Consider the following 44056-nt stretch of genomic DNA (forward strand, 5'->3'; position numbering starts at 1 on the left):
GCCTGCCCGCCTGCCCGGGCACAGCTTCGGATGCCGGTGTGCGGCGCGCCGTGCTCCGGCCGCCGGCCCCGGCGCGTCGCGCCCACCCTCCGAATCTGTGCCCGGGAGTGGGGATCGGTTCCTCAGTTCGCCCCCGTCCCAACGAGAAGGGCCCAGGATGACGGCATCCTGGGCCCTTCTCGTAGAGGGTGCGTCAGCGCTTGCCGACGATCTGGCGACCGACGAGGTCGCGCATGATCTCGTTCGTTCCGCCGTAGATGCGGTGCACCCGGGCATCGGTGAACGCGCGGGCGATCGGGTACTCCATGATGTAGCCGTAGCCACCGTGCAGCTGCACGCCCGTGTCGAGCACCTCCCACTCGCGCTCGGTCGCCCAGAACTTGACCTTCGCGGCATCCTCGGCGGTGAGCGTGCTGTTCTTGTAGGCGAGCAGCGCGCGGTCGATGTACGCCCACATCGCGTCGGTGGTCGCGGCCATGTCGGCGAGCCGGAAGCGGGTGTTCTGGAAGTCGGCGATGCGCTCGCCGAACGCCTCGCGGTCCTTCGTGTAGGCCACGGTCCAGTCGAGGGCTGCCTGAGCGGCTGCGGCTGCGGCGACGCCGATCGAGAGACGCTCGAGCGGCAGGTTGAGCATCAGCTGGATGAAGCCCTGACCCTCCTTGCCGCTGATGAGGTTCTCGTCGGGGATGAACACGTCGGTGAAGCTGAGCTCGGCCGTGTCCCAGCCGTGGAAGCCCATCTTGCTGAGCTTCTTGCCCTGGTCGAAGCCCTCCATGCCCTTCTCGACGAGCAGCAGGCTGAACGCGTCGGGACGATTGCCCTCGCCGGTCTTGACGAAGGTCACCACGACGTCGGCCGTCGTGCCGGAGGAGATGAACGTCTTGGCGCCGTTGAGGATGTAGCCGCCGTCGACCTTCTTGGCGTTCGTCTTGATGCCGCGGAGGTCCGAGCCCGCACCGGGGTCGGTCATCGCGAGGGCACCGAGCACTTCGCCCGTCGCCATGCGGGGAAGCCACTTCTCCTTCTGCTCCTGCGTGCCCATGTGCACGAGGTAGGGCACGGCCAGGTCGTCCTGGATGCCGAAGGCACCGGCCAGCGACCCCGCGCCGGAGGCGATGACCTCTTCCATCACGATCGTGCGGAAGCGGTAGTCCTGCAGCATCCCGGCGCCGCCGAACTCCTCGGGTACGGACAGCCCGATCAGGCCCGCCTCACCGGCTGCCAGCATGGTCGCCCGGTCGATCTCGCCCGCGGCGTCCCAGCCCTCGATCGCCTCATTGGTCACGTGGCGCTTGACGAAATCCTTGACGAGGTCGCGGAATGCCTCGTGATCCTCTTCGTAGATGTCGCGTTCCATTGCGTCCTCCTGAACGTTCGTGCGTCATTGCTCCGGCGATTCTATGCCGGTTCACCGACACCGGGACAGCCCGTTGTGAGAATGCATCCCACAATCGGTGGGACTGGGTACCGCGGTTGTCGGATGCCGCAATGCGGCCGTTCGGACGACGTTCGGCCGTGCCTCAGTGCGTGTAATCGGGCGCGGCGGGGAGCCCGAAGAACTCCTCGAGCGTGTGATACCCGCCGTGGTGGTAGGCGGCAGCGAGGTCGCGTCCGAGGTAGCGCAGATGCCAGGGCTCGGGTTTGTACCCGGTGACGCCCGAGCCGACCTGCTCGTAGCGGACGATGAATCCGTACTCCCAGGCGTTCGCCGCGATCCACTCCCCCTGCGCCGTGGCGCCGAACGCCTCGATCGCCCCGCACCGCGAATCGCACGCCACGAGATCGATGGCGAGACCGGTCTGATGCTCGCTGTGGCCCGCTCGCGCGGATGACGCATCCGCACCGGCCTGCCCGCTGTCGCGCACGTGCGACGCATGGGTCGCCACCTGGAGGTCGTACGAGCGGTAGCCGTTGTTCGCCCCGATGCGCCCGGCGCCCTCGGCCACCGCGGCAGCGGCCATCTCGCCCACAGCCGAGGCGACATCCGCTCGCGCCTGACCTGACGCGGTCGTCATCTGCAGCGGGATGTCCGCGAGCGACGATGGCGCGAAGGCGACAGGGGCGAGCGGACGAGCCTTGTTCACGACCACCCAGACATGGGCGGGATCGTCGAGCGCCACGCACGGCGCGTTGCCGGCGATGACGGCTGCCCGGAAGCTCTCCGCACCGCCGAAGCCGGCGATGATCGCCGCATCATCGGCCACCGAGATCGCCTCCAGCACCGTCGGCTCCGAGCACGGGTCAGCCGCCGTGGTCGCTCCGACCTCGACCGCGGGGACCTCCTGCACGACGAGCGGTTGCGGCATCTCCGCCTCTTCCGCCGCCGAGTTCGCGATGGGCGCGCCGGCGATCGACAGCAGGATGCCGACGGCGGTCACCGCAAGACCGATGGGCAGGGCGGGTCCGCGAATCGGGGAGCGCGGCGCCGCATGCTGAGGCTGCGGCGCGAAGTACATGCTCCCATTGTCCCTTAAGTCGGATAGAACATATGTCGCACTCCGGTTGACTCCAGTATCGTTTCTATGTTCGAATGGTTCTCATGCGGTGGCAGGGACAGAAACTCGGTGACGTCGATGCCGCGGCGCTGCCCGGACTCGAGAACCGCTCGAACGTCCTCCGCACGGTGACCACGCCCGACTTCGCGGGCATGACCTTCCATGAGGTGCTGTCGAAGTCCGCACTCAATCACGTTCCGGGCGCTTCGCGCATGCCTTTCGCGTGGACCATCAACCCCTACCGCGGATGCAGTCATGCCTGTGTGTACTGCTTCGCTCGCGGAACGCACGAGTATCTCGATCTGGACGGCGGATCCGACTTCGACTCGCAGATCGTCGTGAAGGTCAACGTCGTCGAAGTGCTGCAGAAGGAGCTGCGCAAGGGCAGCTGGGAGCACGAGACCGTCGCGCTCGGCACGAACACGGATCCGTATCAGCGCGCCGAGGGGCGCTACAAGCTGATGCCGGGGATCATCGAGGCTCTCGCCGCTTCGGGCACGCCGATGTCGATCCTCACCAAGGGCACGCTGATCAGGCGTGACATCCCCCTGCTGGTCAAGGCCGCGCAGCGGGTGCCCGTCGACATCCAGATGTCGATCGCGATGTACGACGACGACCTGCAGAAGGCGATCGAGCCCGGCACCCCGACGACGCAGGCGCGGCTCGACACCGTGCGGGCGCTGCGGGATGCGGGCTTCCGGGTCACCGTGTTCCTGATGCCGATCATGCCGCACATGACCGACTCGGTCGAGGCGATCGACACCGCTCTGCGCCGCATCAAAGAGGCCGGAGCCAGTCGCGTGATCTACGGTGCGTTGCACCTCCGCGCCGGCGTGAAGCCCTGGTTCATGCAGTGGCTCGGCGAGTTCCGACCCGACCTCGTCTCGTCGTATCGAGGGCTCTATCCCGGGGTCTCGGCCGAGGCGCCGAAGGGGTATCGGCAATGGCTCGCGAAGCGGGCGCGACCCCTGATCCGGATGCACGGGCTCGACGGGCAGCACGAGGACGACTACCCGGTGCGGGGCATCCGGTCGTCCGCTCCGCACGGACGCCCGGCCCCCTCAGTCGCGCCAGCGCCCGCCCCCGCACAGCCGATGCTGTTCTGACCGCCGATCGGCGCGTTCGGCGAGGCGCCGAATGCGATCCGGCGAGGTCGGGAGGGTGCCTCCAGGGCGCGTAGGCTCGGGCGTTATGGCTATCGGCTCCACAATGCACACGTTCGAGGTCCAGTTGGCCGACATGGATCGTGGTGTGTACGACGACTTCTCGCTGCGCGTGGCGCGGCATCCGTCCGAGACCGATGCGTACATGCTCACCCGCGTGCTCGCCTACGGGCTCGAGTTCACCGAGGGCATCACGTTCGGCGGCGGCATCTCGCAGACCGACGAACCGGCGGTTCTGGTGCGCGACCTCACCGGCCAGACCACCGCATGGATCGAGATCGGAGCCCCCGACGCCGAGCGCCTGCACTACGGCAGCCGTCTCGCCGAGCGCACCGTCGTCTACACGCACCGCGACCCGGCGAAGGTCATGGCGCCGTGGGCCGACAAGAAGATTCACCGCTCGGAGGACATCCGCGTCTACAGCTTCGATCCCGGATTCATCGAGTCCGCTGCACCGCTCATCGAGCGCCGCAACACCATGACGCTCACCGTCACCGAGCAGGTGCTCTACCTCGACCTCAACGGCACGACCCTGACCACGGCGATCCACGAGCACGAACTCGGCTGAGTCGACATGGCGCGCATCCCCGCGCATCCCACGCACGACGAAGGCCCCGCCCCCGCAGATGCAGGGACGGGGCCTTCGAGCGTGACGGATCAGGCCGTGAGGTCTGCCGCGGTCGGAACTCGACCGGCGATCTCCTCGATCAGGTCGTCGTCGATGCGCGCGTTCTCGAACGGGGCGTCGATCTCGGCGCGCTCCAGCAGTTCGGTCATGCGGCGCTGGCGCTGACGAGTGATCAGCGTCACGACGCGGCCCGAACGACCGGCGCGGCCCGTACGGCCCGAGCGGTGCAGGTACGTCTTGTACTCGTCGGGGGCGTCGGCCTGGACGACCAGGTCGATGTCGTCGACGTGGATGCCGCGGGCGGCGACGTCCGTCGCGACGAGCACGTTCACGCGCCCGGAGGTCAGACGCTCGAGGTTGCGCGTGCGCTTGGCCTGGTTGAGGTCACCGTGCAGTGAGACCGCGGGGATGCCGGCGTCGTCGAACTGCTCGGCGAGCATGTCGGCATACGCACGGGTGCGGGCGAAGACCAGGGTCTTGCCCTCGCGGTCGACGAGCGAGGTGAGGATGTCGGCCTTGTCGCGGTGCTCGATCACGAGCACGCGGTGCTCGATCGTGCTCGAGTCCTGGTCCTCACCGGCGACCTCGTAGACGGCAGGGTCGACGAGGAACTCGTCGACGAGAGCCGCGACCTCACGGTCGAGCGTCGCCGAGAAGAGCAGCTTCTGGCTGCCGTCGGCCGTGTGGCGCAGGATGCGCTGCACCGGCTCGACGAATCCGAGCTCGCACATGTGGTCGGCCTCGTCGAGCACCGCGATGCGGCAGTCCGAGAGGTCGAGCTTGCCCTGGTTGATGAGGTCCTCGACGCGACCGGGCGTACCGATGACGATGTCGACGCCCTTCTTCAGCGCACCCACCTGGCGGCCCTGCGGCACGCCACCGTAGATCTGTGTGGTGAAGAGGCCGACGCTGCGGGCGATCGGCTGGATCGTGCGGTCGATCTGCAGCGCGAGCTCGCGGGTCGGAGCGAGGATGATCGCACGCGGCGACCGACCGAACTCACGACGCTTGCCGGCCTGCGACTGCAGCACGCGCTCGACGAGCGGTGCGCCGAAGGCGATGGTCTTGCCGGAGCCGGTGCGGCCACGGGCGAGGACATCGCGCCCCTCGAGCACGGCCGGGATGCTGGCAGCCTGGATCGGGAACGGCGTCGCAGCGCCCATGCCGACCAGGGTCTCGACGATGTTGGATCCGAGACCGAGGTCACCGAAGGTCACACCGTCGACCTCGACGGCAGCGACGGACTTCGCCTCGAGACGCTCGTGCACGACGTCATCGGTCTGCTCGAACTTCTTGGCGGGTGCCGCGCTCGACGTGGCGTTCCAGTCGTTGCGGCTGGGGCGCTCGTTGCGCGCCGGCCGCCCGCGGGTGTCCGACGTCAGCGGGCGGGGACGCTCGGTGCGGTACGCGCCACCGGTCGAGGGACGCGAGCGCTCGTCGCGGCCACCCTCGATCGAACGCTGAGTGCGGTCACGGTCGAAGGCACGACGCGCACGGTCGGCGTCGTAGGAGCGCTCGGCGCCGCCACGGTCGTCACGACGCGGGCCTGCGCCACGGTCGTCACGACGAGGACGGTCGTCACGGTCGAAGCGCGGACGCTCGGATGCTGCGCGGTCGAAGCGCGGACGCTCGGTGCGGTCACCCGAACGGGCAGGACGGTCGTCGCGGTTGAAGCGCTGGCCACCGCGGTCGTCACGGAAGCCACCGGAACGCTGGTCACCGCGGTCGTCACGGAAGCCACCGGAGCGCTGGCCACCGCGGTCGTCACGGCCCGGACGTCCGCCGTCGCGGTGATCGTTGTCACGGAAGCCCTGGCGCTGCGTGCCCGCACTGCGGTCGTCACGGCGCGGACGCTCGTCACGCTGGCCGCCTCGCTCATCGCGGTACGTGCCGGGGCCGGTCGGACGCTGGCCGCCGCGGTCATCGCGACGCGGACGGTCGAAGCTCGAGGAGGCACGGTCGTTGTAGCGCGGACGGTCGTCGCGGTTGTGCGGTGCCTCACGGCGACCCGACTCGGCACGGTTGCGGATGCCGCGCGACTCGTCGCGACCCGCACGCTCCTGAGCGCTCCAGCGCTGCTTGGGCGCGCCCTCTTCGGCGGGACGGTAGCCGCGGTGGCTCGCGCTGCGGCTGCCGGGGCGACGGTCGACACCTGCGGTCGAGGTGCGGCGCTCACCGGCATCCGCGCGTCCGCCGCGAGCATCGCGGGAATCGCGCGTGTCGCGACCTGCGTCGCGGCCGCCGGCGTGGCGATCGTGGAACGAGGTCTTGCTCGCGCCGTAGCGCGGCTCGAAGTTGGCGGCGGGACGGCCGCCGCGGGGCTTCTTGTTCTTGGGCATGGGTGTGTCCTTCTGAGTTCTCGCACGAGAACGGCGCCGCGCACACGCGCGGTATCCCTGCGCGCGATCGGATGCGACCACGCGGGGTTGTCCGGACTGTCAGCGGCCGGGGCCATTCATGTGATGGTTGATTAGCGTCGAGCGACGCTCACCATCGGCCCCTGGACTCACACTTCTTACACAAAAACGTCCGCGCACTGCGCGGGTGTCCGAAGCCGACCCATCAAGTGTAGCGGTCGCTCCTGAAAATCCGCCCAGTCCCCCTGGCACTCACACCTCGCCATACGATTGCGGGGTGAACTCCGCATCCCCCACCGGCACCCAGGTGTACCTCCAGCTCGGCGACGTCAGCGCCCAGATCGCCCAGGTCGGCGCATCCCTCCGATCGCTCCGCATCGGCTCGGTCGACCTGATCTCGCCGTATCCGGCCGACTCTCCGACCCCCTCATGCTCGGGAGTCGTGCTCGCGCCCTGGCCGAACCGTGTGCGAGACGGCCGGTGGAACGACGAGGGCACGGAGCGCCAGCTGGCGATCACCGAGCCGAAGTTCAGCAATGCGAGCCACGGGTTGCTGCGTTTCACCGCCTACGGCATCGAAGAGACGGCGTCGGGGACGACGCTGAGCGCCACGATCGTTCCGCAGACCGGCTACCCGTACCTGATCGAGACGAGCGTCACCTATGTGCTGCGCGCCGACGGCATCGACGTCACGCACTCGCTGACGAACCGCTCGGCGACGGCGGCGCCGGTCGCACTCGGCACGCATCCCTTCGTCACCATCGGCGACGTCGACCCGCATGATCTCGTGCTGCGGGTGCCGGCTCAGACCCAGGTCACGACCGACGAGCGGATGCTGCCCACGGGCACGCAGCCTGCGGATGCTGCGCTTCGCGACGGCGCCCGCCTCGGAGACGTCGACCTCGACACCGGATTCACCGACCTCGAGCGCGACGCCGACGGACTCGTGCGGCACTCGCTCACCGCACCCGACGGGCGCCGCCTCACCCTCTGGCAGGGCGCCGGGTTCGACTTCGTGCAGGTCTACACGACCGACAAGTACCCGGGGCAGTCCCTTGCGGTGGCGATCGAGCCCATGACCGCTCCCGCCGATGCGCTGAACAGCGGCACAGGCGTCCGTCGCCTCGCGCCGGGCGAGACCTGGACCCTGCAGTGGGGCATCACGCTCGACTGAGCTCGGCCGCTCACGTGCACAACTCAGCATGAGATCGCCGATGCCCGCCCGGGAATCGCTTCCGGGCGGGCATCGGGCTCAGTCGTGCTGAGTTGTGAACGCGGCAGAGGCTACTCGCCGCGCTCGCGCATCTCCCGTCGGGTCAACTGCGGTGCGTGCGGCAGCCCCGAGTCACCCGCACCGACCCCGGCACCGGCACCTGCACCAGCCAGCGCCAGATCGCCGGCAGGCACAGGCCCGTCGGACGGCTCGTCGCCGTCGACCGGCGCAGACCCGTCGTCGCCGGATCCCGCCTTGCGGGCCCGACGCCGCTCCTTCGCCCCCTCGACGAGGTTGTAGAGGGTCGGCAGCACGATGAGCGTCAACACGGTCGACGAGATGAGCCCGCCGATCACGACGATCGCGAGCGGCTGCGAGATGAACCCGCCGTGCCCGGTGATGCCGAGCGCCATCGGGGTCAGCGCGAAGATCGTCGCGAGCGCCGTCATGAGGATCGGGCGCAGACGCTTCTCGCCACCGGCCTTGACCGCGTCGAGAGTCGACAGCCCCTTCTCGCGGTACTGGTTCACGAGGTCGATGAGCACGATCGCGTTCGTGACCACGATGCCGATGAGCATCAGCACACCGATCAGCGAGGCCACGCCCAGCGGCACTCCCGTGACGATCTGCAGCAGGATCGCACCGGTCGCCGCGAACGGCACCGAGACGAGCAGCAGCAGCGGCTGACGCAGCGACTTGAACGTCGCCACCATCACGACGTAGACGATCAGGATCGCGGCGAGCATCGCGAGACCGAGCTGCGAGAACGAGTCGGCCTGCTGCGTCGCGACGCCACCGACCTCGGCGGACGCGCCATCTGGCAGGTCGACGGCGGCGAGAGCCTCGGTGACCGACTGCGTCGCCACGGCGAGGTTGTCGGATGCCGGCGGCACGGTGATCGTCGCGGTGCGGCGTCCCTGCTCGGTGGTGATCGAGGTCGGGCCGTTGCGCTCCTCGACCGTCGCGATGTCCTGCAGCTGCACGACTCCGAGGGCACTCGGGATCGTGAGCTCGCGCAGGGCCTGCGCGGTGGTCGGCGGCTCGGCTGCCGCGAGATAGATCGTCAGCGCGGTGTCGTCGATCTCGACCGAACCCACCTGCTGGGGACGCATCGTGTTCGAGACGAGCGCGCCGACGGCCACCTCGGACAGTCCACGCGCGGCTGCGGCGTCGCGGTCGACGACCACGGCCAGGTAGGGCAGCGCGGCGGCGAGGTTGTCGGTGACCTTGCCGATGCCGTCGCGTCCCTCGAGCTCGTCGACCACAGCGGTGGTGGCGGTCTGCAGGTCGTCGGCGTTGGACGCGGTGACCGAGATCTCGATGTCGCTGGAGCCGAGACCGGCGGATGCTGCGACCGACACCTCTCCGACGTCGGTGAGGTCTTCGATCGCGTCCTGCACCGCGGTGCGGAGCTTCTCCTGGTCGGCGTCCGCGTCGGTGAGCACCGAGTAGGTCACGCCGGCTCCGCCCGAGAAGGCATCGCGCAGCGCCGATCCGCTCGAGCCGATCGAGGCCTGCACGGTGGTGACGCCGTCGATCTCGAGCAGCGCGTCCTCGACCGCGACGGCGGCCTCCGACTTGGTCTCGAGACTCGCGGTCGGACCGAGGTCCTGCGTGACGGTCATGGTGTTCTGACCCGAGTCGCTGAGGAAGTTGACCTTCATCAACGGGGCCGCGGCCAGCGTGGCTCCGAGCACCACGACCGCGAGGATCACGGTGAGACCGGAGTGCTTCAGGGTCCACCCCAGGATCGGGCGGTAGGCGCTCTGGAGGCGCGTCGGCGGAGCATCCGGGTGCTCGGGGTCGATCTGCACGCCGTTCTCGTCGAGCAGCGGCTTGCCCGGGCGCAGGAACCAGTACGCGAGCACCGGGACGATCGTCAGCGACACGAGCAGCGAGGCCACCATCGCGATCGACACCGTCATCGCGAACGGCCGGAACAGCTCTCCGACCATGTCTCCGACGAACACGATCGGCAGGAACACGGCGACGGTCGTGATGGTCGACGACGTCACCGCCATCGCGACCTCGCGCACGGCGAGCCGGATGGCATCGCCCTTGTCGGCATCGCCGACGTAGTGCCTCTTGATGTTCTCGATCACGACGATCGAGTCGTCGACCACTCGTCCGATCGCGATCGTGAGCGCGCCGAGGGTCAGGATGTTGAGCGAGTAGCCGAAGGCCTGCAGCCCGATGAAGGTGATCAGGACGGAGGTCGGGATCGAGATCGCCGTGACGAGTGTCGAGCGGATCGACAGCAGGAAGACGAGGATGACGATCACCGCGAAGACGAGTCCGAGCAGCCCCTCGGTCGCGAGCGTCTCGATCGACTGCTGGATGAAGGGCGCCTGGTCGAAGATGATGGTGAACTTCGCGTCGGGGAAGGCTTCTTCGATCGTGTCGAGTGCGGCGATGACCCCCTGCGACACCTCGACCGTGTTCGCGGCGGGCAGCTTGGTGATCGAGATCGAGAGGGCGTCCTCGCCGTCGACGCGTGAGATCGACGAGATCGGGTCGGTCTCCTGCACGACGGTCGCGACGTCGCCGACCTTGGCGGTCGTGCCGACCAGCGGAAGGGCGGCGATCTCCTCGACGGAGGTGATCTTCGCACCGGTCTGCACCGTCAGGGTCTGACCGTCTTCGGTGATGTCACCTCCCGGGAACAGCGTGCCGTTCTGCTCCAGGGCCGTGCTGATCGCCTGGGTGCTCTCCCCCACCGCGGCGAGCGCCGCCACATCGGGCGTGATCGTGATGCGCTGACCGACGCCTCCGATGAGCTGTGCGGCGTTGACGCCGTCGACGTCCTCGAGCTCGGGAATGGCCACGCTCGTGAGTTCGGCCTGCGCGTTCTCGGCGTCGTCGAATCCGGTCACCGCGACCTGGATCACGGGGAAGTCGTCGATCGACACCGCGAGCACCTGGGGGCTCAGGTCGTCGGGCAGCTGACCCGAGATGCGGTTGATCGCCTGCTGGATCTTCTGCTCGGCCGTCGCGAGGTTCGTGCCGTAGGCGAAGGTCGCCTGCACGATCGACGCGTTGGTCGTGCTCGTCGCTGTGGTGCCCTCGAGTCCGGGGACGCCCTGGATCGCCGACTCGATCGGCGTCGAGACGTCGTTCTCGACGACCTCGGGCGACGCACCGGGGTACGTCGTCATGACCATCAGGTTGGGCAGCTCGAGCGACGGGATGAGCTCCTGCTTGAGGTTCGTCAGAGCGAGCCCGCCGAACACGGCGGCGACGATCGTGATCAGTGCGATCAGTGCGCGGTTCTTGAGACTCAGGACGGCGAGGTTCGACAAGGCGGATTCTCTCTCGATCGGATCAGGCGGATGCTGCGGCGGCGGATGCGGAGGGGGACGCCGGAGAAGGAGTGAGGATCCCGGCGAGGGCGTCGCGGATGAGCTCTTCGTCGAGCGGCTCGTCGTGGATCTGAGAGTGCCAGAGTACGCCGTCGATGAAGACGGCGGCGGCCCTGGCGCGATCTCGTCCGTGAACGGGGGCGATGAATCCCACGATCTCGTCGGACCACTGCCTGGCGAACGCCCGCACCCGCGGGTCGTGCACGGCCGCGGTGACGACGGCGCGGTCGGCCTGGATCGCACGCGCATCGGTGAGGCCCTGATGCACCAGCTTCGCGAGGCCCGCGGGAGTCACGCCCTCGACCACCACCGCGCGGCGGGTCTCGTCGATGCGCGCCTCGATCTCGGCGGCGAGCGCGCCGATGGCGGCCTCGCGCAGGTCGTCGAGCGTGGCGAAGTACTGCGTGGTCGCACCGAGCGGCACACCCGCGCGGGCGGCGACCTTGCGGTGGGTGAGCGCGTCCACGCCGACCTCGATGATCAGCTCGGCGGCCGCGGTGACGATCTCCAGACGGCGCGCCTCAGGGTCGCGGCGGCGGCGTGTGCCCTCGCTCATCCGGATCCCCCTGCGCTGTCATGCCTGTACGCACGTACATGTACGTTTGTACATTCTGCTCGGCGAACCTGGAGATTCGCCCGGCAGGGGGTTCCGCATCCGGTCTACTCGACCTGGCCGCGCTCGAAGTAGGCGACGAGGTCGGCGTCCAGAGCGGGGATCGTGATCGCCGAACCGTCGCCGCGCAAGGACTCGGTCGCGAGGATGCCGGCGGCCACCGCCTCGCGAGCCGCCACCGGAGAGGTCTCGGTGACTCCTCCGTCGCGCACGAAGCGCAGGAACTCCGCGACCAGGAGCGCATCGGCGCCGTCGTGCCCTGCGCCCTCAGCGGCGGGAACGACGAACGTCTCGTCGGCGTCTGCGGCACCCCGGTGTCGCCGGTTCCACAGCCTGACCTCGCTGCCGGCGGTGTCGCCGAAGTTCTCGATACGCCCCTCGGTGCCGATCACCGTGTAGTTGCGCCAGTAGTCGGGCGTGAAGTGGCACTGCTGGTACGACGCGAGGATGCCACCTGACAGTCGCATGTTCACCATCGAGATGTCCTCGACGTCGATCACCGGGTTCAGGCCCGTGAGCGATGCGGGCGGCCAGTTGTCGACGCTGAACCAGTCGGGCATCCGCTCTCCGGTGCGATCGCGACGGTCGGTGATGCCGCCGTAGACGCTGAGCTCGCCCATCGCCGCGACCTGCTCCGTGTAGGAGCCTGCCAGCCAGTGGATGATGTCGATGTCGTGCGCCCCCTTCTGCAGGAGCAGTCCCGTCGTGCGGCGACGGTCGGCGTGCCAGTCCTTGAAGTAGTAGTCGCCTCCGTGACCGACGAAGTGGCGCACCCAGACGGCCTTGACGTCTCCGATCCGTCCGTCCTGGATGAGCCCGCGCATCAGGGTGATCACCGGCATGTGGCGCATGTTGTGACCGATGTAGAGCCGGCTGCCGGTGCGGCGGGCCGTCTCGAGCATGGCGTCGGCGTCGGCGAGGTCGATGGCGAGGGGCTTCTCGCAGAACACCGCGACACCGGCTTCGAGGGCGCGGATGCTGAGAGCTGCGTGCGTGTCGTCGGGCGTCAGCACCATGACGGCGTCGACTCCTGAGGCGAGCAGTTCATCGAGCGAGTCGGTGACGAAAGCCTCGGGGAGCAGCCGCCGGGCGTCGTCGCGCGCACGCTCCGACGGGTCGCAGATCGCGGTGATGCGCGACCCCTGGCCGGGGCGGTGCACCTCCTCGCGCAGTGTGGCGCGCGCGCCGAAGCCGATGATTCCGATGGTGAGATCCACGGTGGTCCTTCTGAGAGTCGAATCGTGTGCGCGCGGACGCCTGCGTCAGCGCGCGAGAGTGGTGGGGGCGTCGAGGTCCGTCGACGCCCCGGGGAACAGCGACCAGGCGAACTCGTGCAGCAGCCCGGGTGCGTCGTCTACCGCGAGCGCGCGGTCGATGATGATGCGCGCCTGCCGGTCGTAGAAGTCGGTCGGGCCGACCGTGGTCAGGGTGGGCGCGATGAGCTGCGCGTCGGGGGTGTTGCCCACGCCGATCACCGCGACGTCATGCGGCACGCGGAGCCCGAGCATGTGCGCCGCGTTGATCGCCGCGATGGCCGCGAAGTCGGTCGTCGCGTAGATCGCATCCGGCCGGTCGTCGCGCGAGAGCAGCCGCACCGCCGCGGCGAAGGCACTCGCCTGCCCCTCGGTGTAGGTCACCGTCCACTCGGGGTCGACCTCGAGTCCGGCATCCGCCATCTTCTCGAGGTACGGCGAGTACCGGGTGATCTGCGTGGGCGCGAGACGCACGGCGCCCTCGGCGGCCAGGCATCCGATCCGCACGTGCCGCTCGAGCAGATGGTCCATCGCGAGCTCGCACCCGGGGATCGCATCCGAACGCACGACGTCGAATCCGGCGGGTTCGAGGTGCTCCGAGAACACGACGAGCCGCTGGCCGCGCTGCACGAGGTCGGCCAGCTTGCGCTCGGCATCCTCGTCGATCCCCACGCCGTCGAGGTAGGCGACGTCGCTCTCGACCCGGTCGAGAGCCGCGTGCCAGTCTCCGTCGGCGAGGATGAGCGTCGTGAGGCCGTGCCTGTTCGCCTCGACGTTCACGGCATCGGCCACCGCGAGCGACCACGGGTCGCTGAGCATGTGCAGCGAGAGCTGCACCATGCCGCTGCGCCCGGTGCGGATCGTCCGCGCCGCGATGTTGGGCCGGTAGTTGAGCTCGTCGGCCGCCGCGAGCACCCTGGCCGCGGTCGCCTCGGCGACGCCTGCCCCCGATGCCGCGCCCGAGCGCCCGGAGAACACGTACGACACAGTGGCGGTCGAGACGCCTGCGCGCTCTGCGACCATCCTGAGAGTCGGACGCCGTGAGGTCGTCGACTGCTGCCTGCGCTCTGCCATCGGTCAGCCCTTCGATCCGCTGAAGGCGATGCCCTGGATGAACTGCCGCTGCAGGATCATGAAGGTCACCAGCATCGGCAGGGTCGCGAGCAGCGCTCCCGCCATCAGCACCGGGTAGTCGGTGCCGTGGATGCCGACGAGCTGCGAGAGCCCGACGGACAGCGGCATCTTGGCGGGGTCGGTCGTCACGATCAACGGCCAGAGCAGATCGTTCCAGGACCACAGCACAGTGAACACCACGAGAGCGATGATGCCAGGCTTCGCGAGCGGAACCATGATCCGCCAGAAGGTCTGCCACGGATTCGCCCCGTCGATGCGGGCCGCCTCCTCGAGCTCCGCGGGCATCGACATGAAGAACTGACGCATCAGGAACGTGCCGAAAGCACTGAAGATCCCGGGCACGATCAGCGCCTGCAGGGTGTTGAGCCACCCGAGCGACTGGATGATCTCGTACTGCGGCAGCAGGTACAGCTGCGACGGCACCATGAGCACCGACAGGAACACCACGAACAGCGCGTTGCGTCCGGGGAACGGGATGCGGGCGAAGGCGTAGCCGGCCATGGTGCACAGCACGACCTGTCCGACCGTGCGGCCGACCGTCAGCAGCACCGAGTTGGCGAACATCTGCGCGAAGGGCATCGAGTCGAAGACCTCGGCGAAGTTGGTGAACACCCACTCGCGCGGCAGCAGGCTCGGCGGCACCTGCACCGAGTCCGACAGGGTCTTGAACGAGGTCAGCAGCTGCCAGATGAACGGGAAGACCATGAGGATCGCACCGACGAGGAGCACGACGTGGACGATCCAGAGCGCCCTGTTGCGAGGCTTTCCGGGACGGGCGGCCGAGCGACCGGCCGGTGCGCCGACGATGGCGCGCGTGTCGAGCGAGACCTCACTCATAGTGCACCCACTTCTTCTGCAGACGGAACTGCACGACCGTGAGCACCAGGATGATCACGAGCAGCAGGAAGGCGACGGCGGCGGCATAGCCCCGGTCGTTGTCGAGGAACCCCGCTTCGTAGAACAGGTAGACGACCGTGCGGGTGTTGGGCATGGCCGGATTGCTGCGGCCGAGCATCATGTAGATGAGGTCGAACACCTGCAGCGCGCCGATCACGCTGATGACGCTGACGAAGAAGATCGACGGCGACAGCAGCGGGATGGTGATGGAGAAGAATTTGCGCACCGGGCCCGCACCGTCGAGGTCGGCCGCCTCCATGATCGTGTCGGGGATGCCCTGGAGGCCGGCGAGGAAGATCACGATGTTGGTGCCGAGGCCCGCCCAGATGCCCACGACCGCGATGGCCACGAGCGCCGTGTTCGGATCGGTGAGCCAGCTCCGGCCCTCGATGCCCACGGAGCCGAGGGCGGCGTTGAGCACGCCGTAGTCGCCGTTGTAGATCATGCGCCACACCAGCGCGATCGCTGCGGGCATCGTGACGACGGGGATGAAGTACAGCGTCCGATAGGCACTGCGGCCCTTGAGCCCCGCGGTGTTCAGGAGCGCGGCGATGCCGACTGCCAGCGGGATGCCGATGAGGGCGATGACCGTGTAGAGGGCGGTGTTGCGCAGCGCCCCGATCAGCTCCGGGTCCTGGAACAGGCGGACGTAGTTCTCGATCCCCACCCATTCCGCGCCGCCGAAAGGCCCCGACTTGGTGAACGAGATGATGAGCGTGCGCACGGTCGGCCACAGGTAGAAGACGGCGATGCCGAGGGCCGTGGGGCCGATGAAGACGAGAGCCCACCAGGGGGACGCACCGGGGTTGCGCCGGCGGCGGCGGATGCCGGGGCTGGGCGCCTCCGGCATCCGCTCCGTCTGCGCACGCGGAGGTGACACGACGACGGTCATGTCCGGTTACTCCTGCTCCGCATCGAGCGCCGTCTGCATCTGCTCGGTGAGGTCCTTCAGTCCCTCTGCCGGGGCGACGGCACCCGACCAGACCTGCGAGAGCACCTCGCTCTCGATGCTCGTCCACGCCGAGGTGTTCTTCGAGACCGGGTAGGGCACGGCGGTGTCGAGGGCGTCGATGTAGACCTGCAGGTCGTACTGCGGCAGGGCGTCGACCCACGCCTGCTGGGTGCCGTTGAACGCGGGGATCACGGTGCCGGACTCGGCCTGGATCTGCGCCGCCTCCTCGCCGCTCGCGAAGGCGGCGAACGCCTGCGCCTCGGCCAGATGCGGGCTCTTCGCGTTGGCGACGTTGCCCACACCGTGGATCACGCTCTGATTGCCCTCCGGCCCCTCGGGGAGCGGCGCGACGTTCACGGTGTCGGCGATATCGGCGTTGTCCCCGTAGGCGATGGCCGCCCACGAGCCGTTCTGGAACATCGCGACCTTGCCCGAGAGGAAGAAGTCCTCGGGGTTGGTGTCCGTCATCTGCTGCGCGGTCGGAGACGACCCCGCCTCGATCAGATCGGTCCACAGCTCGATGCCCGCGAGCGCCTCGGGCGAGCCGTAGCCGCTCTCGGTACCGTCGGCCGAGATGACCTCGCCGCCGGCCTGCGCGATCGAGTTGTAGAAGTTCTCCTGGCCGTACTGGCTCGCCGCGACGCCGAACTGCCCGGTGGCCGGGTCGGTGAGCGCAGCGGCCGCCGCGGTGAAGTCGTCCCACGTCCAGCCGGCGGTCGGGTAGTCGACACCCGCGGCGTCGAAGAGCTCCTTGTTGTACCAGAGGGCGACGGTGTCGAAGTCCTTGGGGGCGCCGTAGAGCTTTCCGTCGAACGTGTAGAGGTCGATGAGGCCCTGCGGGTAGTCGGCCGCATCCACTCCGGCGTCGTCGAGTGGTGCGAGCTGGCCGTTCGAGGCGTAGAGCGGGAAGTTCGGGCCGTTCATCCAGAACACGTCTGCGGCGGACCCACCGGTGGCCGCCGTCTGCAGCTTGGTGAAGTACTCCTTGTACGGCGTCACCTGGATGTCGATCGTGACGTTCGGGTTCTCCTTCTCGAACGCGGCCGCGATGTCCTCCATCGCGGGCTTCTGGTTCTCGTCCCAGATGGCGTAGCTGAGGGTGACGTCTCCACCGGACGAGCTCTCACCCCCGGCCTGTGACGAGCAGGCGCTGAGCGCGAGGACGGCTGCCGCAGAGGCGGCGAGGGCGCCGAGGGCGCGACGGGACGTGCGGGGCATCGGTGTCTCCTTTGACGGGTGCAGGGGATCGTGACGAGCGGAATCGGGATGTTAAACGATTAGCAGTTAAACGATTAGCAAGGAGACTAACCCGACAGGTGGGGAGCGCGCAAGCATCGAACTTCGCGCGGCGCGGACGCACCGGCGTCGTGGGCTCAGGTCAGAGCGCGGAGCCGAGCGCCAGTCCCAGGCCGGCCGCGAGAATCCCCAGCAGCAGCATCCCGATCGCATCGAACGCGGATGCGGCGCGCTCGCCGTCCCGCCACAGCGCGACGGCGTCGAGCATCGCGGTGCTGAACGTCGTGTAGCCGCCGAGGAGACCCGCCCCGAGGAGGAAGGCATCTGCGGGCAGCGCCGTGGTCACGAGGCCGAGTGCGAACGATCCGCTGAGGTTGACGACGAGGATGCCCCACGGAAAGCGTCGGCCCGCGACCTTCGCGACCCCGAGGTCGACGACGTAGCGGAGCACGGCGCCTACTCCCCCGGCGAGCGCGGCCCCGACGAACAACAGCGGGTTCATGCTGAGGCCCCGGAGAGAGGCGTCGCGCGCGGTCGGCCGAGCCGCAGGCCCAGCGCTGCCGCGCCCAGGCCGAGCACGAGGCTGCCGGCGGCATAGGCGAACGCGAGCACAGGAGCAGCGGACCACAGTGCGACCGTTCCGGTCATGAAGGCGCTGTAGGTGGTGAACCCGCCGAGCACACCGGTGCCGAGGAACAGCCGCAGGCCGGTGGTCTGCGGCAGACGCGCAGCGAGGATGCCGATCAGCAGCGACCCGAGCACGTTGACCACGAGGGTGGCGAACGGGATGCCGCCGGCATCCGGCATCCCGAGCCCGACCGCGAGTCGCGCGGCGGTGCCGATGCTCCCGCCTGCGAAGACGAGGAGCAGGCGGCGAGCGGTCACGCCGCCACTCTAGTCTCGTCGTTGGGGTGCACCCGTCGAATGTCAACCCGGTGTGGCTCAGCGCCGCCGGGGCGAAGACTGACGCCATGAAGCCACTGTGGAAGATCGACCGGACCCCGCCCACCGGCACGCCGTTCGACCCGGGAGCACGGCACGACGTCATCATCGTCGGCGCGGGCCTCACCGGCCTGACCACCGCCGTCATGCTGACCCGAGCAGGTCTCGACGTCGCGGTGATCGAGGCGGGCGAGGTGGCCGAGCTCGCGACCGGCGGCAACACCGGCAAGCTGTCGCTGCTGCAGGGCAAGCGCCTCGCCGACATCCGCGCGCACCATCCCGCCTCGCTCGTCCACGCCTACGTCGACGGCAACCGCGAGGGCATGGACTGGCTGGTCGCGTTCGCCGACCACGCCGGCGTCTCGTACGAACGCCGCACCGATCACTCCTACGCGCAGGATCCGAGCGGACTGGACGCGGTGCGCGAGGTGCATGACGCAGCGCGCGAGGCGGGCCTCCCCACCCGGATGCTGACGCGCGACGAGCTCTCCTCCCTGGCGTTCCCGGTCTTCGGTGCGGTCGCGCTCGACGAGCAGGTGACGATCGATCCCGCGCTGGTGACGCAGGCGCTCGCCGAAGAGCTCCTGGCCGCTGGCGGGACGCTGCACACCGGGGTGCGGGTCACGGCGACGCACGCCCTTCCCGATCCTCGCGTCGAGACACCGGTCGGACCGATGTTCGCCGAGCACATCGTGATCGCCACCGGATCCCCGATCCTCGACCGGGGACTGTATTTCGCCAAGATGCGGGCGTTCCGGTCGTACTGCGTCTCGTTCCGCGTGCGCGGCGATCTGCCCACCTCGACGTACATCTCGGTCGACGGGTCCACGCGCTCGATCCGCCCCGTCTCCGACGCCGACGGCCCCGGCGGCGACACGCGACTCGTCGTGGGCGGCAACGGGCATCCGGTCGGGCGCTCCGACGGTGAGGCCGCCGCAGTCGACGACCTCGTCGAGTGGACGAGACAGTACTTCCCCGACGCCGAGGAGACGCACCGGTGGTCTGCTCAGGACTACGAGTCGCACAACCAGATCCCGTTCGTCGGCGCGATGCCGCGCGGACTCGGCGTCATCCGCTTCGCGACGGGCTATGCGAAGTGGGGGCTGTCGAACGCTCCGGCCGCCGCTCTGCGCCTGACCGCCGAGATCCTCGGTGCCAACTGGCACGACCGCCCGTCGTGGATGGTCAAGATCGGCACGAGACTGACGGTCCCCGCCGACCTCGCCCGAGGAGCGGTCGAGGGTGCGAAGGTCGCGGCCGCAGCGACGACCGGATGGGTCGAGGCCGAGCGTCAGCCCGTCCCCGTCGCCAAGCCGGCAGAGGGCGAGGGCGTGGTCGCGAACCGCAGCGGACGCCCTGTGGCCATCTCGACCGTCGGCGGGGTCACCCGTGCCGTGTCGGCCGTGTGCCCGCACCTGGGCGGTGTCCTCGCGTGGAACGACGCGGAATGCACCTGGGACTGCCCCCTCCATGCCTCGCGCTTCGCGGCCGACGGCACCCGGATCGAGGGCCCCGCGGTGGAGGATCTGAAGGTCCTCCCGCGCAAGAGCGGGGGCTGAGGGTCAGCCCCGCGGCGCGTCGGCGCCCGGAGGCGGGGAGTCCCAGCCCTGCTGGGGCTCGTCGCAGTTCTCGCGGAACACGTACTGCGAGGCGAGCTTGCGCTGGTGGCTCGACCAGTCGATGGCCGGGCGTCGCTGCTCGGGCGGCAGGTAGCCGAGGCGGTAGACGGCCATGAGCTCGAGGTCGTCGGGCACGCGCAGCAGCTTGACGATCTCGTCCCACTGCCCCGGAACCTCCATCGGGAACGAGATGAACTGGATGCCCATGCCGAGCTCGACCGTGCTCAGCCAGACGTTCTCCATCGCCGCGCCCATGCTGAACACCGAGTAGAACGACGACAGCCGACCCGGTCGGTATTCGCTGCGATCGAGCATCACGCCGAGCAGCAGCGGCGACCCCGCGACGAGCTTGTGGTTCTCCTCGCCCAGGGTCTTGGGCACCCCGAACGTGTTCATCAGCTTCTGGCCGCGCTTGGTGAACACCTGGCTCGTGAACGGGCGGAGAGCGGCGGGGAGCTTGTCGAACAGCATCCCGCTGCGCTTCTCCTCCATCTCGGCCTGGCTGAACCGGAAGTACGGCTTGTAGCGCTCGAAGAACGTGCCGTTCGACATGGCCTCGGTCATGCTCTCGCCCGAGATGCGCGCGATCCTGTCGATGGTCTCGCGGTTCTCGATGACCACGAAGCGCCAGGGCTGGCTGTTCAGCTGCGACGGCGCGCGCCCTGCGGCCTCGAGCAGGATGCGCTGATGCTCCTCCGACACCGGGTCGGGCAGGAAAGGCCCGTTGGTGGTCTTGCGGCGGCGGATGGCGTCGAGCAGTTCCATGCGTTCACTTCCGGTCGGTGGTGAGGCGCGCGCACACGAGGCCCGCGACGATGAAGGGAGCCGCGGCGAGCGCGACGATCGGATGCCGTCGGCTGTGCGTACCCAGGTACGGGATGGCGGCGAGCGGGGCGGCGGCCGGTGCGAGAGCGAGGGCTGCGCGGCGGCTGGCGTGCTTCGGGTTGCCCCAGACGATCGCCGAGAATGCGGCAGCGGAGGCCACGCAGGTGGCGATGTAGATCGCGTGATGCAGCCAGCGGAAGTCGCTCGTGTCGATGATCTTCGCGGCGACGGCCGAGCCGAGGGCGACGTTCGCAACATAGGCGCCCGCAGCCACCGTGAACAGTGGCGCGGCATCGGTGCGTCTGCGGCGGGGGGCCATGGCACGACCCTACGCCCAGTCGCGGCATCCGATCTCGGTCTTGCCGTGGTGTCTCGATCTGTGCAAAGCACGGCTTCTCGGTGCGGGGTCAGAAACGCACCCTGCGCCCCGTGCGTGGTCAATAGCGCGCCCGAATCGGACGATTGGGATGCGTTGGTGACCCCGCACGAGGCGGCGGATGCGGTCCAGCGGCTACAGGTTGCCGTCCGCGTAGACGCGGAGCGCGTCGCGGACGAACTCGGCACCCTGCGTGCCTCCGGCGGACGTCGCATAGTTCGCGCCGAAGCGCGGGTTCGCGACATACATCTCACCGAGCCCGAGCACGTACGCCTTGACGTCTCCACCGGGCGCGGACGCGGGGGTTCCGGGGATCCCGGTCAGCCACTCGACGTGACGACGGGCGACATCCTGAGCCTCAGCGGATGCCGGGTCGAGGCCGCTCTCGGCGGCGGCGATCCAGTCCCGACCGAGGTCGGAGACGCGCTGCTGCCAGTCGGCGCGCTCGGCGTCGGTCATCCCGCGCCACCAGCGGTCGCTGTCGGCGTAGGTCTTGCGGCCCCAACGCTGCTCGACCTCCTCCCGGTACCGGGTGTGGTCGAAACCGTCGAACATGTTCTCTGCCATGAGTTCTTCACCTCCTCTCAATGCGTCGATGGTGCTCTCGACCGACGCGATCTGTCGCGCCAGCCGGTTCTGCTCCTCGCGCAGCAGCGCGAGGTGTGTCTCGAGAGCGGACTCCTCGCTCTGCCGCGCGTCCGTCGGGTTCAGCACCTCGGCGATCTGGGGCAGTCCGAGTCCGAGCTCGCGCAGCAGCAGGATGCGCTGCAGGCGCACGAGGGCGGACTCGTCGTAGTGCCGATAGCCGTTGTGCGCGATGCGCGACGGCCGAAGCAGGCCGACGTCGTCGTAGTGACGCAGCGTCCTGCTGGTGGTGCCCGCGAGTCGGGCGATCTCCTGGATGGACCAGTCTCGGCCGGTCATGGCGTCCTCCTTCCGTGGCTCGATGTGTCGATGACTCCACCGTAGAAGTTGACGTAGCGTCAATGTCAACTGAATTCATGAATGTCGGCATTCTGCACTCATATGACTAGCTTTAGTCATCATCGGATGACAGCCTCACCTTGTCCGAATAGATGGAGGTAGATATATGTCCCTGATGGCGATGATCGAGCCGACGCTGATAAAGCGTCGCGCTCAGGATGCACTCGACGACGCGATCCTGCGCCTGGATGCCTGGTGGCTGGTGCTGATCGCGGCGATCCTCGTGTTCGGCGTCGCGTTCCTCGCGGCACTGGCACTGTGGTGCTTCTTCAAGGCGGGCGGCAGGCGCTTCACCGGCAACTGGCAGTGGGGCAAGAGCGGCGTCTCCGTGTGGGTCGAATGCGTCTAAGCCCACGTCGCGCCCGGGCATCGACGTCGATGTCCGGGCGCGACGGCGCCGCCCGGAACCCGCAGATCCTTCTCGATGTCTCCTCCGTGTCGTTCGCGTACTCGAAGCGGGCTCCGGCGCTTCACGATGTGTCCTTCGCCGTGGAACGAGGCGAGAAGGTCGGGCTGGTGGGGCCGAACGGATCGGGCAAGTCCACGCTCATCCGCCTCACAGCCGACCTGCTGCAGCTCACTCACGGGAGCATCCGCATCGCGGGTCGCCCTCACCAGGTCCGTGAATCGCGGGAGCGGCTGGCCTTCATCGCCAGCAACGACTACCTCCCGCAGTTCCTGACAGGACGCGAGTACGTCGATCTGATGCACCGTCTGTATCGGCACAGCCCTGATGCCTCACGGATCGACGAGCTCTTCGACAGGTACCAGTTGGAGGCACGCCAGTTCGACCTCATCGAGGACTACTCCCACGGCATGCGCAAGAAGATCCAGCTCATCTCGACGCTCCTGCTCGAGCGCCCTCTCACGATCATCGACGAGACCCTCAACGGCGTCGACGTCGATGCACTGTTCGAGTTCGAGACCGATGCATCCCGATTCGGAGAGTCGCGAGGGCTGCTGCTGTGCAGCCACGACTTCCGGCTCCTCGAAGCGGTCTGCGATCGCATCATCGTGCTGTGCGGCGGCGAGATCGCTTTCGACCTTCCGCTCCCCCGCATCCTGCGCGAGTTCGGCTCGGTCGACGCCCTGGTCAAGAGCGCGATCGCGCAGCGTGCGAAGGCATCCGAGTGAACCCCTCGTTGCAGCTCGCGTCATTCCTCTCGGTGTTCCTGGTCCGGCGCATCGCCCGCCGCGGCGTGCTGCGCAGGCCGTCCGTCCGCTGGACGATCGGGCTCGCAGCCCTCGCCGCGTTCATCGGGTTCTGCGGGTTCGGGGTGATCGCGCTCCGCCAGCTCATCAGCGAACCCGCGCAGCTGTCGCCCCTCCTGCGCGTCGTCGGAGTGTCCACCCCGCTGTGGGTCCTCACGGTGTTCACCGTCGTGCGAGTGCTGTTCCTGAAGTCGGGAGACCTTCTCGAGCTCACCTACTCGTTCCCGCTGACCAACCGGGCGCGAACCCTGGGGTTCATGCTGTTCGAGACCTCGGTCGTGGGCATCGGCGTCACCGTCATGCTCGGAGCGCTGGTCACCGGGACCGTCGCGATCGGCGGCGTCGGCATCCTCGACGAGGTCATCGCGTGCCTGGTGATGCCGATGGTCGTCGCCTACCTGGCGGCGAGTGCGTACTACCTCGGTATGGAGCGGCTGCTGCTGCGGCTCCGTCTCGCACGGCTCCGCGCCTTCGTCGTGCCGGTGGTGCTGGGCGCGACCCTGATCGGCGTCTACCTCGGAGTGTCCTCGCAGTCCGAGCGCGTGCTCTTCGCCGCGATCGGCCAGGGCGACGACCACTTCGTGATCCAGCTGCTGTTCGCCGACATCGCGGCGCAGCACGGGATGCTCGTCGCGACGGCCGCCTGGCTCGCCGCGATCGCACTCCTGGTCGTCGTGGTCCTGGCGATGGCCCCTCGGCAGTTCGATCCGACTCGACGCTTCGCGATCGTCCCCCGCCTCTTCGGCGGCTCGGAGCTCGGCGCGTACTTCGCCGCACACATCCGAGGCATCGAGACGATCACGGTCTGCGGCATCTCCCTGGCCGGCTCCTACGCGCTCTTCCTGGCCGATGTCCGGCTCCCCCCGCTCCTCCTGCTGGCCGTCACCGTGCAGTCGGTCTATGCCTTCGTCTCGACGGAGCCGCTGCGCGCGTGCGGGCCCCGCCGCCACAGCGCGACCCACCGATACGGTCTGGTACTCGCCCCTCAACTCGTCACTCTCGCGATCATCGCGGTGCCGATCAGCGTGCTGTCTGCCCTGACGGGTTCGCAGGCCGCGGAGATCCTCTCGGTCGTCGGTTTCGCCGTGTCGAACATCGTCGTGCTCACGCTGGCGGGGATCGCGTTCCCGCCGGAGAAGGGCAATCCGTTCTCGGTGATCGCCGGGGCCGCCGTCGCAGGGCTCGTGACCGGGACGATCATGCTCGGCACGAACCTCCTGGGCCTGCCCGCACTGTTCACGATCGGAGTGATGCTCGTCCTCACTCTCGTCGCCGCCGCTCTCTCCATCACCGGGATGGACAGGATAGAAAGGACCGCTCGTCATGAAGTGGTTGTTTAGGGTCGCCGTCAGCGCGGTCGGAGCTCTCGTCCTCATCGCAGGATCGGCGGTGGCCACCGCGATCTGGCTGATGTTCGCAGGAGGTTCCGCTGAGGGGCGCCGACTCGGATTCTTCGATTCGGTCTTCGTCGAGGTTCGTCAGACCGCCGACGGCGCGACCCAGCTCGGAACGGGAGTCAACGACCCGCTCCCCCTGGTTCTCGCAGTCGTCGTCGCCGCCGTCTTCGCGCTCGCCGTGTTCGCCGTGCACGACAGCCTGCTCGAGCGGAGGAGGCACCTCCTCGCGCAGGCGGAATGACGTGTGGTCGGTCCGCACCTCGCACCTCGACGCGGGACTCGTGTGCCGCTGGCTGCTGCTCGCCGCCTGGCCGATGCACGCCGCTTTCGTCGCCCTGAGCGCGGTCGTCGTCTCTGTCGCCGTCATCACGGAGCAGGACGCGATCCTCAGCGCGGTGGCGATGCTCGGCGCGCACTACGTCCTCGGTCTCGGCGGATCGTTCGCCGTGCACGAGCTCGGACACCTCGCCGTGCTCTCGCGAGCGCGAGGGGTGACGGCGTTCACCCTCGAACGCTCGACCTGGCGGATCTCGATCGCGCCCCACGGGCGCATCACGCGCCGCGACGCCGCACTCGCGGCACTGGCCGGGCCGGGTGGGTGCGTCGTCGCCGGCGGCATCCTCTGGCTCGTCGTGCCTGAACTGCAGGTGCACGGGTGGTATCTGGCGCATGCGGTGTTCCTCGTCCCGCTCTTCACCGACGGCCGGATCCTGCTCGCCGCCATGCGGGCGCGGAGCGCCACCCGATCCCCTCGACAGGAGTGACCCCACCGATATTCTTCATCCGCCCGTCACACGAATCGTCCTGGCTCTCGCTACGGTCGTCACGTGCCCGAATCACGCTCTCCCCTGCATCCGCTCGCCCTCGCCCCCGTGATCGCACCGCCGAGCACGGCGGACGAGTTCGCGAAGCGGTTCCTGCACAACCTCAACTTCGACCGCGGCGTCGCCCTGTCGGCATCCAGCGCGAACGACCGCTACCTCGCGCTCGCCCACACCGTGCGCGACTATCTGATGGCGCGCTGGCTCGAAGACGTACGGCACCAGAAGGAGGTGCAGGCGAAGGGCGTCTGCTATCTCTCGGCCGAGTACCTGCTCGGCCGTCAGCTCGACAACAACCTGCTCGCGGCCGACCTCACCGAGGTCGCCGGCGAGGCGCTCGCCTCGTGCGGCGTCTCGCTCGACGAGCTCCGTGCACACGAGGTCGAACCGGGTCTCGGCAACGGCGGACTCGGACGCCTCGCGGCCTGCTTCATCGACTCGCTCGCCACGATGGCGGTGCCGAGCATCGGCTACGGCATCCGCTACGAATACGGCATCTTCCGCCAGACGTTCGTCGAAGGACAGCAGGTCGAGCAGCCGGATGCGTGGCTCGCTCTCGGCTCTCCGTGGGAGTTCGCCCGCCCCGAAGACGCGCAGACCATCGCGTTCGGCGGCCACACCGAGAAGTACGACGACGAGGGCATCACCCGCAGCCGCTGGGTGCCCGCCTGGAACGTGCAGGCCGTGCCCTACAACTACATGGTCCCGGGTTTCCGGAACGGCCGAGTCAACACACTGCGCCTCTGGAGCGCTGTCGCCACCAGCGCCTTCGACCTGCGCATCTTCAACTCGGGCGACTACGAAGAGGCGGTGCGGGCTCAGACCTTCGCCGAGAACATCTCGAAGGTGCTCTACCCCGAGGACTCCACCCCGCAGGGCAAGGAGCTGCGCCTGCAGCAGCAGTACTTCTTCGTCGCAGCCTCGATCCACGACTTCCTCGACAACATGCTCGCCGACGGCTTCGACCTCGCGAACCTGCCCGAGCGCGTGATCTTCCAGCTCAACGACACCCACCCGGTGATCGCGGTGCCGGAGTTCATGCGCGTGCTCATCGACGAGAAGCACCTCGAATGGGATGCCGCGTGGGCGATCACCCGGCAGTGCTTCGCCTACACGTGTCACACGCTGCTTCCTGAGGCGCTGGAGGTCTGGCCGGTCGAGCTGATGGGCCGACTGCTGCCGCGGCACCTCGAGATCATCTACCGCATCAACGACGAGTTCCTCCTGGCGGTGCGCGAGCGTTACGGCGACGACGAGATGCTCGTGCGCAACATGTCGATCATCGCCGAGCATCCGGTCCGTTCGGTGCGCATGGCGTACCTCGCGACGGTCGCCGGCGCGAAGGTCAACGGCGTCGCAGAGCTCCACTCACAGCTGCTGCGCGACAAGGTGCTCCACGACTTCGATGCGTTCTTCCCGGGCAAGTTCACGAACGTCACGAACGGCGTCACCCCTCGTCGGTTCCTGCGTCTCGCGAACCCCGAGCTCTCGTCGCTCATCACCGCGGCGATCGGGGAGGGCTGGACGACCGACCTCGAACGGCTGCGTGAGCTCGAGCCGTTCGCCGAGGATGTCGAGTTCCGGGCGGCCTTCGCGGGCGTGAAAGCGGCGAACAAGCGCCGCCTGAGCGAAGTGCTGCGCGAGCGCGACGGCGTCGAGATCAGCGATGGCCACATGCTCGACGTCATGGTCAAGCGCCTGCACGAGTACAAGCGGCAGCTGCTGAAGGTGCTGCACATCGTCACGACCTACGAGGGCGTGATCTCGGGGCGCATCGCCGTGTCGGACGTCGTGCCGCGCACCGCGATCTTCGGGGCGAAGGCAGCACCCGGCTACGCGATGGCGAAGCGCATCATCCATCTGATCAACGCCGTCGGCGAGGTCGTGAACACCGACCCTCGTCTCGAAGGGCGACTGAAGGTCGTCTTCCCGCCCAACTACAACGTGACCCTCGCCGAGCGCGTGATCCCCGCAGCCGACCTCTCGGAGCAGATCTCGCTCGCCGGCAAGGAGGCGTCGGGCACCGGCAACATGAAGTTCGCCCTGAACGGCGCTCTCACGATCGGCACGGATGACGGTGCGAACGTCGAGATCCGCGAACTCGTCGGCGATGACCACTTCTACCTGTTCGGCATGAGCGAGCCCGAGGTCGAAGACCTCAGCATCCGCGGTTACCGGCCGCAGGACTTCTACCAGGCCGACGAGGGCCTCCGTCGGGCGATCGACCTGATCGCCTCCGGCGCCTTCTCGCGCGGCGACCGCTCGGTGTTCGAGCCCGTGGTGTCGAACCTGCTCTACGAGGACCGCTTCATGGTGCTCGCCGACTACGCGTCGTACATCGAGGCGCAGAGCAGAGTGGATGCCGCATACGCCGACCAGGACGCGTGGACCCGCTCGGCGATCCTCAACGTCGCCCGGACGGGTTTCTTCTCGTCCGACCGCTCGATCCGCGACTACATCGACCGGATCTGGCATACCCCTCCGCTCGTCTGAGGCGACCCCGCAGAACTCCGGTCGCAGTTTGTGCCTCTCGCAGAAGATGTGAGCGACACAAACTGCGATCGGAGAGCGTGGAGGAGCCCCGTCTTGACAAAGTCGAGATATATCGTGTTACTCTTCCTGAACACGATATATCGTGTTCCCTCAACACAGGAGAAGCAGACATGACCGAGAAGTGGCTCATCGCCCCGGGCGAAGAACGCGTCATCGACATCGAGAACGTCACCCGCCTGAAGATCGGTCTGGTCGGCGGCCAGGTCGACGTCATCGCGCACGACGAACCCGGCATCCGCATCGAGGTCCATGGTGTGACCACCAAGGACCTCCGCATCGAGTCGAACGACGGCGAGGTCGAGATCGACCACCCGCAGCTCGGCTGGGACAACTTCCTCGAGGTGTTCCGCAACTTCGGCTCCGGCGGCCCCAGGGCCGAGGTCAGCGTCGCGGTCCCCCGCTCGATCGCCCTCAACCTCGGCGTCGTCAGCGCAGGCGCGCTGGTCTCCGGCATCCGCAACGACGCCCGCCTCAACACCGTCTCGGGCGACATCATCGTCGACACCCTGATCGGCGACCTGACCGTGAACTCGGTCTCGGGCGACGTGCAGGTGCGCGGTCTCACCGGTTCCATCAGCGCGAACAGCGTCTCGGGAGATGTGGCCGTCACCGGCACCGTCCGCCGCGCGACCGTCGACATCGTGTCGGGCTCGACGCTCGTCGATGCCGCGGGAGATGTGAACACGATCAACGTCAACTCCGTCTCGGGCGGCACCACCGTGCGCCTCGACGAGTCGCTCGCCGCCAACTACGTCGTGCGCTCGCTGAGCGGACGCCTCCTGATCGACGGCATCGAGCGCAGCGCCTCCGGTCCGAGCAACTACACGGGCTCGACCGGCGAGCTCGCGGGACGCTTCGTCGATCTGCGCGCCAACTCCGTCTCGGGTGGCGTGACGGTGCTGCGGCGCACGCCCGCCTCGATCACGAACGATGCGGAGTGGGAAGCATGAGCCCCGCAGTCTTCTCCCACGGCGACCTGAGGCTCTACCTCCTGTCGCTGCTCGCCGAGGCGCCTCAGCACGGCTACGGGATCATCCAGGCTCTGACCGACCGCACCGGTGGCACCTACACCCCGAGCGCCGGCACCATCTACCCCCGACTCGCGAAGCTCGAGGAAGAGGGGCTCGTCTCGAAGACCGTCGACGGCCGCACCACGATCTACGCGATCACGGATGCCGGACGCACCGAGCTCGCAGCCCGCGAGGGCGACCTCGCCGGCATCGAGGCGGGACTCACCGATTCGGTGCGGCTGATCGCCAACGAGGTTCGCCAGAGCGTCAAGGAGGCGATGAAGAGCCTCCGCGCCGACCTCGCCACCGCTGAGAAGGACGACCGCGCAGCATCCAAATCCCGACCCCGCACCGCGGGCGACGACGAGCGCATCATCACGCGTGAAGAGATGCACCGAGCGGATGCCGTCATCAACGCCTTCCGCGCACGAGTGCGCACCGACCTGCGCACACACATCGCGAAGGGCGGCACGCTCCCCTCATCCGTGGTCACGCAGCTGGAGGACGGACTGGATGCCGCCGCTCGCGGCATCACCACCGCGTTGTCGTCGCTCGGGCGCTGAGTCCTCACACATCTCGTCTCGCTCCGCCCGCTCGACGACCGGGAGGAACAGCTCCGGTCGTCGAGCGAGGAGCGCCGCGACGAGACGAGACGAGACGAGACGAGCTGCCTACTCGGTCCAGATCTCGGGCTGAGTGTCGGGCACAGGATCCTGCAGCGGAACGACGAGCACCGATCGGTGCTGGCGGTGGGCGAGGCGGGCGGCGACCGAGCCGGTGAAGAACTCGCGGATGGATTCGCCGATGCCGCGCTTGCGCGTGCCGACCACGATCAGCTGCGCATCGAGCTTGTTGGCGAGCGCCTTGATGGCGAGCGCCGGGTCTCCGACGAGCTGACGGGCGGTCCAGGTGAGGCCGGTGCCGTCGAGTGCGGCTGACGCCTCGGCCTGCACGGCTTCGAACTCGGCCGTGCCCGCGTCGAAGTTGATGTCAATGGGTGCCGAATGCACATACCCGTCAGGATCTTCGTAGGTGACGAAGCGCGTGACGTCGACGTGGGCGACCACGAGCGGCACGCGAAGAAGCCGTGCGAATCTCGCGGCTTCTTCGATCACTCGCGCGGCTTGCCCCGGCTGCATCCCGACGATCACTGCCTTCTGCAGTGTCGCGTTCTGCGCGGCCTCGTCGGAGGGCGTCGAGGTGTTGTCGGTCATGAGGATCGCTCCCTTCACCAGCTGCCAACGGGCCAGTGCGGTCTGGCCGCGTGCTATTCTGAATGCTACTCTTACCGGCCCTCAGCCGGTGTCGTGAATGACTCGGGCCTGTTGTTGCCCGCAGCTTAACTCGTGAGGGGGTCTCAGGCATGGGCCGTGGCCGTCAAAAGGCGAAACACACAAAGATCGCCCGCGAACTGAAGTCGTTCAGTCCGTCGGTGAACTACTCGGCGCTCGAGCGCGAGCTCGCGCACCCGAGCGACTCTGAAGATGCATACGTCGACAAGTGGGCCGACGAGTATGCAGACGAAGACGAGGACGAGCTCGAAAAGGCCTGACCGCCCTTTCGTTCGTCGTCGTATCCCCCGTGTACCCCACGGGGGTTTCGTCGTGTCCGGAATCTCGGAACACCGTGCCGTGATCGCGGCGCCGGTCACGGATGCGGCGTCTCTCACCTGACAGAATCGCCCCATGGCACACGTCGTCTCGCTCTACCGTCATCCGATCAAGGGCTTCACGGCCGAGTCCGTCGACAGGCTCACGGTGCAGCCCGACGGTCGGATAGCCGGCGACAGAGTGCTCGCGTTCCGCTTCGGGGATGCGACGACGCCGGAGGATCGCGACGGCCTCGACTACTGGCCGAAGGCGAAGGGGCTCTCGCTTCAGGACTTCCCGACGCTCGCCTCGCTGCGGACCCGCTACGACGACCAGGAGCGACGCGTGCGCATCGAGCATTCCGGGTCAGTCCTCGTGGAGGCGGGGCTCGACGACGACGGGCGCACGCAGCTCGCGGATGCGGTGACGGAGTTCGTCCTCACAAGCGCCGAGGGCCGCAGAATCCAGCGCCCGGGGCGGCTGCCCCTTGTCCTCGTCGGAGACGGTGCGACTTCGAGGTTCCAGGATCGCCCCCGCGGCTACGTCTCCGTGCACAGCAGCGGCAGCGTGAGCGCATTGGGCGAGGCCCTCGGCACGGATGTCGACGACCGCCGCTTCCGCTCGAACATCGTCATCGACGATGTCGCCGCGTGGTCGGAACTCGAATGGACGGGTGAGGTGATCGTCGGCGACGTGTCTTTCGAGGCCGCGGGCCCCATCGTGCGATGCCTGGCGACGCATGCGAACCCCGACACCGGCGTGCGCGACGCGAAAGTGCTCACGACACTCACCACCGCGTTCTCGCAGGCCGAGCCCACCCTCGGGCGGCTTCTCCTTCCCGGCTCCGCGTCAGCCGACGCGCAGACCCCCTGGACGGGCGGCACCATCCGTCTCGGCGATGCAGTCACCGCGCACTGAAGCCGCGGCGCACTGAGGTCACCACGCTCGACTCACCAGCGGCCGTGCCGGCGCTCCCAGTCCTCTTCGATCGTGCGGCGCCGACCCGCGATCCACCCTGCGGGGATCACGGCGATCAGCACGCCCACGAGCAGCCAGAGCGGGATCAGCCAACTGTCGGTCGCGTCGTGGAGCAGCCCGATCAGCAGCGGGAACACTGCAGCCACCGCATAGCCGATGCTCTGCACGAACCCGCTGAGCGCGACGGCGCTCTCGGGCGTGCGGGCGCGGATGCTGAGCAGCACCAGCGCGAGCGGGAACAGCGCGGCAGCGAGGCCGAAGAACGCCACCCACAGCGGCATGCCCACGGTCGGGAGGAACAGCATCCCCGCGAGTCCGATGAGCCCGGAGGCGATCGCGCTGAAGAAGACCGGACGAGTCGCCTGGAAGCGCACGATGAGGATCGGGACCAGCAGCGAGCACGGCAGACCCATGAGCCCGAACAGGGACAGCAGCAGTCCGGCGTTGGCGGGTGACACGCCTCCCACATCGATCATGATCGTGGGCAGCCAGGCGAACGACACGTAGGCGATCGTCGAGGAGGACGCGAAGACCAGCGCGATCGACCAGGCCATGGGCAGCCGCCAGAGCCGACCGAAGACTCGGGGGTTCGCCGGGGTCGTGGCGATCGGGCCGGTCGCCATCGATGCCGCATCGAACGACTCGTCCGCTGCCTCCGCGGCGTCGGAAGACTCAGGCGGGCGGGATGCGCTCGACGCCGCCGCGACGGCATCCGCTCGGTGCGTGATCAGCATCGTCACCCACGGCACCAGGGCGATCGCGGCGAACACGCCCCACATGCCGAGCGAGACTCGCCACCCCGCCGAGTCGGCGACCGGCACCGCGACCAGCGGCGGCACGAACGTCGACACCGCCATGGTGGTCGAGTACACGGTCATCATCAGACCGAGGCGATCGGGGAAGTACTTCTTCACGAGCGGCGGCAGCAGCACGTTGCCCGAGCCGACTCCGGCGAACACCACGGCCGTCGCTGCGAGCAGCGAGGTCGAATCGACGGCGAGGCCTCGCAGCAGCAGCCCGGCGGCGATCAGACCGATCGCGACGACCGCGACGCGTTCGAGGCCGAATCGACCTTCGAACACGGGGGTGAGCAGGCCGAACACCGCGAAGCACACCGGCGGGGCGGCGCCGATCAGTCCGACCACGACCGACGACACCGTGAACTCCTCGGCGATGTGATCGATCACCGGCGAGAGGGATGCCACGGCGGACCGCAATGAGAACGCGACCAGCACGATGCCGATCAGCGCGAGCGCACGTCCGCGCCAGAGCGGCTGCGCACGCGAGGTCACGAGGTCTGCGACCCCTCCACCCACGCGAGGTATTCGTCTGACACGGTGCCCGTGACGTACTTTCCGTCGAAGCAGCTCATGTCGAGGTCGCTGAGCACCGATCCCTCGGTGATCGCGGCCTTGAGATCGTCGACCTCCTGGTAGACCAGGTGGTCGCAGCCCAGCTCGGCGGCGATCTCGGGGATCGTGCGCCCGTGGGCGATGAGCTCGTGACGCGACGGCATGTTGATGCCGTACACGTGCGGATGCCGCACGGGCGGCGCCGCGGAGGCGAAGGTGACCGAGGTGGCGCCCGCATCCCGCGCCATCTGGATGATCTCCTTCGACGTCGTACCGCGCACGATCGAGTCGTCGATCAGCAGCACGTTCTTGCCCTGGAACTCGGTCGACATCGCGTTGAGCTTCTGACGCACGCTCTTCTTGCGCACCGCCTGGCCGGGCATGATGAAGGTGCGGCCGACATAGCGGTTCTTGTAGAAGCCCTCGCGGTATTCGATACCCAGCTTGCGGGCGACCTCCATCGCCGCGGGGCGGGAGGAGTCGGGGATCGGCATGACGACGTCGATCTTGTCCATCGGCACGTGCTTCGCGATCGTGTCGGCGAGACGGTCACCCATGCGCAGACGCGACTCGTAGACCGAGACGCCGTTCATGACCGAGTCGGGACGCGCGAGGTAGACGTACTCGAAAGCGCACGGCGCGAGCACGGCATCCTTCGCGCACTGCCTGCTGTGCAGCTCGCCCTCGTTCGTGATGAAGATCGCCTCACCCGGCTCGACCTCGCGGACGACCTCGTAGTCGGCGTTCTCGAGCACCAGCGACTCGCTCGCGACGACCCACTCGTCGCGACCCTCTGCGCCGGGGACGGTCGAGGGGCGACGGCCGAGAATGAGGGGGCGGATGCCGAACGGGTCGCGGAAAGCGAGCAGACCGTATCCGGCGATCACCGCGATGACGGCGTAGGCACCCTCGATGCGCTCATGCGTGCGCTCGACGGCCTCGAAGATGCGCTCGGCGTCGAGGTCGACCGTCGACGTCGTGTTCTGCAGTTCGCCGGCGAGGACGTTGAGCAGCAGCTCTGTGTCGCTCGACGAGTTGAGGTGACGGCGGTCGCGCTTGGCCATGTCGGCCGTGAGCTCGCGCGTGTTCGTCAGGTTGCCGTTGTGGATGAGGATGATGCCGTACGGTGCGTTCACGTAGAACGGCTGCATCTCCTCTTCGTTCGAGGCCGTGCCCTTGGTCGCGTAGCGCACATGACCGAGCCCGACGTTCCCGAGGAGCCCCCGCATGTCACGGGTGCGGAACGCTTCGCGCACCATGCCCTGCGCCTTGGCGTTGTGCATGACGCCGTTCGCCTCAGCTGTGGCGATTCCCGTCGCATCCTGGCCGCGGTGCTGCAGCAGCAGGAGTGCGTCGTAGATGTCCTGATTGACCGGGGCAGAGCCCACCATTCCGACGATGCCGCACATGGGCTCTTACTTCGCTCCGTCCGCGTAGGCGCCGACCAGGCGCACCGCTCCACCGTCGACGCCCTTGGCGCCCTGTTCGAACTCTCCTGCCGGACGCGCGCCGAAGCCCACGGTTCCGACCTGCCATGCGGGCATGCCCTCGGCTGCGAGGGCCGCGATCGCGGCATCCTTCTTGTCCGCCGCGATGATCGCGAGGAATCCGATGCCGAGGTTCCAGGTGCCCTCGGCCGACTCCAGCGTGGAGCCCGCGATGTCGCTGAGCACACGGAAGACCGGGCTCGGCGACCAGGTGCTGCGGTCGACCTCGGCCCAGCTGCCCTGCGGGAGCACACGGGCGAGGTTCGCCGCGATGCCGCCGCCGGTCACGTGGCTGAGCGAGTGGACGCCGCCCTCGCCTGTCGCGCCGCCGAGCCGCTCGATGAGGCGCAGCAGCGGCAGCGTGTAGAGGCGGGTCGGCTCGAGCAGAGCCTCGCCCCAGGTCTTGCCGAAGTCGGCGGCGTTGTCGCCGTAGCCGATGCCGGCGTTCGTGACGATGTGGCGCACGAGCGAGTAGCCGTTGGAGTGCAGTCCGCTGGACTCGACGGCGAGCACGACGTCGCCGTCCTGCACGCGGTCGGCACCGAGGATGCCGTCGGCCTCGACGACACCTGTGGCGGCACCTGCCACGTCGTAGTCGCGCGGGCCGAGAAGGCCGGGGTGCTCGGCGGTCTCGCCGCCGATGAGCGCGGTGCCCGTGGCGGTGCACGCCTCGGCGATGCCGCGCACGATGTCGGCGATGCGCTGCGGAAAGACCTTGCCGCATGCGATGTAGTCGGTCATGAAGAGCGGCTTGGCACCCACCACGACGATGTCGTCGACGACCATGCCGACCAGGTCCTGGCCGATCGTGTCGTGCTTGTCGATGGCCTGCGCGATGGCGACCTTCGTGCCGACGCCGTCGGTGCTGGTCGCGAGCAGCGGGCGACGGAAGTCGCGCAGTGCACTCGCGTCGAACAGTCCGGCGAATCCGCCGACACCGCCCAACACTTCAGGGCCGTGCGTCGCGCGCACGGAAGACTTCATCAGCTCGACGGCGAGATCGCCTGCAGCGGTATCGACGCCGGCTTCGGAATAGGGATTGGTGGGGGAGGCAGCCACGCGTCCAGCCTACCGCCCGCGGAGACCTCCTCTCCCCTCCCTCCATCTCCTACGATGGGGCCATGGCCGACAAGCCGCAGTGGTTGATCCGCGAGGACGCGAGCGTTCCGGTGCTCGTCGCGCTCGCGCTGCGGCAATCGCTCGGCATCCGCGCCCCCGAAGATCTTCCGAGCCTGCGGGATCTGCCCGTCAGAGCCCCCGACGCCACCGACGTCACCCCCGAGCTCGAGAAGCAGTGGCGGGAGTACTGGGACATGACGGTCGAGCCCCGAGCGCATCCATCCGGAGTTCCGCTCGAGCTCATAGAGGGCTTCGACACGCTCGTCGCCCTGCCCGCGTCCGGATCCGAGCAGCTGTCCGAGGCGATCGTGCCGCACGCGGCATCCACCCTGCACTACGCCCGCGTCTCGCACGACCGCTATGTGTCGTCGATCCGCAGTTCGATGGCGACCCGGTCGGGCAACGGCACGATCGGCGGCGAGGCGTACCGCGCCTACGCCAGCGCGATCGCAGAGTTCGAGCGTGACATCGGTCGCCGCGCGCACTCGTTCGAGCTGAACGTGCAGGTCCTGCCGTTCTCACAGCGCGGTATCTGGTGGATCGGAGCGCTGACTGTGGCCGTCACCGACGGTCTGCGTCGCGACGTGGTGTCGTTCGACGCCGCCATCCGGCCGATCATCGCCGAACTGGCATAGGTCGAGAACCCGCGGCCACGCGGCCGCGCTCAGGCGACAGCTGTCAGGAGACAGCGATCAGTCGTTCTCGATGATCGTCTCGTGCTCGACCTTGACGACATGGTCGTGGCGTCGGGCGACGCGCTCGAGGATGAGGGCGACGATGCTCGCGAGCGCGAAGCCGATCGGCACCGTCCACAGCAGCAGGAAGCCGAAGACCTGGCCGGGAGGGTAGACGACGTTCACGGCGTCGGACGGCTCGTAACTGCCCACCATCGTCAGGATGCCGGCGGCGATGATGCCGAGCACGACGCCGATGCCCATGAACACGCCGAATCGCGGCACGCGTCGGACGGTCGCCTCGACCGTCTGGGAGGAATCGTGGGAGGACATGCATCCATTGTCCCACCGTTGGCTGTGGGTCGCGCCCTCCTGCGCAGAGCGACGCCCTCCCCGCGTCCGCTGCGGGGAGGGCGTCGCCGTTCTGCGGCGGATCAGACCTCGGTCGTGACCTCGGCGTTCTCGGCCGTCGCCCTGGTGCGGCGTCCGATCAGCACACCGCCGCCGACGGCGAGCACGACGACCACGAGCCCTCCCACGATCCACGGCCAGACCGGGGCACCCTCGGTGTCGGCCACGGCCGTGACGGATGCGGCGGCCGCCGTGCCCTCGGACTCGGCGGGCTCGTCCTCCTCGACAGCGACGCCGCACTCGGCCGCGACCGGGAGCAGCGCGGTCACCGGGTCGAGCTCCTCGCCTGCGGCGTAGGTGCCGAATGCTGCGGCACCCGCCTCGGTGAGAGTCGTCGGGATCGCCTCGAGCGAGAGCACTCCGTCGATCACCGCGGCATCCCCCAGGGCGAACTCCGCGAGGCGGACCGCCTTCTGGTCGACACTCTGGCCGTCCTGCGTGGTGCCGAGCACGTCGAACACGAGGTAGCCCGTGTCTCCGGCCAGCTCGACCCGCGCGTTCGCCAGCGTGGTGTTCAGCGCGCCGCTGTGGCCGGTGAAGTTGATGCTGCCGCCGAACGTGACGAGTCCGGTGAGGGTCTCGTCGTCGAACGAGCCGGTGCCGCTCGACCACACGTAGTCGGGGTACTCATAGGCGACGTCTGTGAGCGTCCAGCCACCGGCGGCGATGCCCTCGATGTAGGTGCGGAACGACTCCTTGTAGCCCCACTCGAGCGTGGCGCCGTCGACCGTGCAGGCGCCGATCACGGCGGTCTCCCGTGCCAGCGTGAACTCGAGGCCGCGAGAGACGGACCCCTGCAGGGTCAGTGTGTGCACGCCGTCCTCGAGGCTCGCCGGCAGCGTTCCGGTCCAGGTCGCGATGCCGGCGGCATCCGCCGAGATGGTGTCGAGCAGCACGGGCGTCGAGTACACGACGACCTTGATGCCCGTCTCGTTCGGCTGGAACCCGGATGCCGAGAACGTCGCGGTCTTGCCGGACTGCAGCGCCGCCAGGCTCTGTTCGTCGATCTCGATGCCCGTGGTCGCCGGCGGGGTCGCCGGGAGCGTCGTCTTGGCCTTCAGCACGGCGGCCGCCACCGTGCCGGTCGTACCCGACGGCGCTGCCGCCACCGACCCGATCGTGAAGGACACGGGGTCGAGGTTCGTCGAGAAGCCGGCGAGCACGCGGTTGCGTCCGTCCGCCGTGAGAGTGGCGGGAGCACCCGAGTAGGTGACCGCGCCGTTCGCGGTGGTGACGACGGCCCGAGACAGGTCGAGCGTCGCGAACGCCACCTGGGCGCCGGCATGCGTGACGTACAGGGTCGCAGCACCCGCGGAGGTGACGCTGACCTGCGGGTTGGACACGGTCACGTCGAGCACGCCGCCATGGCCGGTGAATCGCACCGAACCGCGGTACACGACGCTGCCGAGGCCGGTCGCCGTGCTGTAGTCACCGCCGACCGTCTGACCGAACTGGAAGAGCCCGGCCGATCGGGTGGCCCCACCCGAGACGTCGATCGCCCCCTTGGCGATGTCGCCGACCACGTACTGCGTGAACGACGTCGAGATGCCCCAGCGCAGCGATCCACCGGGGACCGAGACCGCAGGAGTCGTCGGAACGGTGACCGGGGGGTTCGGGTTCTCGGGCTTCTCACCCTTCAGCGCATCCCATTGGGCCTCGGTGATCGCGACCGTCGAACGGGCGTAGATCGTGCTGTCGTTCGGCAGGGTGTGCTGCTGCCACACGATGACCTCGTAGGTCTTGGTGCGGTCGAGCGTGTCGGCCGACGAGTTCAGGTCGACGCTGAACGCGCCACCCGTGATGCCGCGGACGTACTGCATCGCGAGGAAGCCTCCGCCGGCCGTCACGTCGGCCTCGGTGCCCTTCTCGATCAGAGCCACGTAGGCACCGGCGATGTCACCCAGGTTCGCGCCGGTGGTGGCCAGCGTCAGGCCGTCGGCGGCCGTCGCCGTCTTCACACTCGTCGAGACGGATGCCGCGGGGGCCGGGAACAGTGCGTTCCAGTTCGCGTCACTGATCACGACGGTCGAGCGGGCGTAGATCGTGCTCGCGTTCGGCATCGTGTGCTGCTGCCACACGATCACCTCATACGTCTCGGCGCGGTCGAGCGACTCGGTCGCCGCCGTCAGGTCGACGCTGAACGCGCCACCCGTGATGCCACGCACGAACTGCATGCCGAGGAAGCCACCACCCGACGTGACATCGGCCTCGGTGCCCTTCTCGATCAGCGCGACATAGGCCCCGGTGATGTCGCCGAGCTTCGATCCGGCAGCCGTGACCGTCAGGCCCTCGGCCGCGGTGACGCTCTTGACGGTCGAGGTGACTGCGGGCGAGAGGCCGTAGTTCAGGGCGACGCTCTGCTCCTGCGCGGCGTTGGTGACACCGCCGGCGCCGTAGGTGTAGACGCCGTATGACCCGGGGGTCGTCGCGGAGTCCTTGAGGGTCAGCGTCGCCTGGAACGTGCCGTCGGCGGCGNGGCTGCCTGGTACTGAGCCGGGACCTGGTCGAGGACGTCAGCCGACAGGGCCCATGCCTGCGCGCCGACCGAGCGGGCGGTGCCCGCAGCCCCCGCGGACGGCTGCCACGTGGAGGCGAAGTTGCCGAACACGACGTACGTGCCCTGCGGGAGATCTGCGGGAATCGGCACACCGCGGCCACCGACGTTCGCGGTCGGGTCGTAGCCCGAACCCTTCACGACGACCTTGTCACCTGCTTTCAGTGCGGTCGTGCCGGCCGGCGTGGTGCCGTCTGCCAGGAAGACCTCGATCGATGGCGCCGCGGGCTCGAGGGCGTCCCAGTCGGCGTCGCTGATCGTGACGGCGGCGCGGGCGAGGATGGTCTGGGCGTTCGGCAGCGTGTGCTGCGTCCAGACGATCACCTCGTAGTTCTTGGTGCGGTCGAGATCCGCGGCCTCGGCCGTGAGATCGACGGTGAACGCACCACCGGCGACGCCGCGCACGTACTGCATGGCCGCGAATCCGCCGCCGGCCGTGACATTCGCCTCGGTGCCCGCTTCGATCACTGCGGCGTAGACGCCGGTCGCCGAACCGAACGAGGTCCCGGTGACCTTCGTGGTGATCCCCGGTTCGCCCGTGGCGAGGGAGGATGCGACGGTGATCTTCGGCGGAATCGTGTAGTTCAGAGCGACGGCCTGCTCCTGGGCGGCGTTGGTGACGCCGCCGGCGCCGTAGGTGTAGACACCGTACGACCCGGGGGTCGTCGCGGAGTCCTTGAGGGTCAGCGTCGCCTGGAACGTGCCGTCGGCGGCGNCGCGGCCTGGTACTGAGCCGGGACCTGGTCGAGCACGGTCTCAGAGAGGGCCCACGCCTGCGAACCGACCGAACGCGTCGCACTCGCGGCCCCCGCGGAGGGCTGCCACGCCGAGGCGAAGTTGCCGAAGACCACGTAGGTGCCCTGCGGCAGGTTCGCCGGGATCGGCACTCCGCGGCCACCGACGTTCGCGGTCGGGTCGTAGCCCGAACCCTTCACGATGACCTTGTCGCCTGCTTTCAGTGCGGTCGTGCCTGCCGGCGTGGTGCCGTCGGCGAGGAACACCTGGATCGAGGGAGCGGCGGGCTCGACCTCGCCCGGGTCTGTTCCCGGGTCCGTTCCCGGGTCCGTTCCGGGGTCGGTGCCGGGGTCGGTCCCGGGGTCGGTCCCGGGGTCCGTTCCTGGTTCTGTTCCCGGATCCGTTCCGGGGTCCGTGCCCGGGTCGGTCGTCTCCACACCGAAGACGGCATCCCACTGCGTCGTCGAGATCGCGACGTCGCCGCGAGCGTAGATCGTCTCGGCGTTCGGCACCGAGTGCTGCTGCCAGATCAGGACCTCGTAGGCCTTCGTCCGATCGAGGGAGCCTGCCGGAGCGGTCAGCGTGAACGAGCTCGCACCCGCAGCCACCGCCGGGAACGGCTGCGCGAACGCGGCGTATCCACCACCGGGGCCGGAGAGTCCGCTCTCGGTGCCCTTCACGATCAGCGCGGCGTAGGCGCTGGGCACCTCGGGAAGCCCCGACGCATCGACCTGCACCGTGATGCCGGTGGTGGCGGCAGATGTCACCGAAGCGGCGACCGAGCCGCCGGCCGCATGCGCGGGAGGAACGATCACCGCGCCCGCCGCGATCAGGACGAAGGACACGAGGGCGGCGAGCAGCACGCGTATGCGGCCGCTCCCCGTGGATGCTGTGGCTGTGGCGTTCACGATTCTCCAGGACTCCGGGCGCGCAGGAACGGACGCGCGCCAGCGGTGCCGCAATGCAGTCGGGCGAGAGGGTGATTGTTGGTTAGGCTTAGCTAAGTAAGCTCCATTCCTGAGAATAGAGGCGGCCGCGAGGCCGAGTCAAGTTTTAGGATAGCCTTGCCTAATGCGCCGCGTTTCAGCCCTCCTTCTCGCTGCCGTTCTGGCCGTCGGCCTCGCCGGGTGCGCAGACCCTGGGGCCTCCGCCGCACCGCAGAAGAGTGACGCCGCAGACGCCTGCCCCCAGGCATCCGTCTCGCTCGCCGACCTGGATCTCGTCGATGACGTGCGCGGCGCGACCGGCGGATCCACGGCCTGCCTCTCGAGTCGTGCGATCGAGCCTGTGGCCGATGACACCGCCCCGCAACTCCCCGTGATCGTGACCGACAGCGAGGGCCGCGAGGTCGAGATCACAGATGTCGACCGCATCCTGCCGATCGACATCTCGGGCACGATCGCCTCCACCGTCTTCGCCCTGGGTCTCGGCGACCAGGTCGTCGGCCGGGACTCGTCGACGATGTTCGCCGGTACCGAAGACCTTCCCGTGGTCACGAAGACGGGCCACACGCTGAACGCCGAGGCGATCCTCGAGCTCGCCCCCACCGTCATCCTCACCGACACGACCATCGGCCCGAAGGAGATCCGCCAGCAGCTGCGCGACGCCGGGATCACGATCATCGTGATCTCGAGCGACCGACGCCTCGACACCACCGACGAGCTGGTCACCGAGATCGCCACGGCTCTCGGCGTGCCCTCTCGTGGTGCGTCCCTGATCGAGCGCCTCGACGCCGACCTCGCAGATGCCCTGGCCGAGATCTCCGAGGTCGTGCCGACCGACGTCGAAGACCGGGCGCGGATGCTGTTCCTCTACGTGCGCGGCAATGCGAACATCTATTACATCTTCGGCGAGGACTCAGGCGCCGACTCTCTGATCGACGCCGTCGGAGGGGTCGACGTCGCCGCAGAGATCGGGTGGGAGGGCATGAAGCCGATGACGGCCGAGGCGCTCGTGGCAGCCCGACCCGACGTGCTCGTGATGATGACCGACGGGCTCGAGTCCGTCGACGGCATCGACGGGCTGATCGAGCGCATCCCCGCGATCGCCGAGACTCCCGCCGGAGCGAACCGCCGCGTGATCGACATGGCCGACAGCGAGATCCTCAGCTTCGGCCCCCGCTCGGCGAACGTGATCGAGGCGATCGCCCGCGCCCTGTATGCCCCGGAGCCCGCGACCGCCGAGCCCGCGAAGTGAGCGGCGAGGTCGTCACCCGCACGCCGTCGAGACACCTCGGTCTGCGCTTCACGCTCGTCATCATCGGCCTCGTCGCCGCTCTGCTCGTGACCTGCATCGCGTCGATCACGAGCGGACAGTATTCGCTCTCCCCCACCGACCTCATCGGGGTGCTGCTGCGCGGTATCGGCATCGACACCGCCTGGGCTCCCACCGAGGCGTCCGACTACGGCGTGATCTACAACCTGCGCCTCCCCCGCCTCGTGCTCGGCCTGCTCGTCGGCGCGGCCCTCGCCGTGTCGGGTGTTCTCATGCAGGCGATCTTCGGCAACCCGCTGGCGGATGCCGGAGTCGTGGGCGTCTCGTCCGGTGCCGCGCTCGGTGCCGCAGCGAGCATCACCCTGGGCCTCGCCTCGTTCGGCATGTGGACCACCCCCGCGTTCGCCTTCCTCGGCGGGCTGATCGCCGTGCTCGCGGTGTACTTCATCAGCCGATCGGGCGGGCGCACCGAGGTCGTCACGCTGCTGCTCACCGGCATCGCGATCAACGCGATCGCGGGCGCGGGCATGGCCTTCCTCACGTTCCTCGGCACGACGTCGACGCGTGAGCAGATCGTGTTCTGGCAGCTCGGTTCACTCAACGGCGCCCTCTGGTCGAACGTGGCGCTGGTCGCTCCGCTCGTCGCGATCGGTGTCGTCGTCGCACTCATCGTGTCGCCCCAGCTCGACCTCTTCGCGCTCGGCGAGCGCACCGCCCGCCACCTCGGCGTCAACGTCGAGGTGCTGCGGATGGTCGTGATCGTCACGGTCGCGGTGCTGGTCTGCGCCGCCGTCGCCTTCGCCGGCATCATCGGATTCGCGGGTCTCGTCGTGCCCCACCTGATGCGCATGATCATCGGCCCCGCACACCTTCCGCTCATGATCGCCTCGGCGTTCGGCGGCGCACTGCTGATCGCGATCGCCGACCTCGTCGCCCGCACGGCGGTGCCGCTGGCCGATCTGCCCATCGGCATGATCACTTCGCTCGTCGGCGGACCGTTCTTCCTCTGGTTGCTCGTGCGCACGCGCCGCCGCTCGGGAGGATGGGCATGAGCGCCGTCGACATCGCCACCCGGCTGCAGGCGAGCGGCGTCACCGTGCTCGTGGGCGGCGAGCGCGCGATCCTCGACGACGCGTCGATCGAGGTCAGAGCGGGCGAGATCCACGCGCTGGTCGGGCCCAACGGCGCGGGCAAGTCGACTCTCTTCGGAGTTCTCGCCGGCGATGTGACCCCGAGCGCGGGCGCGGTTCTGCTCGACGGCTCGCCGATCACCGGCATCCGCGCGCAGGACATGGCACGAGCGCGAGCGGTGCTGCTGCAGGAGAACGCGGTGTCGTTCCCGTTCAGCGCCGAGCAGGTCGTGCGCATGGGCAGGGCGCCGTGGGCACGCACCGGGGCCACGGAGGACGACGACGAGCTCGTCGCCGCAGCGATGGCTTCGACCGAGGTGCTGTCGCTGTCGACCCGTGCGGTGACCTCACTGTCGGGAGGCGAGCGCGCCCGCGTGGCGCTGGCCCGCGTGATCGCGCAGAGCACCGGCATCCTGCTGCTCGACGAGCCGACCGCCGCACTCGACCTGAAGCATCACGAAGACGTGATGCGCCTGATCCGCTCTCAGGCGGATGCCGGCATCGCCGTCGCGATCGTGCTGCACGATCTCAACGCCGCTCTCGCGCACGCGGATCGCGTGACGCTGCTCTCGGAGGGCCGGGTGGCCGCGACGGGTGCGGCCGCCGAGGTACTCACGGCCGAGAGGATCGAAGAGGTCTACGGTCAGCCGGTCGACGTGTTCCCGCATCCCGTCACCGGTGTGCCCCTGGTGGTCGCGCGCCGCGGCCTCTGACGCGCCGCCGCTTTCGAATCGCGCACTTTGCAATTTCCAGAGGTCGGAAGTTGCAAAGTGC

The 44056-nt window shown here is 68.6% G+C and carries 39 protein-coding genes; 18 read left to right on the forward strand and 21 right to left on the reverse strand.

Features of this window, described 5'->3' with window-relative positions; translation table 11 throughout:
- Positions 1-193 precede the first annotated feature (193 nt).
- Complete coding sequence (locus ASF80_RS09200) at positions 194-1357, reverse strand: acyl-CoA dehydrogenase family protein (RefSeq protein WP_056310070.1); 1164 nt, start codon at positions 1355-1357, stop codon at positions 194-196.
- A 163-nt stretch (positions 1358-1520) separates the two neighbouring features.
- A complete protein-coding gene (locus ASF80_RS09205) occupies positions 1521-2456 on the reverse strand; it encodes a M15 family metallopeptidase (protein WP_056310072.1) in 936 nt (311 codons plus the stop codon).
- 83 nt (positions 2457-2539) lie between these two features.
- Here ASF80_RS09205 and ASF80_RS09210 point away from each other — a divergent pair, with 83 nt between their 5' ends.
- A complete protein-coding gene (locus ASF80_RS09210) occupies positions 2540-3601 on the forward strand; it encodes an Rv2578c family radical SAM protein (RefSeq protein ID WP_056310074.1) in 1062 nt (353 codons plus the stop codon).
- Positions 3602-3686: 85 nt separating this feature from the next.
- A complete protein-coding gene (locus ASF80_RS09215) occupies positions 3687-4226 on the forward strand; it encodes a YaeQ family protein (protein ID WP_056310076.1) in 540 nt (179 codons plus the stop codon).
- 89 nt (positions 4227-4315) lie between these two features.
- On the opposite strand, the gene ASF80_RS09220 is transcribed toward ASF80_RS09215, so the two are convergent.
- Positions 4316-6625: a DEAD/DEAH box helicase gene (locus tag ASF80_RS09220; protein ID WP_056310079.1), complete on the reverse strand. Its 2310-nt coding sequence runs from the start codon at positions 6623-6625 to the stop codon at positions 4316-4318.
- Positions 6626-6920: 295 nt separating this feature from the next.
- Here ASF80_RS09220 and ASF80_RS09225 point away from each other — a divergent pair, with 295 nt between their 5' ends.
- On the forward strand, positions 6921-7817 hold the full coding sequence (locus ASF80_RS09225; RefSeq protein WP_056310082.1) for an aldose 1-epimerase family protein: 897 nt from the start codon (positions 6921-6923) through the stop codon (positions 7815-7817).
- Positions 7818-7927: 110 nt separating this feature from the next.
- Here the strand turns inward: ASF80_RS09225 and ASF80_RS09230 are convergent, their stop codons facing one another.
- The 9 genes from ASF80_RS09230 to ASF80_RS09270 all read right to left on the reverse strand — a co-directional run bounded on the left by ASF80_RS09230 (position 7928) and on the right by ASF80_RS09270 (position 18185).
- Positions 7928-11155 (reverse strand): efflux RND transporter permease subunit, encoded by a 3228-nt coding sequence (locus ASF80_RS09230; RefSeq protein WP_056310084.1) that lies wholly within the window; start codon positions 11153-11155, stop codon positions 7928-7930.
- Positions 11156-11177: 22 nt separating this feature from the next.
- Positions 11178-11771 carry a TetR/AcrR family transcriptional regulator gene (locus tag ASF80_RS09235; RefSeq protein ID WP_056310086.1) on the reverse strand — a complete coding sequence of 198 codons (594 nt, stop codon included), beginning with the start codon at positions 11769-11771 and terminating at the stop codon, positions 11178-11180.
- Positions 11772-11875: 104 nt separating this feature from the next.
- Entirely contained in the window at positions 11876-13045 is a 1170-nt protein-coding gene (locus tag ASF80_RS09240; protein WP_056310088.1) for a Gfo/Idh/MocA family protein, read from the reverse strand.
- Positions 13046-13090: 45 nt separating this feature from the next.
- Positions 13091-14155, reverse strand: a complete 1065-nt coding sequence (locus ASF80_RS09245; RefSeq protein ID WP_056310090.1) for a LacI family DNA-binding transcriptional regulator — start codon at positions 14153-14155, stop codon at positions 13091-13093.
- Positions 14156-14158: 3 nt separating this feature from the next.
- On the reverse strand, positions 14159-15052 hold the full coding sequence (locus ASF80_RS09250) for a carbohydrate ABC transporter permease (RefSeq protein ID WP_200934757.1): 894 nt from the start codon (positions 15050-15052) through the stop codon (positions 14159-14161).
- Positions 15045-16004, reverse strand: coding sequence for a carbohydrate ABC transporter permease (locus ASF80_RS09255; protein WP_056310092.1), 960 nt, complete (start codon positions 16002-16004; stop codon positions 15045-15047). Before ASF80_RS09255 ends, ASF80_RS09250 begins: the two co-directional genes overlap by 8 nt.
- Positions 16005-16010: 6 nt before the next feature.
- Entirely contained in the window at positions 16011-17282 is a 1272-nt protein-coding gene (locus ASF80_RS09260) for an ABC transporter substrate-binding protein (RefSeq protein WP_056310094.1), read from the reverse strand.
- Positions 17283-17442: 160 nt separating this feature from the next.
- The gene (locus ASF80_RS09265) at positions 17443-17802 is read right to left on the reverse strand and encodes a fluoride efflux transporter FluC (protein WP_056310096.1); all 360 of its coding nucleotides are present in this window, start codon (positions 17800-17802) and stop codon (positions 17443-17445) included.
- Positions 17799-18185 carry a fluoride efflux transporter FluC gene (locus tag ASF80_RS09270; protein ID WP_056310099.1) on the reverse strand — a complete coding sequence of 129 codons (387 nt, stop codon included), beginning with the start codon at positions 18183-18185 and terminating at the stop codon, positions 17799-17801. Before ASF80_RS09270 ends, ASF80_RS09265 begins: the two co-directional genes overlap by 4 nt.
- A gap of 86 nt (positions 18186-18271) precedes the next feature.
- Here ASF80_RS09270 and ASF80_RS09275 point away from each other — a divergent pair, with 86 nt between their 5' ends.
- Positions 18272-19801: an FAD-dependent oxidoreductase gene (locus tag ASF80_RS09275; RefSeq protein ID WP_056311963.1), complete on the forward strand. Its 1530-nt coding sequence runs from the start codon at positions 18272-18274 to the stop codon at positions 19799-19801.
- Between the two features lie 3 nt (positions 19802-19804).
- Here the strand turns inward: ASF80_RS09275 and ASF80_RS09280 are convergent, their stop codons facing one another.
- The 3 genes from ASF80_RS09280 to ASF80_RS09290 form a co-directional block, all read right to left on the reverse strand.
- Complete coding sequence (locus ASF80_RS09280; protein ID WP_056310101.1) at positions 19805-20626, reverse strand: nitroreductase family protein; 822 nt, start codon at positions 20624-20626, stop codon at positions 19805-19807.
- A gap of 4 nt (positions 20627-20630) precedes the next feature.
- On the reverse strand, positions 20631-21005 hold the full coding sequence (locus ASF80_RS09285) for a hypothetical protein (protein ID WP_056310103.1): 375 nt from the start codon (positions 21003-21005) through the stop codon (positions 20631-20633).
- A 192-nt stretch (positions 21006-21197) separates the two neighbouring features.
- Positions 21198-21986: a MerR family transcriptional regulator gene (locus ASF80_RS09290; protein ID WP_056310105.1), complete on the reverse strand. Its 789-nt coding sequence runs from the start codon at positions 21984-21986 to the stop codon at positions 21198-21200.
- Between the two features lie 175 nt (positions 21987-22161).
- Between ASF80_RS09290 and ASF80_RS09295 the strand changes: the two genes are divergently transcribed.
- The 8 genes from ASF80_RS09295 (at position 22162) to ASF80_RS09330 (ending at position 29602) form a co-directional block, all read left to right on the forward strand.
- Positions 22162-22395 carry a hypothetical protein gene (locus ASF80_RS09295; RefSeq protein WP_200934758.1) on the forward strand — a complete coding sequence of 78 codons (234 nt, stop codon included), beginning with the start codon at positions 22162-22164 and terminating at the stop codon, positions 22393-22395.
- Positions 22396-22424: 29 nt separating this feature from the next.
- Positions 22425-23180 (forward strand): ATP-binding cassette domain-containing protein, encoded by a 756-nt coding sequence (locus tag ASF80_RS09300; RefSeq protein ID WP_056310109.1) that lies wholly within the window; start codon positions 22425-22427, stop codon positions 23178-23180.
- Positions 23177-24598: a hypothetical protein gene (locus ASF80_RS09305; protein WP_056310111.1), complete on the forward strand. Its 1422-nt coding sequence runs from the start codon at positions 23177-23179 to the stop codon at positions 24596-24598. Before ASF80_RS09300 ends, ASF80_RS09305 begins: the two co-directional genes overlap by 4 nt.
- Positions 24582-24896 carry a hypothetical protein gene (locus tag ASF80_RS09310; RefSeq protein WP_157521015.1) on the forward strand — a complete coding sequence of 105 codons (315 nt, stop codon included), beginning with the start codon at positions 24582-24584 and terminating at the stop codon, positions 24894-24896. The genes ASF80_RS09305 and ASF80_RS09310 overlap by 17 nt, the downstream gene beginning before the upstream one ends.
- A 1-nt stretch (position 24897) precedes the next feature.
- Positions 24898-25419 (forward strand): hypothetical protein, encoded by a 522-nt coding sequence (locus ASF80_RS09315; protein ID WP_056310115.1) that lies wholly within the window; start codon positions 24898-24900, stop codon positions 25417-25419.
- 63 nt (positions 25420-25482) lie between these two features.
- The gene (locus ASF80_RS09320; RefSeq protein WP_056310117.1) at positions 25483-27969 is read left to right on the forward strand and encodes a glycogen/starch/alpha-glucan phosphorylase; all 2487 of its coding nucleotides are present in this window, start codon (positions 25483-25485) and stop codon (positions 27967-27969) included.
- Positions 27970-28139: 170 nt separating this feature from the next.
- Positions 28140-28979: a DUF4097 family beta strand repeat-containing protein gene (locus ASF80_RS09325; RefSeq protein WP_056310120.1), complete on the forward strand. Its 840-nt coding sequence runs from the start codon at positions 28140-28142 to the stop codon at positions 28977-28979.
- Positions 28976-29602, forward strand: a complete 627-nt coding sequence (locus tag ASF80_RS09330) for a PadR family transcriptional regulator (RefSeq protein ID WP_056310122.1) — start codon at positions 28976-28978, stop codon at positions 29600-29602. Before ASF80_RS09325 ends, ASF80_RS09330 begins: the two co-directional genes overlap by 4 nt.
- 108 nt (positions 29603-29710) lie before the next feature.
- On the opposite strand, the gene ASF80_RS09335 is transcribed toward ASF80_RS09330, so the two are convergent.
- The gene (locus ASF80_RS09335) at positions 29711-30253 is read right to left on the reverse strand and encodes a universal stress protein (protein WP_056310123.1); all 543 of its coding nucleotides are present in this window, start codon (positions 30251-30253) and stop codon (positions 29711-29713) included.
- Positions 30254-30402: 149 nt separating this feature from the next.
- Between ASF80_RS09335 and ASF80_RS09340 the strand changes: the two genes are divergently transcribed.
- Both ASF80_RS09340 and ASF80_RS09345 read left to right on the forward strand, forming a co-directional pair.
- Positions 30403-30591 carry a DUF3073 domain-containing protein gene (locus tag ASF80_RS09340; RefSeq protein ID WP_045254362.1) on the forward strand — a complete coding sequence of 63 codons (189 nt, stop codon included), beginning with the start codon at positions 30403-30405 and terminating at the stop codon, positions 30589-30591.
- 133 nt (positions 30592-30724) lie between these two features.
- Positions 30725-31546 carry an MOSC domain-containing protein gene (locus tag ASF80_RS09345; RefSeq protein ID WP_056310125.1) on the forward strand — a complete coding sequence of 274 codons (822 nt, stop codon included), beginning with the start codon at positions 30725-30727 and terminating at the stop codon, positions 31544-31546.
- 32 nt (positions 31547-31578) lie between these two features.
- Here the strand turns inward: ASF80_RS09345 and ASF80_RS09350 are convergent, their stop codons facing one another.
- Genes ASF80_RS09350 through purM form a run of 3 tightly spaced genes read right to left on the reverse strand, consistent with a single transcriptional unit; the run spans position 31579 to position 35504 of the window.
- On the reverse strand, positions 31579-32898 hold the full coding sequence (locus tag ASF80_RS09350) for a CynX/NimT family MFS transporter (RefSeq protein WP_056311965.1): 1320 nt from the start codon (positions 32896-32898) through the stop codon (positions 31579-31581).
- Positions 32895-34367, reverse strand: coding sequence for an amidophosphoribosyltransferase (purF, locus tag ASF80_RS09355; protein ID WP_056310127.1), 1473 nt, complete (start codon positions 34365-34367; stop codon positions 32895-32897). Before purF ends, ASF80_RS09350 begins: the two co-directional genes overlap by 4 nt.
- A 6-nt stretch (positions 34368-34373) precedes the next feature.
- Positions 34374-35504 (reverse strand): phosphoribosylformylglycinamidine cyclo-ligase, encoded by a 1131-nt coding sequence (gene purM / locus ASF80_RS09360; RefSeq protein WP_056310129.1) that lies wholly within the window; start codon positions 35502-35504, stop codon positions 34374-34376.
- Between the two features lie 62 nt (positions 35505-35566).
- On the opposite strand from purM, the gene ASF80_RS09365 reads away from it, so the two are divergent.
- Complete coding sequence (locus ASF80_RS09365; RefSeq protein WP_056310131.1) at positions 35567-36199, forward strand: hypothetical protein; 633 nt, start codon at positions 35567-35569, stop codon at positions 36197-36199.
- Positions 36200-36256: 57 nt separating this feature from the next.
- Here the strand turns inward: ASF80_RS09365 and ASF80_RS09370 are convergent, their stop codons facing one another.
- Positions 36257-36571, reverse strand: a complete 315-nt coding sequence (locus ASF80_RS09370; protein WP_056310133.1) for a hypothetical protein — start codon at positions 36569-36571, stop codon at positions 36257-36259.
- Between the two features lie 101 nt (positions 36572-36672).
- Positions 36673-38823: an HtaA domain-containing protein gene (locus ASF80_RS19580; RefSeq protein WP_056310135.1), complete on the reverse strand. Its 2151-nt coding sequence runs from the start codon at positions 38821-38823 to the stop codon at positions 36673-36675.
- A 2186-nt stretch (positions 38824-41009) separates the two neighbouring features.
- Here ASF80_RS19580 and ASF80_RS09390 point away from each other — a divergent pair.
- From ASF80_RS09390 to ASF80_RS09400, 3 genes are read left to right on the forward strand one after another with little or no spacing between them, the layout of a single operon-like run.
- A complete protein-coding gene (locus ASF80_RS09390; RefSeq protein WP_056310141.1) occupies positions 41010-42134 on the forward strand; it encodes a heme/hemin ABC transporter substrate-binding protein in 1125 nt (374 codons plus the stop codon).
- The gene (locus ASF80_RS09395) at positions 42131-43204 is read left to right on the forward strand and encodes a FecCD family ABC transporter permease (RefSeq protein WP_056310143.1); all 1074 of its coding nucleotides are present in this window, start codon (positions 42131-42133) and stop codon (positions 43202-43204) included. Before ASF80_RS09390 ends, ASF80_RS09395 begins: the two co-directional genes overlap by 4 nt.
- Positions 43201-43995 (forward strand): heme ABC transporter ATP-binding protein, encoded by a 795-nt coding sequence (locus ASF80_RS09400; protein ID WP_082488253.1) that lies wholly within the window; start codon positions 43201-43203, stop codon positions 43993-43995. The genes ASF80_RS09395 and ASF80_RS09400 overlap by 4 nt, the downstream gene beginning before the upstream one ends.
- Positions 43996-44056: the final 61 nt, after the last annotated feature.

It is taken from the genome of Microbacterium sp. Leaf159 (assembly GCF_001423615.1).
Taxonomy (GTDB): Bacteria; Actinomycetota; Actinomycetes; order Actinomycetales; family Microbacteriaceae; genus Microbacterium.

Excerpts from the sequence above, each read along its gene's own strand:
- ASF80_RS09200 (WP_056310070.1), bottom strand. The coding sequence starts at position 1,357 with ATGGAACGCGACATCTACGAAGAGGATCACGAGGCATTCCGCGACCTC.
- ASF80_RS09205 (WP_056310072.1), bottom strand. The coding sequence starts at position 2,456 with ATGTACTTCGCGCCGCAGCCTCAGCATGCGGCGCCGCGCTCCCCGATT.
- ASF80_RS09210 (WP_056310074.1), top strand. The coding sequence starts at position 2,540 with ATGCGGTGGCAGGGACAGAAACTCGGTGACGTCGATGCCGCGGCGCTG.
- ASF80_RS09215 (WP_056310076.1), top strand. The coding sequence starts at position 3,687 with ATGGCTATCGGCTCCACAATGCACACGTTCGAGGTCCAGTTGGCCGAC.
- ASF80_RS09220 (WP_056310079.1), bottom strand. The coding sequence starts at position 6,625 with ATGCCCAAGAACAAGAAGCCCCGCGGCGGCCGTCCCGCCGCCAACTTC.
- ASF80_RS09235 (WP_056310086.1), bottom strand. The coding sequence starts at position 11,771 with ATGAGCGAGGGCACACGCCGCCGCCGCGACCCTGAGGCGCGCCGTCTG.
- ASF80_RS09245 (WP_056310090.1), bottom strand. The coding sequence starts at position 14,155 with ATGGCAGAGCGCAGGCAGCAGTCGACGACCTCACGGCGTCCGACTCTC.
- ASF80_RS09250 (WP_200934757.1), bottom strand. The coding sequence starts at position 15,052 with ATGAGTGAGGTCTCGCTCGACACGCGCGCCATCGTCGGCGCACCGGCC.
- ASF80_RS09255 (WP_056310092.1), bottom strand. The coding sequence starts at position 16,004 with ATGACCGTCGTCGTGTCACCTCCGCGTGCGCAGACGGAGCGGATGCCG.
- ASF80_RS09260 (WP_056310094.1), bottom strand. The coding sequence starts at position 17,282 with ATGCCCCGCACGTCCCGTCGCGCCCTCGGCGCCCTCGCCGCCTCTGCG.
- ASF80_RS09265 (WP_056310096.1), bottom strand. The coding sequence starts at position 17,802 with ATGAACCCGCTGTTGTTCGTCGGGGCCGCGCTCGCCGGGGGAGTAGGC.
- ASF80_RS09275 (WP_056311963.1), top strand. The coding sequence starts at position 18,272 with ATGAAGCCACTGTGGAAGATCGACCGGACCCCGCCCACCGGCACGCCG.
- ASF80_RS09280 (WP_056310101.1), bottom strand. The coding sequence starts at position 20,626 with ATGGAACTGCTCGACGCCATCCGCCGCCGCAAGACCACCAACGGGCCT.
- ASF80_RS09285 (WP_056310103.1), bottom strand. The coding sequence starts at position 21,005 with ATGGCCCCCCGCCGCAGACGCACCGATGCCGCGCCACTGTTCACGGTG.
- ASF80_RS09290 (WP_056310105.1), bottom strand. The coding sequence starts at position 21,986 with ATGACCGGCCGAGACTGGTCCATCCAGGAGATCGCCCGACTCGCGGGC.
- ASF80_RS09295 (WP_200934758.1), top strand. The coding sequence starts at position 22,162 with ATGGCGATGATCGAGCCGACGCTGATAAAGCGTCGCGCTCAGGATGCA.
- ASF80_RS09300 (WP_056310109.1), top strand. The coding sequence starts at position 22,425 with ATGTCCGGGCGCGACGGCGCCGCCCGGAACCCGCAGATCCTTCTCGAT.
- ASF80_RS09310 (WP_157521015.1), top strand. The coding sequence starts at position 24,582 with ATGAAGTGGTTGTTTAGGGTCGCCGTCAGCGCGGTCGGAGCTCTCGTC.
- ASF80_RS09325 (WP_056310120.1), top strand. The coding sequence starts at position 28,140 with ATGACCGAGAAGTGGCTCATCGCCCCGGGCGAAGAACGCGTCATCGAC.
- ASF80_RS09330 (WP_056310122.1), top strand. The coding sequence starts at position 28,976 with ATGAGCCCCGCAGTCTTCTCCCACGGCGACCTGAGGCTCTACCTCCTG.
- ASF80_RS09335 (WP_056310123.1), bottom strand. The coding sequence starts at position 30,253 with ATGACCGACAACACCTCGACGCCCTCCGACGAGGCCGCGCAGAACGCG.
- ASF80_RS09340 (WP_045254362.1), top strand. The coding sequence starts at position 30,403 with ATGGGCCGTGGCCGTCAAAAGGCGAAACACACAAAGATCGCCCGCGAA.
- ASF80_RS09345 (WP_056310125.1), top strand. The coding sequence starts at position 30,725 with ATGGCACACGTCGTCTCGCTCTACCGTCATCCGATCAAGGGCTTCACG.
- purF (WP_056310127.1), bottom strand. The coding sequence starts at position 34,367 with ATGTGCGGCATCGTCGGAATGGTGGGCTCTGCCCCGGTCAATCAGGAC.
- ASF80_RS09365 (WP_056310131.1), top strand. The coding sequence starts at position 35,567 with ATGGCCGACAAGCCGCAGTGGTTGATCCGCGAGGACGCGAGCGTTCCG.
- ASF80_RS09370 (WP_056310133.1), bottom strand. The coding sequence starts at position 36,571 with ATGTCCTCCCACGATTCCTCCCAGACGGTCGAGGCGACCGTCCGACGC.
- ASF80_RS19580 (WP_056310135.1), bottom strand. The coding sequence starts at position 38,823 with ATGCAGTTCGTGCGTGGCATCACGGGTGGCGCGTTCAGCGTCGACCTG.
- ASF80_RS09390 (WP_056310141.1), top strand. The coding sequence starts at position 41,010 with ATGCGCCGCGTTTCAGCCCTCCTTCTCGCTGCCGTTCTGGCCGTCGGC.
- ASF80_RS09400 (WP_082488253.1), top strand. The coding sequence starts at position 43,201 with ATGAGCGCCGTCGACATCGCCACCCGGCTGCAGGCGAGCGGCGTCACC.